This window comes from Sphingobacterium anhuiense (assembly GCF_042686355.1).
Classification (GTDB): Bacteria; Bacteroidota; Bacteroidia; order Sphingobacteriales; family Sphingobacteriaceae; genus Sphingobacterium; species Sphingobacterium anhuiense.
Genome location: NZ_JBHUPE010000007.1, coordinates 173,015 through 230,685, shown reverse-complemented (window position 1 = coordinate 230,685; position 57,671 = coordinate 173,015). Strand labels below are relative to the sequence as shown.

The 57,671-nt window shown below is 37.3% G+C and carries 41 protein-coding genes (2 of these 41 running past the window's edge); 23 read left to right on the top strand and 18 right to left on the bottom strand.

Annotation, left to right across the window (positions count from 1 at the left end):
* The 5 genes from ACFS6I_RS17665 to ACFS6I_RS17645 all read left to right on the top strand — a co-directional run.
* Window positions 1-2,857: the 3' portion of a SusC/RagA family TonB-linked outer membrane protein gene (locus tag ACFS6I_RS17665; protein ID WP_380922574.1), read on the top strand. It extends 341 nt beyond the left edge of the window; the window shows 2,857 of its 3,198 coding nt (coding positions 342-3,198); the start codon falls outside the window, past its left edge; it ends in the stop codon at window positions 2,855-2,857.
* An 18-nt stretch (window positions 2,858-2,875) separates the two neighbouring features.
* Window positions 2,876-4,852, top strand: a complete 1,977-nt coding sequence (locus tag ACFS6I_RS17660) for a RagB/SusD family nutrient uptake outer membrane protein (RefSeq protein ID WP_132840747.1) — start codon at window positions 2,876-2,878, stop codon at window positions 4,850-4,852.
* Between the two features lie 10 nt (window positions 4,853-4,862).
* Window positions 4,863-5,594, top strand: coding sequence for a DUF3823 domain-containing protein (locus ACFS6I_RS17655; RefSeq protein ID WP_380922571.1), 732 nt, complete (start codon window positions 4,863-4,865; stop codon window positions 5,592-5,594).
* A 182-nt stretch (window positions 5,595-5,776) separates the two neighbouring features.
* Window positions 5,777-6,760: a family 43 glycosylhydrolase gene (locus ACFS6I_RS17650; protein ID WP_380922569.1), complete on the top strand. Its 984-nt coding sequence runs from the start codon at window positions 5,777-5,779 to the stop codon at window positions 6,758-6,760.
* Between the two features lie 96 nt (window positions 6,761-6,856).
* Window positions 6,857-9,112, top strand: a complete 2,256-nt coding sequence (locus ACFS6I_RS17645) for a GH92 family glycosyl hydrolase (RefSeq protein ID WP_380922567.1) — start codon at window positions 6,857-6,859, stop codon at window positions 9,110-9,112.
* A 96-nt stretch (window positions 9,113-9,208) separates the two neighbouring features.
* On the opposite strand, the gene ACFS6I_RS17640 is transcribed toward ACFS6I_RS17645, so the two are convergent.
* Both ACFS6I_RS17640 and ACFS6I_RS17635 read right to left on the bottom strand, forming a co-directional pair.
* Window positions 9,209-11,707 (bottom strand): glycoside hydrolase family 95 protein, encoded by a 2,499-nt coding sequence (locus ACFS6I_RS17640; RefSeq protein WP_380922565.1) that lies wholly within the window; start codon window positions 11,705-11,707, stop codon window positions 9,209-9,211.
* Window position 11,708: 1 nt separating this feature from the next.
* Entirely contained in the window at window positions 11,709-12,953 is a 1,245-nt protein-coding gene (locus tag ACFS6I_RS17635; protein ID WP_380922563.1) for a glycoside hydrolase family 71/99-like protein, read from the bottom strand.
* Between the two features lie 394 nt (window positions 12,954-13,347).
* Between ACFS6I_RS17635 and ACFS6I_RS17630 the strand changes: the two genes are divergently transcribed.
* Window positions 13,348-13,521 (top strand): hypothetical protein, encoded by a 174-nt coding sequence (locus ACFS6I_RS17630; protein WP_380922561.1) that lies wholly within the window; start codon window positions 13,348-13,350, stop codon window positions 13,519-13,521.
* Between the two features lie 12 nt (window positions 13,522-13,533).
* Here ACFS6I_RS17630 and ACFS6I_RS17625 read toward each other — a convergent pair whose 3' ends face one another.
* Window positions 13,534-14,247, bottom strand: a complete 714-nt coding sequence (locus ACFS6I_RS17625; RefSeq protein ID WP_380922559.1) for a LytR/AlgR family response regulator transcription factor — start codon at window positions 14,245-14,247, stop codon at window positions 13,534-13,536.
* Window positions 14,244-15,194, bottom strand: coding sequence for a sensor histidine kinase (locus ACFS6I_RS17620; protein ID WP_380922557.1), 951 nt, complete (start codon window positions 15,192-15,194; stop codon window positions 14,244-14,246). Before ACFS6I_RS17620 ends, ACFS6I_RS17625 begins: the two co-directional genes overlap by 4 nt.
* A gap of 361 nt (window positions 15,195-15,555) precedes the next feature.
* Here ACFS6I_RS17620 and ACFS6I_RS17615 point away from each other — a divergent pair, with 361 nt between their 5' ends.
* Window positions 15,556-16,539 carry a DUF6268 family outer membrane beta-barrel protein gene (locus ACFS6I_RS17615; protein WP_380922555.1) on the top strand — a complete coding sequence of 328 codons (984 nt, stop codon included), beginning with the start codon at window positions 15,556-15,558 and terminating at the stop codon, window positions 16,537-16,539.
* 70 nt (window positions 16,540-16,609) lie between these two features.
* Here the strand turns inward: ACFS6I_RS17615 and ACFS6I_RS17610 are convergent, their stop codons facing one another.
* The 5 genes from ACFS6I_RS17610 to ACFS6I_RS17590 all read right to left on the bottom strand — a co-directional run bounded on the left by ACFS6I_RS17610 (window position 16,610) and on the right by ACFS6I_RS17590 (window position 22,049).
* On the bottom strand, window positions 16,610-17,353 hold the full coding sequence (locus tag ACFS6I_RS17610; protein WP_380922553.1) for a DUF2490 domain-containing protein: 744 nt from the start codon (window positions 17,351-17,353) through the stop codon (window positions 16,610-16,612).
* A gap of 162 nt (window positions 17,354-17,515) precedes the next feature.
* Window positions 17,516-18,097, bottom strand: a complete 582-nt coding sequence (locus ACFS6I_RS17605; protein WP_380922551.1) for an outer membrane beta-barrel protein — start codon at window positions 18,095-18,097, stop codon at window positions 17,516-17,518.
* 97 nt (window positions 18,098-18,194) lie between these two features.
* Entirely contained in the window at window positions 18,195-19,718 is a 1,524-nt protein-coding gene (locus ACFS6I_RS17600) for a LamG-like jellyroll fold domain-containing protein (RefSeq protein ID WP_380922549.1), read from the bottom strand.
* 37 nt (window positions 19,719-19,755) lie between these two features.
* Window positions 19,756-20,766 (bottom strand): metallophosphoesterase family protein, encoded by a 1,011-nt coding sequence (locus tag ACFS6I_RS17595; protein ID WP_380922547.1) that lies wholly within the window; start codon window positions 20,764-20,766, stop codon window positions 19,756-19,758.
* A gap of 230 nt (window positions 20,767-20,996) precedes the next feature.
* Window positions 20,997-22,049, bottom strand: coding sequence for a hypothetical protein (locus ACFS6I_RS17590; protein WP_380922545.1), 1,053 nt, complete (start codon window positions 22,047-22,049; stop codon window positions 20,997-20,999).
* A gap of 211 nt (window positions 22,050-22,260) precedes the next feature.
* Between ACFS6I_RS17590 and ACFS6I_RS17585 the strand changes: the two genes are divergently transcribed.
* Window positions 22,261-22,641, top strand: coding sequence for a DoxX family protein (locus ACFS6I_RS17585; RefSeq protein WP_339424070.1), 381 nt, complete (start codon window positions 22,261-22,263; stop codon window positions 22,639-22,641).
* 245 nt (window positions 22,642-22,886) lie between these two features.
* Entirely contained in the window at window positions 22,887-23,984 is a 1,098-nt protein-coding gene (locus tag ACFS6I_RS17580) for a mechanosensitive ion channel family protein (RefSeq protein WP_380922543.1), read from the top strand.
* A 158-nt stretch (window positions 23,985-24,142) separates the two neighbouring features.
* Here the strand turns inward: ACFS6I_RS17580 and ACFS6I_RS17575 are convergent, their stop codons facing one another.
* The 6 genes from ACFS6I_RS17575 to ACFS6I_RS17550 all read right to left on the bottom strand — a co-directional run bounded on the left by ACFS6I_RS17575 (window position 24,143) and on the right by ACFS6I_RS17550 (window position 32,830).
* Window positions 24,143-25,330, bottom strand: coding sequence for a thioredoxin-like domain-containing protein (locus tag ACFS6I_RS17575; protein WP_380922541.1), 1,188 nt, complete (start codon window positions 25,328-25,330; stop codon window positions 24,143-24,145).
* Window positions 25,331-25,385: 55 nt separating this feature from the next.
* A complete protein-coding gene (locus ACFS6I_RS17570; RefSeq protein ID WP_380922539.1) occupies window positions 25,386-26,804 on the bottom strand; it encodes a RagB/SusD family nutrient uptake outer membrane protein in 1,419 nt (472 codons plus the stop codon).
* 12 nt (window positions 26,805-26,816) lie between these two features.
* Window positions 26,817-30,293 carry a SusC/RagA family TonB-linked outer membrane protein gene (locus ACFS6I_RS17565; protein ID WP_380922537.1) on the bottom strand — a complete coding sequence of 1,159 codons (3,477 nt, stop codon included), beginning with the start codon at window positions 30,291-30,293 and terminating at the stop codon, window positions 26,817-26,819.
* A gap of 14 nt (window positions 30,294-30,307) precedes the next feature.
* Window positions 30,308-31,405 (bottom strand): FecR family protein, encoded by a 1,098-nt coding sequence (locus tag ACFS6I_RS17560; RefSeq protein ID WP_380922535.1) that lies wholly within the window; start codon window positions 31,403-31,405, stop codon window positions 30,308-30,310.
* 62 nt (window positions 31,406-31,467) lie between these two features.
* Window positions 31,468-32,031 (bottom strand): RNA polymerase sigma factor, encoded by a 564-nt coding sequence (locus ACFS6I_RS17555; protein ID WP_165902356.1) that lies wholly within the window; start codon window positions 32,029-32,031, stop codon window positions 31,468-31,470.
* A gap of 397 nt (window positions 32,032-32,428) precedes the next feature.
* A complete protein-coding gene (locus tag ACFS6I_RS17550; protein WP_132840774.1) occupies window positions 32,429-32,830 on the bottom strand; it encodes a hypothetical protein in 402 nt (133 codons plus the stop codon).
* Window positions 32,831-33,353: 523 nt separating this feature from the next.
* Between ACFS6I_RS17550 and ACFS6I_RS17545 the strand changes: the two genes are divergently transcribed.
* The 4 genes from ACFS6I_RS17545 to ACFS6I_RS17530 all read left to right on the top strand — a co-directional run bounded on the left by ACFS6I_RS17545 (window position 33,354) and on the right by ACFS6I_RS17530 (window position 40,405).
* Window positions 33,354-34,976, top strand: coding sequence for a tetratricopeptide repeat protein (locus ACFS6I_RS17545; protein WP_380922532.1), 1,623 nt, complete (start codon window positions 33,354-33,356; stop codon window positions 34,974-34,976).
* Window positions 34,977-35,182: 206 nt separating this feature from the next.
* The gene (locus ACFS6I_RS17540) at window positions 35,183-37,969 is read left to right on the top strand and encodes a TonB-dependent receptor (protein WP_380922530.1); all 2,787 of its coding nucleotides are present in this window, start codon (window positions 35,183-35,185) and stop codon (window positions 37,967-37,969) included.
* A gap of 63 nt (window positions 37,970-38,032) precedes the next feature.
* Entirely contained in the window at window positions 38,033-39,319 is a 1,287-nt protein-coding gene (locus ACFS6I_RS17535; protein ID WP_380922528.1) for a right-handed parallel beta-helix repeat-containing protein, read from the top strand.
* 9 nt (window positions 39,320-39,328) lie between these two features.
* Window positions 39,329-40,405, top strand: a complete 1,077-nt coding sequence (locus ACFS6I_RS17530) for a phytase (protein WP_380922526.1) — start codon at window positions 39,329-39,331, stop codon at window positions 40,403-40,405.
* A gap of 267 nt (window positions 40,406-40,672) precedes the next feature.
* On the opposite strand, the gene ACFS6I_RS17525 is transcribed toward ACFS6I_RS17530, so the two are convergent.
* Both ACFS6I_RS17525 and ACFS6I_RS17520 read right to left on the bottom strand, forming a co-directional pair.
* Window positions 40,673-41,272 carry a hypothetical protein gene (locus tag ACFS6I_RS17525; RefSeq protein WP_380922524.1) on the bottom strand — a complete coding sequence of 200 codons (600 nt, stop codon included), beginning with the start codon at window positions 41,270-41,272 and terminating at the stop codon, window positions 40,673-40,675.
* Between the two features lie 1,269 nt (window positions 41,273-42,541).
* Window positions 42,542-42,910, bottom strand: a complete 369-nt coding sequence (locus ACFS6I_RS17520) for a VOC family protein (protein ID WP_380922522.1) — start codon at window positions 42,908-42,910, stop codon at window positions 42,542-42,544.
* 363 nt (window positions 42,911-43,273) lie between these two features.
* On the opposite strand from ACFS6I_RS17520, the gene ACFS6I_RS17515 reads away from it, so the two are divergent.
* From ACFS6I_RS17515 to ACFS6I_RS17470, 10 genes are all read left to right on the top strand, one after another.
* Window positions 43,274-44,380 carry a helix-turn-helix transcriptional regulator gene (locus ACFS6I_RS17515; RefSeq protein ID WP_380922520.1) on the top strand — a complete coding sequence of 369 codons (1,107 nt, stop codon included), beginning with the start codon at window positions 43,274-43,276 and terminating at the stop codon, window positions 44,378-44,380.
* Between the two features lie 564 nt (window positions 44,381-44,944).
* Window positions 44,945-46,111 carry a HEAT repeat domain-containing protein gene (locus ACFS6I_RS17510; protein ID WP_380922518.1) on the top strand — a complete coding sequence of 389 codons (1,167 nt, stop codon included), beginning with the start codon at window positions 44,945-44,947 and terminating at the stop codon, window positions 46,109-46,111.
* A gap of 11 nt (window positions 46,112-46,122) precedes the next feature.
* Entirely contained in the window at window positions 46,123-47,559 is a 1,437-nt protein-coding gene (locus ACFS6I_RS17505; RefSeq protein WP_380922516.1) for a glycosyltransferase family 2 protein, read from the top strand.
* Entirely contained in the window at window positions 47,552-50,368 is a 2,817-nt protein-coding gene (locus tag ACFS6I_RS17500) for a tetratricopeptide repeat protein (protein ID WP_380922514.1), read from the top strand. The genes ACFS6I_RS17505 and ACFS6I_RS17500 overlap by 8 nt, the downstream gene beginning before the upstream one ends.
* A 34-nt stretch (window positions 50,369-50,402) precedes the next feature.
* Window positions 50,403-52,460: a DUF4838 domain-containing protein gene (locus ACFS6I_RS17495; protein ID WP_380922512.1), complete on the top strand. Its 2,058-nt coding sequence runs from the start codon at window positions 50,403-50,405 to the stop codon at window positions 52,458-52,460.
* Window positions 52,461-52,503: 43 nt separating this feature from the next.
* The gene (locus tag ACFS6I_RS17490) at window positions 52,504-52,989 is read left to right on the top strand and encodes a DUF1573 domain-containing protein (RefSeq protein WP_380922510.1); all 486 of its coding nucleotides are present in this window, start codon (window positions 52,504-52,506) and stop codon (window positions 52,987-52,989) included.
* 142 nt (window positions 52,990-53,131) lie between these two features.
* Window positions 53,132-53,554, top strand: a complete 423-nt coding sequence (locus ACFS6I_RS17485) for a hypothetical protein (RefSeq protein ID WP_380922508.1) — start codon at window positions 53,132-53,134, stop codon at window positions 53,552-53,554.
* Window positions 53,555-53,638: 84 nt separating this feature from the next.
* On the top strand, window positions 53,639-55,225 hold the full coding sequence (locus tag ACFS6I_RS17480) for a helix-turn-helix domain-containing protein (RefSeq protein WP_380922506.1): 1,587 nt from the start codon (window positions 53,639-53,641) through the stop codon (window positions 55,223-55,225).
* A gap of 244 nt (window positions 55,226-55,469) precedes the next feature.
* On the top strand, window positions 55,470-55,703 hold the full coding sequence (locus tag ACFS6I_RS17475; protein WP_380922504.1) for a hypothetical protein: 234 nt from the start codon (window positions 55,470-55,472) through the stop codon (window positions 55,701-55,703).
* 79 nt (window positions 55,704-55,782) lie between these two features.
* A complete protein-coding gene (locus ACFS6I_RS17470; protein WP_380922502.1) occupies window positions 55,783-57,063 on the top strand; it encodes a CotH kinase family protein in 1,281 nt (426 codons plus the stop codon).
* Window positions 57,064-57,324: 261 nt separating this feature from the next.
* On the opposite strand, the gene ACFS6I_RS17465 is transcribed toward ACFS6I_RS17470, so the two are convergent.
* On the bottom strand, window positions 57,325-57,671 hold the 3' portion of the coding sequence (locus ACFS6I_RS17465) for a hypothetical protein (protein ID WP_380922500.1). It continues 1,438 nt past the right edge of the window; 347 of the gene's 1,785 nt are visible here — the last part of the coding sequence; the start codon falls outside the window, past its right edge; it ends in the stop codon at window positions 57,325-57,327.

Sequence of the window (57,671 nt, the reverse complement as noted above, 5' to 3'; positions counted from 1 at the left end):
AGACAATACGAGGCTTGATGATGTTGTCGTTGTCGGTTACGGAACGCAAAAGAAAGCATCCTTGACAGGGGCGATCTCCTCAGTAAGTAACAAGGAAATTGCTGTTACTAAAAATGAGAATGTGGTCAATATGCTTGCAGGTAAATTGCCGGGAGTGCGCATTAGCCAACAGTCCAGCCAGCCGGGATCATTTGAATCTAATATTGATATCCGTGGTATGGGTGAACCGTTGATCGTCGTGGACGGAATCCCGCGCGATAAAGATTATCTGTCTCGTATGGATGCTAATGAAATCGAAAGTGTCTCTGTGTTAAAGGATGCTTCAGCAGCGGTATATGGCGTACGTTCAGCTAATGGTGTACTACTGGTGACCACGCGCAGAGGAAGTAATGCTGATGGCAATTTTGAAATCAATTATTCTTATAATCATGGTTGGCAGAAGTTCCTTTATGTACCCAATACGGTAGATGCTCTTGCCTATATGCAACTTAAAAATGAACAGATAGGCCGTGACTTCAATAGTAACTACCCGGTAAAAATGCCTAATATCTTTGGCGAATCGGATTTTGAGGCATATCGGAATGGTACCAAAAAAACATCGAATTATGTCGATGCGGCATTTGATCATGTATCGCCTCAGTACCAACATAATTTATCTGTTAATGGAGGAGGAAAGAAGGTCAATTACTTTTTTAATCTCGGTCATATGGATCAGATGGGGGCTTATAAAAGTAAAAGTCTCAACTATAACCGCTGGAACTTCCGATCTAATATAGATGCCCAAATTACGGAAAGATTAAAGGTTTCTTTGGATCTTGGAGGCTATGCCGACGAGACAAACCAACCCAGAACGGATATCTGGGCTGTATACAAACAGGCATGGCGACAAAGACCTATTGTACCGATCTATGCCAACGATAATCCGTTGTATCCCAACTTTGAGATGATTGATAACGAAAATCCAGTTGTTGTAACCGATTCCAAGCAAACAGGATACCGCAAGTTTTTGAGAAAACAATTTAATGGTATCCTTTCCTTAGATTATAAGATCCCTTTTGTTGATGGTTTAAATGCAAAAGCTACTTATAATTATGATTTTAAATACAGCGATAATACTGATTTTAAAAAATCATATTTCTTATACAGCTATACACCGCCTGTATATGACGGAAATGGGCAGATTGTTACTCCTGAAAAATATAATACACATGAAAAGAATGCTCCTACGACGATAAGAAGAAGTTCTTATCCCGATACCCATTCACTGATGCAATTCTCGCTGAATTATAACCGAAAGTTTGCCGATAAACATCAGGTATCGGGCTTGTTGCTATTTGTGGAGGAATATAATAAATGGGATAGCTTTTATGCCCAGCGTGAGATCATGGTCAATTCGGAATACTTATTTGCCGGAGAAGACAAAAATCAATTGGCCAATATGGAGGGAATCGGAGAGCGGACTGCACGTGGTTTAGTTGGTAAGTTTAATTATGATTACTTGGGCAAGTATTTGGCAGAATTTAGTTTTCGATATGATGGTTCTTCCAAATTTCCAAAAGAATCCAGATGGGGATTTTTTCCGGCCGCATCAGTTGGCTGGCGGATGAGCGAGGAGTCTTTTATTAAAAACAATTATGATTTTATCAATAATCTGAAAATAAGGGCTTCCTATGGTAAGTTGGGAGATGACCGTTCGGCAGGTAATTATCCTTCTACTATCGTCGGTTATGCGCTTGAACCTAATGAAACGGGATGGATTTTTGGTGGCAATCTTGTTAACGGAGCCTTACCTACAGCTATTCCAAATCCCAACTTGACCTGGTATACGTCTAAGACTGCAGATGTGGGGTTGGATCTGGACCTGTGGAATGGTAAACTGGGAGTAACGTTTGATTATTTTAACAGAAACCGTTCAGGATTATTAGCGACAAGTCTTGATCTTATTCCAGGAACGGTTGGAGCCAACTTACCTCAGGAAAACTTAGAAAGCGACCGTACTTTCGGGTACGAAATTGCATTGACACATCGCAATAAAATTAATGAATTCAATTATTTTATTAATGCTCAGGTGTCCTCGACCAAAAGTCAATTTGTAGATCGCGTAGAGTCGAAAGCAGGCAATTCTTACGACAATTGGCGAAACAGGAATTCAAATCGATACAAAGATATCTGGTGGGGCAAAGATTATGCAGGGCAGTTCGGTTCCTATGATCAGATTTATAATCACCCAACTTTGGTTACTAGCGGTACACTTCCAGGAGATTATTATTATGAGGACTGGAACGGAGATGGTTTGATCAATGATGCTGATAATCATCCTATTGCAACTTATAATATGCCTTTAATTAATTACGGTTTTAATGTGGGTGGTTCGTGGCGCGGTTTTGATGTGGCTATGAATTTTCAAGGAGCTGCCAAAGTGTATGTACAGTACACAGAAGTACTTGCTGGACCATTGCAATTTGATGGTGGTGCACTGACACAGTTTTTGGATCGTTGGAGACCTTTAGATGGTACTGCAGATCTTTTTAATCCGCGCACCCAATGGACTTCAGGTTATTACCCTTCTACAGGTTCACCCATGGCCGAAGGAACGCGTGCTGTTCAAAATGCTTCTTACCTCCGTCTGAAAACTTTGGAGCTGGGGTATTCCTTTCCAAAAGAATGGTTACAGGCTATTAAAGTCAAAAATTTGAGAATTTATGCAAGTGCCTATAACCTCTTTACCTGGACAGGTCTGAAATATTCAGATCCAGAGCATCCAGGTGCAGCAGGAGGCTCTTCTTCCGGTGAGATTGATGTGTATAAGTATCCCATCAACAAAACTTACAATATCGGGGCATCCATTAAATTTTAATTTCAAAACGAACTAAACATGAAAAAATCAATTGCTATAATAATCATTGGCCTTTTCCTGTGCTCGAATATGCAATCCTGCAGGAAAATGGATCTAGATCCTCTAGGAGTATTGGGTGAGGATGCGCTTTTTGGAAACGAGGCTGGAGCACGAAAATATGTTGCTGGTATGTACAGCTTCCTACCAATAGAAGATTTTGTCTATCATCCAGAACGTGGATTCAGGTGGGACAATTACTGGCAGAATTCTGAAACTTTAGCTGCAATGAGCGGCGAGATGACGGGACAATTTTGGGGAGTGGCAGGTGCGCAGGGCTTCGGCTATTGGCCTTATGATCGTATTCGGAACATTAATACTTTGATCGCCGGATTGCCCAAATATCAAACGAATTTTAGCGAAGAAGGCTATAATCAAATATTAGGAGAAGCACATTTCCTGCGGGCCTTCTATTATTTTGCACTGGTAAAGCGTTATGGTGGTATACCCATTATTACAGAAGTGCAGGATCCTACAGGTGATAAAGCGCAGCTTTTAGTAAAACGGAATAAAGAAAGTGAAGTCTATCATTTTATAAATGAGGATCTTCAACAGGCAATTACGAAGATGGCCGCCACTAGTGAACGTGGTAGAGCCAATAAATATGTTGCGGCTTCGTTACTTTCCCGTGCTATGTTGTACGCAGGGAGTATCGCAAAATATAGCGGTTACGGTAATCTAGCCGGAGATGCTACTGATCAGGAGTTGGTGGGGATTAAAAAAGAGGAAGCCGAATGGTTTTTTAAACAGTCTTATGATGCCTCTACCATTGTACTGGGAGGTCCGTATAGTCTTTATAATAAAAATCCGCAGGATAAGGAACTTAATTATGTGAATCTATTTCTGGATCTGGATAGTCCCGAAGATATTTTTATCAAAGAATATAGCATTACTGCACCGCATAACAACCGTTTGAAGCATAGTTACGATGCAACCCATTTACCGAACCCGACTTTTTCGAGTGACAATGAGTCGGCCGCATATCCGGTGTTGAATGTTGTTGAACTGTTTGACGAACTCCCGATAACGGATGCCATAACAGGAAAACCGATCCGTTATACCGATCGTAAACAATTGTATGCGGAACTGGAACCCAGACAACGTGCTACTTTTTATTTCTCAGGTATGGAATTACGTGAAGGTGCTGAACGTCGTAGTTTTGATATTCAACGCGGACTTTATAAAACTTTTCCTGGAAAGGCTACTGATGCACAGATGGGATCTGGATCTGCAACAGTGAACAGCGAGTCAAACCGTATTTTGGGTGGACCTAAAAATAGTCAGTACGATTATAATGGTACGAAGATTAATATTACGGGTGAACATGGTATGTGGAAGGATGGTCATGCTAATAATACACGTACGGGCTTCTTTATTCGGAAATACATCAATTATAAGATGTCCACTAAGGATGTAAAATTGTACAACAGTACACAGCCTTGGAAGATTTTTAGGCTGGCAGAAATCTTGTTGAATAAAGCAGAAGCAGCCTATGAACTTGGAGTGATCAAAAATGATGGATCTCTGAAGCAGGAAGCTTTTCAATATATTGCTCAGGTTCGCTTAAGGGCAGGAGCAAAACCTTATGTATATAACGGCGCTCCGGCTAATCTTTCGGGAAAATATGGTTATCCTTTGGATGGCAATATGCAGTTTATCCGTGAAGAACGTGAACGTGAACTTTGCTTTGAAAACCACCATTGGTGGGATATACGCAGATGGCGTATTGCAGATGTTGAATTAAACAACTTTGTGCCTAATGCGTTGATGCCTTATTTGGTATTGGATGAGCTGAAGTATAGTCCTACTGGCCAGCGAATCAACTCTTTTATTTTCATCAAGGAAAAAGAACCTTGGAATAAAACCTTCAATTTTGAGAAAAAATGGTACTATGAACCTATTCCAGGAGGCGAGTTGAACAAGAATCCAAATTTATATCCACAAAATCCTATTTATTAATTCAACAGCAATGAAAACGATAAATTTATTAATGGCTTTAGCAGGTATGTTTTTTTTGAGTGCCTGTTCAAAAACTGATAATTACGAAGGGCCAAATGCCAGTATGAGTGGCCAGGTAACTGATCAAATTACCAAAGAACCTTTTCTGACAGGCCAGGGTGAATTTAGTATCCGGTTATTGGAAACAAGCTGGAGCGATAATCCAGCTCCGCAGGATCTGCAAGTCAAGCAGGATGGTTCGTACAGTCATACCAAACTGTTTCAAGCCACTTACACACTACAACCTTATGGTGGTGCTTTTTGGCCTGCAGATAAGATAGAAGGATTTAAATTGGGGGCTAATGCTGAGCAGAATTTTGAAGTAATCCCATACCTGCATGTAAAAAATGTAAAATGGAATCTGAAGGCTGAAAACAAATTGGATATTTCATGTTCATTGGCAGCTCCGGTTACCAATGGACTGCCACAGGTAATTGAGGTAAGGCCATTCTTTAGTCTAACACCTTATTGTGGTGCAGGAAGCCGGATTGATGCGTACTATAAAGATGAATATCGGGTATTGATTAATCAAAATTGGGAGAATATCGGAAGTATGCAGACCGGTGAAGGAAAAGAGACCTACACCATTAAAGATATTCCTTTAAAATCTGGATATACCTATTACGTTCGTATGGGCGCAAAAGTGCGCGATACTTACGAGAAATTTAATTATTCAAACGTTGAAGTGATAACAGTCCCATAATGGTAAACGAAGGCTGTCGTGAGTTTAGTTCTTTTAGAAAATAAAGGAAAACAAACTCACGATAGTTTTCTACTTATGGGGAATACTATTCATGTATCAAACGAAGGTTTTATGCTTTTAATCATCAAGATGAATGGAAGAATATCTCTAATAAACAAATATAAATACATAATTATATTCTGATGAAAAAACTATTTAAAACGGGTTACAGAGCCCTATTCTTAGGTTTGACTTTGTTTTATAATGCGTCTTTGATGGCGCAGGAAAATCCATTTATTAAACATATGTATACCGCCGATCCGTCAGCACGTGTCTGGGCAGATGGACGACTTTATGTGTATGCATCTCATGATATCGCTCCGCCTCAAGGTTGTGATCTGATGGATCAATACCACGTGTTCTCTACGGCTGATATGAAAAACTGGACAGATCATGGAGAAATATTACGTGCTTCTCAGGTTCCATGGGGCAGAAAAGAAGGAGGATTTATGTGGGCTCCAGATTGTGTATATAAGAATGGTGTCTATTATTTTTATTTTCCACATCCAAGCGGAACAGAATGGAATAAAACTTGGAAAATCGGAGTGGCGACAAGTAAATCGCCGATCAAAGATTTTGTCGTACAGGGTTATGTAAAAGGTGCAGAAGCTCTGATTGATCCACATGTCTTTATCGATGACGATGGACAGGCCTATTTCTACCAAGGCGGAGGCGGTGTGTGCATGGCCGGTAAACTCACGGACAATATGATGGAAGTAGAGGGGCAACTCCAGAAAATGGAAGGACTGGAGGATTTTCATGAAGCATCCTGGGTAAACAAATATAAGGGTAAATATTATCTTTCTTATTCAGACAATCATGATGAAAATTGGAAAGACGGTGTAAAGGGCGACAATCGAATGCGTTATGCCATCAGTGAGAGTCCTCTGGGACCATGGAAATCAATGGGTATTTATATGGATCCGACCGATAGTTATACTAATCATGGTTCTATTGTTGAATTCAAAGGTAAATGGTATGCTTTCTACCACAACAGTGAGCTCTCTCGAAAAAATGGAGAATTTAATGATTGGTTACGGTCAATAGCGGTGGATAAGCTGGAATATAATAAGGATGGCAGTATTAAAAAAGTAAAACAAACGGGACTAATCACAGTTTCTAAATAATACTGCTATAAATAGACCCTATATTGTCAAAATAAATTATCTTTAAGATCTTAAATGTTATTTTTCCTTAAACCGTTGATTCCTTAATTGTTTACCATGTTAAAAAAGATTATTAAACATAAATCGAATACACTATTACGCACAATATATTGCTGTTCTTTTCTTTCGATTTTTATGCTAAAAGGTTTTTCTCAGACCCAAGGCCCCAAAGAATATGTGGATTATGTCAATCCTTATATGGGAAACATCAGTCATTTATTAGTGCCGACTTATCCGACCGTTCATCTACCAAATAGTATGTTGCGGGTTTATCCTGAGCGAGCGGACTTCACTTCAGATCGCTTATTTGGTCTTCCGCTTATTGTTACAAGTCACCGTGGAAAATCGGCTTTTAACTTGAGTCCGATGATAAAATTACCATCCGATCTGAAACCTGTGCAACTATATAGTTATGATCAGGAAGAAATAAATCCTTATTCTTATACGGTACAGTTGGATCAGGAGGATATCAAAGTAGATTATGCGGTATCACATCAGTCGGGTATGTACACCTTTACTTTTCCTACCAAATCAAATAAGTATCTGCAGTTCAATTCACATGAAGGAAAATTGCAGTGGGATGGTCAGGGGCTTTCCGGTTCCCAGGATATCGGGAATGGCACCCGTGTCTATATTTATGCTGTTCCCGAATCAAAACCGATAACAGTGAGTCTTTTGAAAGGTAAGCAATTGGAAAAAAGTACAGAAGCCACAGGTAAAAATGCCTGTCTAGTTTTGCAATTTGATCAATCTGGATCAACCTTACGGATGAAGTATGGTATTTCTTTTATCGATGTTGCGCAGGCAAAGGCCAATCTGAAACGTGAAATTACGGATTTTAACCAAGAAAAATTAGCAGCCAATGGACGAAAGATCTGGAATGAGGCTTTAGGGAAAATTGCTGTAGAGGGTGAAAATGAATCGGATAAAAAAGTGTTTTATACCTCTTTATATAGAACTTATGAGCGTCCTGTTAATATTTCTGAGGATAATCGCTACTACAGTGCATTTGACGGAAAAGTACATGATGATCAAGGGAAAGCATTTTTTACAGATGACTGGATATGGGACTCGTACAGGGCGCATCATCCGCTTCGGGTATTGCTCGATTCGGATAATGAAGCCTTGATTTTGAATTCCTTTGTTCGGATGTCTGAACAGATGAAGGAACCATGGTTACCGACTTTCCCTGAAATAACCGGTGATAGCAGACGCATGAATTCCAACCATGGCGTGGCCACATTGCTAGATGCTTACCGAAAAGGAATACGTAATTTCGATATTAAGAAAGCTTATCTGGCGGCGAAAGGTGCTATAACTGAAAAGACTTTAGCACCATGGTCAGGTAAACCTGCCGGAAAATTGGATGCTTTTTTTAAGGAAAATGGCTATATACCGGCACTGTATCCTAATGAGAAAGAGACAATACCTGAGGTGAACAGTTTTGAAAAAAGACAACCTGTGGCAGTTACTTTGGGTACTTCCTATGATCTTTGGTGTTTGGCTCAATTAGCCAACGAGCTTGGTATGAAAGCGGATTATGAACTGTTTATGAAACAGTCATTCAACTATAGGAATCTATTCAATGAGCAAACTAAATTTTTCCATCCAAAGGACGATAAAGGTAAATTTATTATGCCTTTTGATTATGTGTTTTCAGGAGGACAGGGGGCGCGTGAATACTATGGCGAAAATAATGCCTGGATATACCGCTGGGATGTACAGCATAATATTCCGGATCTTATCAAATTGATGGGTGGTAATGAACTGTTTATTCAATATTTAGACGATATGTTCCAGCAACCTTTGGGCAGATCTAAATTTGATTTTTATGCGCAACTTCCTGACCATACCGGAAATGTAGGACAATTCTCTATGGCCAATGAACCTTCGCTCCATATTCCATATCTATACAACTATGCGGGACAGCCTTGGATGACACAAAAACGGATTCACAAATTGGTGGGAGAATGGTTTAGAAACGACTTGATGGGAGTACCTGGAGATGAGGACGGAGGCGGTATGTCAGCGTTTGTTGTTTTTTCACAGATGGGATTCTATCCGGTAACTCCTGGACTTACTTCTTATAGCATAGGTTCTCCATTCTTCTCAAAAGCGAGTATACAACTTCCTAATGGCAAGTCTTTTGTTATTATCGGAAAAAATGCTTCGGCAAAAAATAAATATATTCAGTCTGCCAAATTGAATGGCCAACCTTTAAATACACCACAATTAGATCATGCGGATATTCTTAAAGGGGGGATACTTGAATTTGTTATGGGTGATAAAGCCAATAAAAACTGGGGTAACTAAATCAGAATATTAGGTCTAATCAAGAAAGATTTGACTCATAATAAGAAAGCGCCGGTATTTATGCCGGCGCTTTTTTTGTTGTTAGTACTATATCTTTTAATTATTGTTTTGAAATAACTGTGGCGTAATGATCACAGCTTTTCCTTGGGTGCCCATGATTTCAATCTGTTTACCGGCATAGCTTATGCAGAGTGGTCCTGTTCTGTTTGGTAGTAGCTGTGCTTTTTGTAAGGATCCATTATTCCAGTGGATATTAACCGTAATGCCACCTCTTGCTTTAAGTCCTTCAATACTTCCACTAGGCATATTTTTACTTAATGCGGGAAGTAATTCGATCAAGTAGTTGTTATTTTTATCACGAACTTGACTTTGAAGGAGCATCTCAGCAATTGCAGCTGTAGCTCCAAAATTTCCATCAATCTGAAATGGAGGGTGATTATCAAATAAGTTAGGTAAAGTTTTATCGCTGATGAGGTTATAGAGTAACTGATAGGAGTGCTCGCCGTCATGCAGTCTATTCCACATATTGATTTTCCAGGCCAAGCTCCAGCCAGTTCCATGATCGCCTCGACTTAGTAACGTTTTTTTTGCAGCTTCGGCTAGATCTGGTGTATTAGCGATAGATATTTGGCTACCCGGGTGCAATCCAAAAAGATGTGAAGTATGGCGGTGGTTTACTTCGGTTTCTTCATAGTCCTCTATCCATTCCATAATGCGTCCCGTTTTGGCACTTATTTGTGTTGGTATAAGCTTTTGTAAAGTCTCTTGGCACTGCTGTCTAAAAGTTTCATCAACTTGGAGCACGGTAGAAGCCTCAATACAGTTTATAAGTAAGTCCCGAATAATTTGGCTATCCATAGTCACTCCATAGGTAAAACTTGAAATCTCTCCATTAGGCAGTTTGAAACTATTTTCTGGAGAATGGGAAGGATTAGTGATCCAGTAATTGGCAAAAGGTTTATTTTTTGGAATTTTTACCATGAAATCCATTATAAAATTGGCCGCTCCTTTCATGATGGGATAGGCTTTTTCTTTTAGAAACTGACGGTCACCTGTAAACGTATAATGTTCCCAAGGGTGCTGCGCTAACCATGCCGAGCCCATGGGCCAAATCCCCTGTACTCCGTCTGCAGGGGCGGTATAGCCCCAAGCATCGGTAAGATGATGCACGACCCAGCCTTTTGCACCGTATAGTGTGTGTGCTGTTCGCTCTCCAAAAGGAATGAGAGCTGTAGTCAGATCAAATAAAGGTTGATGTAACTCAGATAGATTGGCCAATTCGGCAGGCCAATAATTCATCTGCAAGTTTATATTGGTATGAAAATCTGCATTCCATGGCGGATCCATCTGCCAGGCCCACATGCCCTGTAAATTGGCCGGCATATGACCCGGACGCGAACTGCTGATTAATAAATAACGACCAAACTGGAAAAATTTTGTGATCAGTTCACTCGGTATTTTTTGATGCTCTTTTGTAAGTGAAATGAGAGCATCTGTAGAAATGCCCGATCTATTGGGTTGATCCGGATCATCCAAACTTAGATTTACCCTGTTGAAATAATGCTGATAGTCTTGAATATGTTGACGTTTTAATAGCGGATAATCAACATTTTTGAATGGCTTTAGCGTATTCCTACAGGTGGATAAAGGGTCAATATTACTTTGTTGTGCAGGATAACTGATATGTTTTAAACCTGGATAATTTGTTGCCGCAGTGACCAGTATCGTAATCTCGTCGGCATCGGTAATCATTATTTTTCCATTTTTATTTGAAAATTGACCACCTTTTAGATATACTTTTGCAATTGCTGCAAAGCGCAGTCCTTTTTCCTGTTTAGTTTCAGCTTGTCCGATCTGTCCTTGTAAAATTAACTGAGATGGATCCTTTGGGTCGGATATGCAACTGAAATCCTGTGCTCTTTTCCATGTGAAATTAAGGTCTAATGATTTTTTTTTACTGGCAGTGTAATGGATAACCATGGTGTTTGCAGGAGCCGAAATAAAATATTGGCGTGAATAGTTGACACCTTTATGCTGATAGCTGGTCTGCTGAACAGCTGTCTTTAGGTCCAAAGAGCGTTTATAGTTCTCTACATGAAGATGGGGCATATCCAGCCACAATTCACCCAGGGACTGGTAAGGTTTGATATGCATAGGTTTACCCATCAACGTGCTGTCTGCAAGCTCAATGGCTTCTTTATTCTTTCCTTCGAAAATAAGGTTTTGGATAATTGGGAGTGCAGTTTTTCCTTTGGGATTGTTTGGATTTTGTGTATTTCCTGCCCAAAGTGTACTTTCGTTAAACTGAATACGTTCATCGGCTACACCACCAAAGACCATGGCACCGATTTGACCATTACCTAAAGGTAATGCTTCTTCCCATACCGATGCTGGACGTATGTAGGTGAGAGTTAAAGGTGCAAATGGTATCGTCTGGTGCGACTGAACTGCAGCACGGTCTGCCCAATATTGATCGATTTGCTGTTGCCGGTCACTGGCAGGGATTGCGTTAGAGCTGGTCTTATTTTGGGCAGTGCTATGCGCTAGCCCTAAAAATATGACGAAATAGCTGATTATGAATTTATTTTGAATCATTTCATTTTCTTTTAGGTTGATGAAGCGGTATTGCCGTCTTGTTTTTTAGGTATTTGCTTGCCTGTCCGGTTAACCAAAGATAGTGATCGTTCGGAAGATGATCCTCTATGCCGACAAAAGTACCCGTTCCATTTAAGGGTACATCTTTCTGGTGAAGTGTTTTGAAGATTGCTGTACCTTCATCTACTTCATCAAACATGGCAATATAGAGCATTTCTGCACCTGACGTAAGATTATACTGCAATTGTGTCCAGAAGAAATTGCCTGAATCCCGAGGTACAAACGCCTTTGAACTACCGGTCATATTCGTCCAAGAAAATCCAGGAAAGCAAAGCGGAACATAATCTACCTGATGTTGTTTGCACCATTTCATATCCGCCTGGATCAGGGATTTGAACTGGTCAAATCCGACCTGATTATACCTTCCTACAAACCAAGGCATGATCATATCTGATTTTTTAATCAGTGCATGCAGCAAAGGATCTGACTCAGTATCCTGACGTTGTTCGCGCCAATAGGTGGGAACACCCAAAAGTACACTGTAACCATTTTGTTTCAGGTAGTTGACAATACGCTCGGCAGTTTTTAAATTATACTTGCGGCCATCATTAAATCCGATTCCCCAAACCGCAATCAGCGGTTTTCCATTGTGAAATAGATAAGTTTTTGCATGCTCTCTTTTTTTTAGATTCCATTTTTTTTCGAGTGCAGCAACATCATCCATCAGTATCTTATCGTCACCATCTTTTATACCGCTAAGATCGTACATAACGCATATTGCACGATCGAATTCATTAGCAGATTTGATGGCAGAATTTAATACGGTATTGAATTGGTTTAAGCCACTTGGATTAGCAATTTCGCCGACAAATCGTTGCATAAATACACCGTCTACTCCATAGTGTTGCATCCATTTGAAGTGGAGATTAACCGACGAGTAATCATAAGAACTATAGAGTTTAGCGGGCTTTCCTTCCTTTGTTAAAAAGGGACTATCGTAGGTAATGGCATATTCTGTTACGTCTGGCCAGAAATCAACATTTGTAGAGCCGGGGTTAAATCCGTTTTTACCTTTGTAGTGATACCATCCCCGATTAGCTCCGTCATCCGGACTATTAAACCAGCCTTGGTAGCCTGCCAAAACCAAGCCTTTGTAGGAGTCGTACTGCTTTTGTGCAAATAATAGACTTGTTGAAAAGAATAAGAGCATGCTTAGGACATGAATTTTACATGTTTTAATCATCATACAGATTTATATTTAGTTTATAATTTCTAAATATCACAGCGAACCATTAATAGTATATTAACAAAAGTATTAATAGAGGTAATTTTATGTTTTTTTTAATTTCAAGATGCAGATCCTTCGTTATACTGTTTTAATGAAAGCAGTTGATGTTCCTGTATAATGATAATCTTTTTAAATCAGAAGAGGGGCATCCATTCAATTTCGTATAATAATCTAACCTTTTGGTATAAAATTCAAATCTGGTAAGTCCATATCGAGTAGATTTGTTTAACAATGCTCTATTCCGGTTTGATAGAGTCAGAATAATTTGGTTAAAACTAACTCAAAGAACATGGTTAAGCAGGTATTAATTTTTAAGAGTTCAATAAAAACAGTAGAGAGCAAAATTTTTTTGATGCAATTATTGCAATTGAATATGCCGGAAGTGTTTTCTCCTACAGTAGATCTTGACGATGAAGATTCGATTTTTCGAGTAGAAACAGCTGGCTGTTCTATTGACCGGTTAACCAATTTGTTGGACAGCCATAATATTCGAGTTGATTTATTGGAACGCTTTGATGTTACCTAATCGGATGAACTCTTATAAAAGACCGCTTGTATATTTTTGAAAAAAATCGTTGCGATAGATTTCTCCTATCGGTATCTCTGCGTCGTCTATGTAAATGGTATGACTATCAAAAGAATCGATAAATGATAGATTGATCAGGTAAGATTTACTTACCCGGATAAAGAGTTCGGAGTTCAGTTTTTGATGGATTGTTTTTAAGTTCATGGCTGTGATCAGTTTGTTGTTGCGAGTATAGATCACGACATAATCTTTTAGGGCTTCAATGAATTTGATTTCATCAAAGGTGATTTTATAATATTTTCGATCTGATTTTATCAGTATAGAATTGTCATTGCTGGCTTCAAATGTGTTTTTCTGTTCATGAAATGTCAACAGTTTTTGGTAAGCGATTGCTTTCGTTATCGCTTTTGCTAGTCGCTCCTTTTTGATCGGTTTTAAGAGATAGTCAATTGCGTCAAGTTCATACCCCTGCAATGCATACTGACTATATGCTGTCGTTAAAATCACTAATTTATCTGTAGGCAATGACTGTGCAAAATCAAGACCATTGATGGTCGGCATTTCAATATCCAGGAATAGCAGATCAACAGCATTATTTTTTAAAAATTCCATTGCCCCAATAGCGCTGGAAAATTCCCCTACAATCTCAAGGGCTGAAATTTCTTGTACCAGATTGCTCATTTCTTCACGAGCGAGAGGTTCATCATCAACTATAATACACTTCATATTGGGATCGTTAATTTTACGCTATATTCCGTTTCTTGAACAGTAATATTTAACTGATAATCGTCTTGATATAACAATTCTAACCTACGTTTAGTATTGGTGAGGCCCAGCCCACTATATTTTTTGTTAGGATTGAGGGCTAGTTTCGGATCTTTGGAATTGCGGCATTCAAAGTGAAGCTGCCCATCACTTGCCATAAAGGAAATATGAATAAAGGACGTTTCTTCTGTCGCACTTAAACTGTATTTTATAGCATTTTCGATAAAGGCCGTAAAAATATGCGGAGGTAAGAAAATATTTTTTTTAACGAGTTCAGGTTCGCATTGTACGGTCGTTTTCAAATGATCTCTTCTTATTTCTTCCAATTTCAGAAAATTGGTTATAAAGTTTAATTCTCCAGTTAAAAGTGTTTTATCATTATCATTTTCGTAAAGCTGGTATCTTAAAAAATCCGATAGTTTGATAATAACTTCCGTTGCCATTTCAGGATCTTTCCGTATCAGTGCTTTGACATTATTCAACATATTAAACAAAAAGTGTGGCTGTATCTGGTTTCTTAGGGAAGTTAACTCAGTTGTTAGGGCCAGGTTTTTGAGTTCAGATATTCTCTTATTGTCTTTGATCCAACGATTAAAAAGTTTCAGTGTTGTGGTTGTTAAAATAATGGGAATACTGACTAAGATTCCGTTGAAAAAATTCATGTTTTGACGCTTATCAACTTTTAAATTTGCAGCCGTTATAACATGCATATAATTGGAAACATACATGACGATCAGTAAACTTCCAATAACCAATAAGATTAATAATATTATATAGATCTCATACCTTCCCTTGAAAAAAAAACGTGGTATCAGCAGATACATGTTGATGTAGAACATACATACAAAAACGATCCATACTGATAAATGTAGATAGGTTTTATATGGATCAGATAGCTCTGTCTTCATGTCTGAATTGAAAAAAAGCAAAAGGAGCCCCACTACAAATACGCTGTGGCGGAGGACCCTATATTTTTTTTCGGTTAAGTAACGTATGATTATTCCATTTTTAAAATCTTGCATCAGTTCTTAGTAATAATGTTACTGTATAGGAACAAAAGTAATTTTTTTTGAGCCTACTCTAATTTCTTTTATACCAAGAGTGCTTTTTTTTATACCAAAGTAATTGAAGTAGTATGGTGTGCGTCCTATATTATTCTAAGAAAGGATCTTTTGTATAAAATAAAGGGTGTTTCGTCTAAAATGTATTTTTCATATCCACATTTAGAATATTCTTGTACCGTTTTATCAACCATTTATCCATTGTTATATGTTAAAAAAGATTTTGCTCATATTTGGAATAGGCATTTACACTTTTGTTACCAAAGCTCAGACAAAAGACAGTATCCCAGACAAAGTTCGTGCTATTATTGCCGATAAGTTTCCGGCGATCCGCGTACTGAATCTGGAGTACGAAATTGTTGGTGGGTTTAAATATGCTTCAAAGTATTTAAAGAATCCACTTCCTAAGGGAGAGGTTCAAAATATGCATCAAGCGAATGCCAGTATGAATGTCAACTTGATGAAGAGAAAAAATTGGACTTTAGGAACGCTTGTGGGGTATCGGCATCTTTCTGTAGAGCTGCTGCAACCTGATTTGAGTACACGGCAAATATATCAGGAGAAGCAAGATTATCACTATCACCATGAATCATTAAATTTTACTTACTACTCAAGATTATTTGGAAAAATGGCTATTTATAGCGCGAGTTTGATGACTGATGGAAGTGAGAAAGGCTTTGAACGTGTTCGTGGTATGCTGATGGGAAACTTGGTTCTAAAAGCTACCCGTGATGTGCAGATGACCTTAGGTGTGGTCGGTTTGTTGGATCCAAGCGCCATTGTACCTGTGATACCTACTTTTACATATAAGAGACAGTATCAACAGGGCTGGGTGGTCGATATCGTGTTGCCGAAAGCCGTTTATCTTCGTAAAACTATTTTGGGTAATGGACGTGCATCTTTTGGATCGGAGCTGGATAATAATACCTTCTACATCTATGATTTTGCTGGATTATCGAGCATCCAGATCTTCAATCAGATGAATTTGAATTCAGGGCTGCTTTATGAACACAATCTGGGACGTTCTTTTATAGCTATGGTCAAAACCGGGATGAGAAATTCGTTAAGATCTCGAATATCAGAGAAAAACAAATCTCAGAATGATTTTATTTATGAAGCATCTACGGATCCATCTTTTTATTTTAATGCTGGTTTATCGTTTAATCCTTTTGCTAAAAAACGCGTTAATTAACGCAAATAATCCGTTAATGATATAAATGAAGCATAATATGCTGCCTTTTTAAATCAAAGAGCGCTATCGTTTATAATCTGAGGTAAGCTGCGACCTGTATGATATTATTTACAGTCTTATTATTTCTGCCCAGGCTATATTGATTCATGTAACCTGCTTCTATATCAAATTTTGGATTTACCCGCCATCCTAGTGCTAGGTAACCTCTGTTTTGGTCAAATAACTTACCATTGGGGGCATTTTGAATATGTGCAAAAATTTCATTTTGCAGTGCAATGAAAGCACCATCAGTAAAACTAGTGGTTTCGGAAACAGGAACAATGGCACGGGTGAAATAGCGCAGTCTTTGGGCAAAATCGTAACGGTCCGTAACCAGCTCGTTTTGCTCAACAGCAGGTTGGCCCATAAAGCGCTGTTCTAATCTAAAATGGTGCTGCAGTGTTGAAGGACGATTTAGAACGGTAAATTTTTGGTTTATAATAAATTGCTCCCATATGCGGTGTTCTGGTATCCAGCCATGGATAGCGCTAATATTTCTTTGGTTCCCGATGTAGGCATACCCTAAAGTGGCAATCATATTGTTCTTGATATGATAATTCAAACCCGGTCGGATAATAAAGGATTGTATGTCTTTGAGTTGATCTGTACTTCGAGCTTGTCCATCAAAATGTATGCTGAACCTGGGATTTATTTTGTAAGTGAAAAATGCGGCACTCCAACCTGTAAATGTCTGCTGTGTCTGTGCTTTTAAAGGAACACTAAATATGAACAGGAAGATCATGCAACTCTGAAGAAGAAATAATTTAGATAGCATTATTATAAAAGTTTGAATTGGTTTATTAAGTTTAATATTTAAATCTGTTAAGTATCCTTATCCTGAATGGAAAAATAAACAAATTTATTTTACATCCGATTGAAAACCAATCGATTTAGATCAACTTTAACTCAGAATTTAGACAACTCTTTTATAAGGCTTCTAGAAAAGGTTCCATTTAACGCCTATTTGATATTGCGAAATACTCGTATTCCAGTTGTGGTATACACCGGTTTTTCTTTCTACATTTCGATATCGGAAATACAATTTTCCCAATTCTAATCCAAAAGTGTAACCCATTCGGGAGCCTCTATTAAATGCCTCTTCTCCATTATTCAGTAGATATTTATCTTCATTCAATAGTTTATTGAATTCAAGGCCACCTAATAATGCAAAATTTGATGTCAGGTCTAACTTAAATAATACAGGGAAATCAAAGAACTGGAGGGCCTTGTTTCCTTTTGCAATACCGTTAACCTGATCCACAGTTTCAGAATTTGTTCTGACACGTGTCACATTATAGGTGGGCTCTACTTGGATAGCCATGTTTGGTCTAAAATGATAACTTACTATACCTCCGACCTGAAAACCTACTCGATTTGTTGAACGGAATGATAATCCATCAGCATGAGACAAATTTCCACCAAATTTTATTCCTGCTCCAATTTGAGAAAAAACATTCTCAGTAGGTATTAAAAGTAATAGCAAAAGCACTAGTAAAGTTGATCGTGTATTTTTAGACATATACAAAAGTAACTTTTCTAGATAGCCCAGCTTACTGACTTTTGTAAAGATTTGGTCAATAAGCTGCGTTTTTACTAGTTCATTTCCATTTTGACATTTATTTTTGCAGTTTAAAAACTACATTAATTCCAGCATGGTCAGATGGAAAAGCAACTGGGTGACTTTCGATTACTGTTGACGCTTTAGGCATTAATTTGCTTCCTTTATAATAAATATAGTCAATACGGTCTTTTTGATACGTATCACTATTGTCAATGGGAGACCAGGTAATACCTGGATAGCGAATTGGATCCGGATATAATGTACGCCAGGCATCCCGAACTCCTGTTTGTGCCAAAGTTTTGCTAGCCGGCCATGGAATGATATAGTTTTTATGCAGGTGCTTGGTATTCTCCGTCCAGTCCAGATGAGATCCACTATTGAAATCTCCTGCAATGATGACAGGAGTTTGATCCGCATGTTCAAGAAATGGTTTGAGCTCCTTGACTATCGCTTTCATTTCTGCGCCACGGGTTTTATTCTCTTCAATTATAAAATCTGTCGTATCCCATCGTTCTGCTTTGACGAATCCAGACCAATAGTCGGGCAGATAATGCAACCATGTCGCGAATATATTAATCGGTTGACCACCGGGTAGTGCTATCTGGACTCCACCACTGTTGAATGATCTGTAGATCTGGTAGGTATCCGTAAATGGATAGCGACTCATAATCGATAGATTGGAGCTGATCAGGTAAAAGTAATAACCCAGTGCATCGGCAATACGTTCTCCCGAACCGTAGGTCTCGACAAGGGTGAAGACATCTGCTTTACTTTCTTTCATCAGAGCTATGGTACGCTGTAAGCCAATTTCTTTACCGGATTCATTCCCCCCATGCCAAATATTGAAACTTGTCACCGATAGCGAAGCTGGCTTACTTACTGTCTCTGCTATTCGTTTGCCCGTGATCTGGGTATATTGTTGCTGCATTTGTTCAGCACTAAGTGCTGTATCATAACATTTAATGTCATCTATAGTACCATAGAAAGACTCCCATTGCTCCGTTTTAAATGGTTTTTCATGGTCAATACTGTTTCCGATGACTATACTGTCGGCCAGGTTTGTATTTTGAAGTGCAGGTACATGATAGATTGCCCGCTGTTTTCCATCGTAATAGAATATGAGGCGCTGCTTTACAATATCATGGCTGACGGCCAGCTGGTGCCATTTACCATCGCGGATACTTTGTCTGAATGGGGTTGGATCATAACTGTGATTTTGCCCATTTGCCTGTATCTGGAAATTCCAGGCGCCGTTGGCCTGAATTCCAAATTTCCAACCATCGTAACCTTCTGTCTGTTTTTGCAGGCCGGAGGCTATTGTATAAGGCATTTGTCCATTTTCATCGGCTTTGACCCATACGCTGATCGTGAAGTTTTTGGAGTCTTTGATTGGATTAGGGAGAGCTATTGCATAGCGCTTCGTAACATTTCCAAGATCAAAAGCTTTGCCTACTATTCCCGGAGTGGTTGCAATATCGGGAATAGTTTCGAAGTCAATAGTCGTGACTTTTTGTGCTTGAGCGCTTGATATTATGGCGAGCACAAGCAATGTTACTATCCATTTTAGGCATGCATTCATAGGTCTTTAGCTTATTTTTAATAACGTTTAATTGTTTTTAAGGTTTAGATCTAAAATCTAGTTTTCTGTTACTGATTGAAGCGGTAAGTCTTGCTGCATCTGGATGTTTGGTGTCTGTCGGCGTAGGAGATTCAAATTGACTTTCTTTTCCAGCAATAGTAATTCGACCTGAAGGATCAATAGTGACAAACGCAAAAAGAGGATCGCGATACATCGCCCGCCCGCCGTCTGAACCGAATCCATCCCCTACGTAGGAAAAGGAAGCACTGTTCATCTGGAAATAATGTACTTTATTTATATAGCTGTAATCATCCAAATGGTGATGACCATTGAAACAGGCAATTACTTTCTGAAATTGGGTATTGTTATTGGCGTCATCAATAATCTTACGTACTGCTAACCGATTTGGGACGGAACAGCCATCCCAAATTTCATCAAAAGCCTGATGCGAAATAATAATGGTTTGCTTGTTCGTGTTGGCTAGATCTTCTTTAAGCCATTGGATCTGCTCAGGATTGATGAGGTCACGATTGGCCTGATCGATATAATAATTACTGTTGGCATAATCAATATATGCCCCATCTTTAAGGATATAGTTACAATCAAGGATAATAAAGTGAAAGTCTCCTTTGTCAAAGGAGTAGTACTTCTTATCCATCTTCCATAACTTCATGATATCTTCTTTGGTGCCCAAGTCCATGTCATGGTTGCCAAGCACATGATAGCGCTCTCCAGGATAAGTTTCCCAAAGAGCAACAAACTCCTGAGCAGCTTTTGTCGGATGGCAAAAGTCCCCTCCTTGGAGTATGAAATCTAGTTTACGTTTAGAAGCTTCTTTAAGAAAAACTTTCAGTCGTTGTTGCGCATCTTTGCAAAAGCCGTGATGTAAGTCTGTGATCCAACCAATCTGAATAGGTTTTTGATTGGAAAATTGGGGTTCATGAGCGGAAAATCCATAAGATTTTACTGTCGCAGCGCCAGTAGCCACAAGAGCGATACCTGCCTGCCGAAGGAAGCTGCGGCGATCGTAGGGTTTTATTTTAGACATGCTTGTTTATATAATGGTATAGGTCCTCAATAGCGGATAATACGTAAATATATTAATTTACAAATCTATAGCTACTAATCGAGATCTATTTAAAATGTAAATATGCTGTGACTTGCATATTGGTGAATATAATTTAAGAGTGAATTTATTATCAAATTTTTCAATCATGTCATCTTACTTTATTTGATTCAACTTGATACTATTTTTATAGATGCTCCTTAGAAGCCGGCTTATTTCTTTCGTATTAAATACATACTCTGGCTATTGGAAGAATAGAATGCGAACCCATGGGGTGAAATATAAAATGTTGGTCTAAAATGTAGTGTTGGATAATTTGCTTCTAACACCGTATAAAATCGATTTTTGTAATCGTCAAATCTTTCTTTCTCTACAGCGATATGGGGCTCAAAAAAATTAAAATCACGATCTCCGATCTTTGTTTTAAAGAAAGCTTTGCCGCGCCAGTTTTTGACACTATATCCCGGACTTCCACCACCAATATTGTGGCTGTATTTTAATTTTTCCTCAGGGTGAAAATGTAAAAAAGTAACGTTTTCGGGTAAATAAGGATCTTGTTCGCCAGTCCAAAAAACATCGTCGCGGTAACGGCCAGCATCTTCACTGCTATCAAGGCTTCTATATGCTGGTATTTCTTGCCATAGCATCTGCCATTGTTCATCCTGGTAAAAGAAAAATTGCATGTAGTAATGATCATTTCTAGTTACATTTTTTAAAAACCAATATTTGCCATCTTTTTTCGCGCTTGCAATTTTTTGATTTATTTTTTCTCCAGTCCAACTCAAATCTTCATTGAAAACTTTAAAAGCACGTGTGGTGGTATCGCCATCTTGTGGCCAAGTGGTGTAATAGGCTTTTTGGTCATTGGTGAAAATGATGAAATCATCAATAAATTCTGGCCAATATTCATTTTGGGACAAGTGTAACGTATCTTCTGTAATTCCTTTACTATTTATTTTATAATAAAGCATATCACCTTGGGTCTCATCATTTTTTTCTGCATCGCAGGATACGATCAGTTGGTCATTCACAGATGGAAAGATGCGTATGGGATTAGGTGAACTGGAACGAGTGACTTCAGTTTCACAGAACAGTTTCACTTCGAAAATATCGGAATGATACTTTTCGTTAATTTCTTCAAAATTAGCATATGCCGCATCTAAGGGTTCGTTGTTCCGCTCTATAATTCCGTCGCAGGAAGTTAAACTGGATATGAAAAGAATCATCGTGCTTAAAACTGAAGTGAAAAGGGTTGTTTTATTCATGTGATTTAATTTAATCATTATACCTGTCATTTAAAATGAAGCCAATGGTAGAAAAGAATTTTTTGGTTTTGTAATTTCGTTGTTCCCACTGTCGCAATTCACCCCTTATAATGTCGTTTTTGTAATCTGTTAATTTAAGCAAACCCTTGCATCTTTGTCATATCAATATAAACAATTTTGCAATATAAATAATTCATAAATCTTCAAAATCATGAAAAAGAATAAATTAATCTTTTGGATAGCTACAGCGATCCTTATTATCTGGGAAGGTATCATGCCTCTTGGTACGCTTTTATTTGCGCCACAGTATGTTAATGCTGGAACTAAACCGTTAGGATATCCAGACTACTTCGCTTATGCACTTATTATCTGCAAAGTGCTCGGAGTAATAGCCATTTCTTATCCTAAAACTCCAAGTAAATTGAAAGAGTGGGCCTATGCCGGATTAACTTTTAACCTAATTTTTGCTTTTATTAGCCATGCAATGGTCGATAAAAATATTGGATTTATGCTGTTGCCACTTGTTATACTTGCTATACTTATTATTTCTTATGTATATGGCAACAAGGCGTATGGTCTTGTCGTAAAGTGATAAATCTTATTACACGATATATCAATAATAAGTGAGAACTGTATTTTCTTCAATAACAGATAAGCCGATTCAATTAATCGGCTTATTTATTATTGTCGGTTAATGCTTTTCGGTGAATTGAATATATTCGTTGCGATCTCTAAATCAGTTGGTTTTATTCCTTTTTTAAAATAAAACAAACGTTAGGCCAAGCATACCGTTATACTTATAGTACATAATAATGGTAGCATAAAAAAAGAAAAATAATGATGAACGAAGAATTAATTCAACTTTCACAAAAATTTCCGGCTTGGATATGGAATACTGCATTTATACTGTTTTCGTTTGCACTCGGGATCCTCATTAAGATTTTATTTATTCCGATTTTGCGTTATCAGGCGATCGCACAGTCATCTTATTCCCTCTTTCGGTCTTTTATACGGCGATTTAATAAGGTTTTGAGTCTTTTTATTCCCTTGGTCGTTTTTAACAGTTTGTTACCTTTTATGCGTTTCAATGCTGCGACATTGCATATTGTCGGTAAAATAAATGAAATCTTACTGATCAGCTTTTTTGCTGTTGTTCTGATTCAGGCCATAAAAGTTTTTGAAGATTATTTATATCATCGTTTTGATATCAATAAAGAGAATAACCTGCGTGAAAGAAAAATTAGGACACAGATTGTTTTTATTCGAAAGGTCTTTATTACTATTATCATCGTTGTGTCTTTTGCCATTATTTTGCTAAGCTTCGAAAGTATGCAGAAGATAGGTGCTGGACTGCTGACGGGTGTCGGAGTTGGTGGTATAATCATTGGTTTTGCCGCTCAGAAATCTCTTGGAAATTTATTAGCAGGTTTTCAGATTGCTTTTACACAGCCCATTCGGATGGATGATGTGCTGGTCGTTGAGGGCGAGTGGGGTAAGGTCGAAGAAATCAATCTGACTTATGTCGTGGTTAATATCTGGGATAAGCGCCGTCTGGTGCTGCCTATTACCTATTTCATCGAAAAACCGTTTCAGAATTGGACGAGAACTACGGCAGAGATATTAGGAACTGTATTTATTTATGTTGATTTCGCGATTCCTGTCCAACAATTACGAGAAAAATTAGGCTCATTGCTTATGCATCATCCTTTGTGGGATGGTAAGGTCAATGTCCTGCAGGTGACTGATCTGAAAGAGCGAACGATGGAGATTCGTTGCTTAATGAGTTGCCGTAACTCGGGACAGGCTTTTGATCTTCGATGCTATGTAAGAGAAGAGATGATGAGTTATATAAGGACAAATTTCCCAGACTGTCTTTCTAAATCAAGAATTGATTATGGCGCTGAAGTTAATAGAAGTGAACTAAGAGGAATGTAGCAGTTTCATTTTCTAATCTATTCTCTTTCGTGTGAGTTGACTATGGATTACGTGTAAATATTTGTGAACCGTATTAAGAAGAGGTATTTAATGAATGAGCGGTATACCTAGATCGTATACCGCTATCCATTGACATGTAATTAAGGTAGGTAATTTTTTTATTGAATAAGCTCAGCTAAAGCTTGGTCTAAACTAGCACCACGCATAGCATGTTTTACGATACGTCCTTCATTATCAATTAATAATGCATAAGGAATTCCTTGGATATCATAACTTCGGGCGATTTTGCTATCAAAACCTGCAGGGGCATTGTATTGATTCCAATTCATATTTTCTTCAGACATCGCTTTTTTCCAGTCTTTGTCCTTTTCGTCAAGTGAGATACTGACAATGTCAAAACCTTTGTCTTTCCATTCCGAATAAGTATGTCTTAAATGAGGGATTTCGCCACGGCACGGACCACACCAAGAAGCCCAAAATTCTAACAAAATGTATTTCTTATCTTTTGGAAATATAGATAACAGCTGTACTTGTTTGCCTTCCTGATCCATAAGCGGTCCATCGATAATTTTAGAACCTATTGCAGTTGCTCTAGCCTTTGAGATCATTTCTTTTAAATCAGTATACGCCCTTTTACCATTCCAATAGGGAGCGAAAATAGTAATCAGCTCATCCATCTGATTCCGGGATAAATTATCTTCCCCATAGCCCATGATCATATAGCTGGCCTCATCTAATGAAACCCGGGCCTCAGGGTTGTTTTTGATAAAATTCCATTTTCTTTCAAAAATATTCTTTTTAAGAGGGGCGATCTCTTTTAAGATCGCTATACCGCGTTGTGTGTTAAACTTTTCTTCCAAGGATGGTGTATAATACTCACTCATATAGGCTTGATCAAGACGACTGATTTCTTTTCTTTCGTTTTGGTTCAGGTTGCTAAGTTGATCTGCAAGGCTCTGTGCTTGTGAACCTTCGATTACTGGTTTAACCTGTGGAAGATTTGGTCGGTAATAAAAAGATGGTAAACTATCAATATTTCCCGTTAAATTAATACGGCCTTGATCCAGATAAAACATGCTCGCCTTCCAAGTCGATTCTTCAGCTTTGGCGGTAGGGGCAATAGTCATTCGGATCAATTCGGCTTCTGGAATTTCACCTTTGATCTGGAATGTATTATTTTTAATGACCGCAGACCCGATGATGCGCTGGTCACTGCCTCCTAATAATTTAACGAGTTGACCATTGGCTTTTTGGCCTTTAATTTTTCCTGTTAGCGTAAATTGTTTTTGAGCAATTGAGAGCAAAGTCATACTGCTCAAAGCAAGGGTTAATAATGTTTTTTTCATTTTTAGAGTTTATTTTAGAGATCATTATTTCATTGAAATGGCGACGTAACTCTTGTTACAATGGATTTTGTTTTAATAGATTATTTCCTGCCAATGCGGATTGTGGTAGTGGTAAAACTAATTGTGATTCTGTTTTAATACTGGATTTTATGGCATTGATCGCGATATTTTTTGCTTTATAAAAACGGACAAAATCAAACCAATCTTCGCCATTTTCAGCAAACAGTTCTAAAATTTTATGTTTGAAGATATGGTCCAATAAGACATCGCTTTTTAATTTTGATACATAGTCTTCAGGGTATCCTGCTCGCGATGCCACCGTCTGAAAGCTTTTTCTTCCTAAAGCATCATTGCCGTTGCGAATTGACGCTTCGGCATGGATAAAATAGATTTCACCTAATCGTAAGATCATCTGGGTGTTATGTTTTCCAGCTCCATTTGATGAATAAGGGTATTTTCCATTTCCTTGGGCTCCGGCTAGAGTGGGATTAAACATGAGGTAAAAACGTCTGTCATAGCCATTTCCTGTTGTTAGATTACCGTCAGATTCTGATCCTTCAAGAGCGTCTGCCATACGTTTTGTGTAGTCGCTATATGTTGTTCTGGATATTTGATCTGATACTGTTTCTGTTGAACCGAATGTGTAGGTTGCAAAGAGTGCTTCTGACGAGTCAAATCCGTTGGTAAATATGCTGCTAAAGTTGTCTTCTAATGCATATCCTTTATCTTGTGCCTCATCAATGACTTCTTTTGCAAAACGTGCCGCCTCTGCATATTTTCCCATATGCAATAATACTTTTGCTTTAATGGCCTTGGCCGTTGTTCTGGTTACATAATAATGTAGTTCTTGATGTTCTGGTGCCTGGTTTATAGCGTCGTCAAGATCCTGCATAATAAAATTGTAGCTCTCCTGAACATTTGCTCGTGGAGCAGTTTCTGTTCCTTCGAACGGTTTATTTCTCAGTACAATACCATAGGGTGAATTCAGATCAAAGAAGTAGCCGAAATGACGTAAGAGCTGAAAATGGGCAAGCGCACGCTGCACCTTACATTCAGCGATAATTTCATTGGTACGTTGTGCCGGCATCCCCTTGGCATCGCCACGTTCCATTAACATAATTAAGTTATTGGCAGTATTGATAGTCAGATAGGTGCCCTGGTAAATATTGGATAATGCTATATTGTTGGCCTGGATACTGTTGTTGATAAATTCTTGTCCACCTGTCACGCCCCCACCTTTACTGGCTGTGGTTCCTGATAAAATAGACATATAGGGACGAAATGACGCTATATTAAACGTTCTCCAGCTTTTGTAAACACCTCGGAGTACAGCTTCGGCCGATGCAGAATTGTAAATCACATTGTCCGTTTCCATCTTATAATAGGGTTTGATATCGTCAATGTTGCCAACCATTGAGCAAGCATTTAGACTGCTAACAGCAGTAATAAAAAAGGCTAAATATTTGATGTTCATATCGATGTTGCTTTAAAAGGATGCTTTAATACCTAGTGAGAATGTTTTAGACATGGGATAGCTATCATTGCTGGAAGTATTGGAAACAATGGAACTTCCTACAAATTCAGGATCTAGACCGGGCCATTTTGTACCGGTCCATAGATTTGATGCTGATGCGGATATCGTGATCTGGTTCATCTTCCATTTTTGTAAACAGTCTTTGGGAAGTGTATAGCTTAAACTGATATTTTTTAGACGTAGAAAAGAAGTTTCATAAACCAATCGATCTGAAGTACGGGAATTTGCGGCCGGATCATAATAGGTTATTTTAGCAAAATGAGCTTCCATATTTTCGGGAGACCACATGTCGTTATAGATTTCTTGATTAAGATTTTGGCCTAGTATGCCGAATAGACTGTTCTGGAAATCATCCATAATCGCTTTTGCTCCTTTTGAATATTGAAATACAAACGATAAGTTGAAATTTTTATAGTTGAGGCGGTTGTAGATACCTCCAAAATATTTGGGTTGCGCAGTAGCAATGACTGTGCGGTCATCTGTATTGATAACGCCATCATCATTTAGATCCTGGTATTTGTAGTCTCCAATGCCCGTCGCGATATTTTGATAATAACCTGTAGGAGATTGACTGTTAAGAAGATCAATCTCTTCTTGGTTATTGAATATTTTATCGACCAAGTATCCCTTTTTTGTACCCGCGGGATAGCCCTCTAAATAAGAATCGACAGCATATTGATTAATATTGGCACCGTGTAATTTTTGAATTTTATTTTTATTACGTGCAATATTAAAAGAAAGTTTCCAGTTGAAATCTTGTTTTTTAATGATATCATATCCCAATTCCAGCTCAAGACCGGTATTGCTCATGTCGATGATGTTGGCATAATAAGTATTTGAACCTGCCTCAAGTGGTACAGGTGCGGGAGCTAATGCCCCGGTTGTATAGCGGTCATAGATATCAAAGCTACCTGTGAGACGGTTTTTGAATAAAGAAAAATCTAACCCGGTATTGTATTCACGTGTTTTTTCCCATTTTACGTTCCGATTAGGCACATTTGGGTCGAGTACGATGGCGGGTTTTCCACCCCAGAGGTCATTTGAACCACGTACAAAAAACTGACGGTATAAAAAGTTAGCAATATTGGTTGATCCGGTATTTCCCCAGCTGAGACGTAATTTTAAATCATTCACCCAGTCTATATCGTACATAAACTGCTCTTTATTGATTCGCCATCCTAACGAGAGAGAAGGGAAGTATGCGCGTTTATTTCCGGGGCCAAATTTAGAGGATTCGTCTGTTCTAAAATTGGCCTCAGCTAAATAACGATCCTGGAATTTATAGCTTAATCTGCTATAAATGGAGTTGAGGCCCTGGTCTGTGCGGAAATAATTAAAATAAATATCTCTTGCCGCGGAACCGGGATCCGTCAAGATTTCATTGTCAGGGAATTCCTCATAACTGTGCGACTCGCCGCTGTTTTTGTAACGGTCGAAACCCATACCGGCCATTATATATAGCTGGTGTTGCTCCTTTTTCCAATCGTAATCGAGGCGAAAATTGAGACTTGTATTGCTGTTATTTGATGCATTGGTGTTGAGTGTCGCATAGAGGTTGGATCCGTATGCCGAAAAATCATCTTGAGCATATGTCGGAGAGAATATCTGTGCTCCACCGTTGTAGGATCCTACACTGATATCGGTATGGAGTTTTAAATTTTTAACGAACTCATATGTCGCGTAAGCACCTCCTAAGAATTGATTGATATGATTTGCACCTCTATTATTGAGTTGTGCAAGTGGATTGGCTAATAGGACAGGAGCACCATACATCAATGTCCCGTCTATGGATGAAAAGTTTCCAGCATTGTCGTAAGCCGAAACGTCAGGCCTTACAAGCCAAGGTTTTGTTTGTCCTTCCGAGAACAACTGTTGACCATATATTAATGTGCTGTAAGCGTAACTTAATGAGGCGCCTACTTTCAGTCGTTTATTGATATCACTGTCAAAAGCGATACGGCTACTATACCGCTTTAGACCATTATTAATGTATAATCCTTCTTGGTCAAAAGCGTTAAAGTTGAAGGCTAGGTTACTGCTTTCAGACCCGCCATTGAGCGAAACGTTAAATTGAGAGGTACGTGCATTTTTGTTACGAATTAATTTGGTCCAGTCGGTATGGCCATCATAAAATGCACCTTCGTTTAATCCATCAAAACGATAAGTAAGGGGTGTACCAAAACCATCATCCTCCAGAGGGGTTAATTTGCCCATAATCTCCATTGCGGGTATCTGGTTGTAATAGGCCTCATATGGATCTATTTTTCCATTATTAATCCCATCTATGGTATTTTGAATGATTATTTTCTGTGAATCTTTAAAATGTTCAACGGATAATGTGTTGTACATCTTCGTTGGATTGCTAATGGATTGTGTATAATCGGCAGCAATGATAAACGGTTTGTTTTTCTTGCCTCGATTTGTTTTGACAATAACAACACCGTTAGCACCACGGGAACCATAGATAGCAGTGGCTGCGGCATCTTTCAAGATATCAATACTTTCTATTTCTGATACCGGGATATTGACCAGAGGATTGATGGTTGGAAAATCGGCAGATGGCTCAATAAAAAATGGAACTCCATCAATGACGTACAGCGGCTCATTGGTACTCCCTGATAATGGTGATGTAATACCTCTGATATTCAATTTAGCTGTCGATCCTGGTGCTCCTGAATTTTGAGTTACCATCACGCCCTTTACGGCTCCGCCTAAGACTGATTCAAAAGTTGCCGCATTATTACTGAAATCGGCTAACTTTTGCTGATCAATCGATGATACTGCACTGGTGATGTCTTTTTGCTGTTTACTACCATAACCGATAATGACTACCTGATCCAATTTAGCATCTGCAACAGTCATCTTCATCATCTGGTTGACATTTGCTCTATCGAGAAGAATCAATGATGCGGTTGTGAAATAGCCGATATAGCTATAAGACAGTTGGTAGGTACCATAAGGCAATTCTGCAAAGATAAAACCTCCTGTATCGTCAGACATCGTGATGAGATCCAGACCTTTTCCAACAATTTTCACGGTTACTCCACGCATCGGCGCATTGTTTTCGGACTGTCTTATATTTCCTGAAACAGCTCCCAATTGCTGTTCTTTAGATTTAATGATGATGGTTTTATCTTGAATCTGGATCTGCAGCGGCTGTGTCTCAAAGATTTCGTTTAATACGTCTTTAAAATTAATCCTTTGACGAGAAATGGTTACCGGAATTGTGTTTTTTAAAACCTCATCTGCATATAAAAAGCGATATGAACTTTGCCGTTCTAATTGCTGAATAACCGATTTTAAGGAGCTGTTATGAACCTCAATCGTGACTTTCTGAGCATAGCCTGCAAGAGAAAACTGGATAAAAAAGGCTGTCAACAGCAATAACGTAAGATACCATCTTACATGATTGAAGTAATTTTTATTCATAAGGTTAGTATTAATTATTTTGTTTTTACATAGATCGTTTGATACTCAATGGCAAATTTCACTTTATCGGTCATTTCCAATAACTGCAGTACTTGTTCGATATCTTGGTATTTTGAAATACTTCCTGTAAACTGGATCTGAGCGAGTTCTTTATTTTCAAAGGTTACTTCGATATTGTACCATCTCGCTATTTTTTGCATGATGTTACCTAGCGGTGCACTCTGGAAAATGAAGAGGTTGTCTTTCCATGCGGTAGTTGAGGCGATCTTGGCTTTGGAGATTAGGATTTTTTCACCATCAAATATGGATTGCTCTCCAGGTTTGAGTAAAACCTGCTCTTTTTCGGATGCTACGCTGACTTTTCCTTCAACTAGGGTTGTCGTGATATATTTATCATTGCGGTAGGCCTCGATGTTAAATTTCGTTCCTAGAACAGTAACTTCCTGTTCTTTTGACTGAACAATAAAGGGTTTGCTTTTATGCTTGGCAACTTCAAAATAACCTTCACCAACCATCTTGATGCGTCGTTCTGTTTCATTAAATCGGGAAGGAAACTCGATTTCTGACTCTGAATTTACTAAGATAACCGAGCTATCGGATAGGATGATTCGATATTGTCCGCCACGGGGTACGATGAGTTTATTATGTAAACCTGTTGTCGATGCAGTTTGCTTTACTTCGTATGAAATCGTACCATCTGCAAGCTTTTTGATTTTGATACCGTTTGACTCAACAACACTACCGATTTTTAATTGGGTTAGATCCAATGAATCTTTTTGTCCAAGGATTAAAGTTGCCCGGTTGGTTCCCGGTTTGATTCGGGAGAGTTCCACTAAAGTCGGTTTATTCGTTTGGGATACATAATAGATCAACACGGAAAAAGATAGAAATGCTATCAGTATAGCAGCATAGCGGTACAGGTTATTTTTTTTCTTTTGGATCGGATTCACACGATTCCAGCTCTGTTCCTTTATCGATTCATATTCGCCACTTGTTATGGCGTGTTTAAAATCTAAAGTGTTGTACCATGATTCTACGGTACGTTTTTCAGATTCCGTACACGTACGGTTTTTATAGCGTGTTAGTAAATCTATTATTTCCTGATCTTTCATCTTTGTTTATTAGGTCTTCTATAAACAAGACAAGACTAAAGTGCAAAGGGAGTAGATGAAAATCAAATTAAAGTAAGAAGTACATAATTAATTTTTTTCTTCAGGATCTTGAGTGCATTTGCGACTTGTTTTTTTACTGTCAGTTCGGAGATGGCCATTAGCTCTGCAATTTCCTTATGTGATAGTTCCTGATTTCTACTCAACAGATAGATCTGCTTCATCTTAAGCGGAAGTGCATCAACCTCATTTTGTATGATCTGCTCAAGTTCATTTTTATGGATGGTGCGGTCAGTTGTTTCTTCACAATAGCCTTTAAAATATTGAAACAGTTCTTCTCGCTCATCCTGTTTTTTGGTTTTGATATAGAAATTGATCACACTATTGCGTAGTGAGGTAAATAGGAAGTTGATGACTTTACCTTCGATATGAATCGTATCCCGCTTGTTCCATAAGTTCATGAAAAGATCTTGTGTCAGATCTTGAGCATCCTCCTTTAATTTTACTTTACGTAGTGCTTGTCCTAATAGTGGATAGAATAAACGGTCGTATAGGAATTGAAATGCATTGGCATTTCCGAGCTTGATAAGCTCGAAGAGTTGTTCATCGCTGCAGTTCTTGTATTCCATGAGGTTCATCAACAAATATAATGTTTATTTGTATTACATAATGTAATGTTTCCTAAAACTGTAATTGGCAAATTTTTAGAGCCTTATGATAGCTATTGATAATAATATTGGATAAATACGTGAAAAAATCATCGGTAGGAAGTATTATAGATTTTTATTACGATCAATCCATTTGCAATGATTGCATATAATGGATCCATGTAGACAACCAGAGTAAGTACACTCAAAATTTTTCTGGCTTTGTGTCTAACAGTTATGGGTCTTATGAGTCGAGGCAGGTACGGTAAAGTTTTTGCTACCGTTTTAGTAGTGGAACAACGAAAGCGCAACGTACGCGAAAATCAGTACTTGAGCACGAAAGTAGAAGAATGTAATAGTATTTATTTTGAAGAGATCGCTATTTAGATTGAACAATTTTTATGCCATCAAAGTAATTTCCATTTTGTAATCCAATCTGTAAAATCCTTTCACTATTTGAATTATTTCTTGTGAGACTAATAGTGATTTTATTACCCTCTTTTCTTTCTATTTGGAAATCTAGATTATTTACAACAAAATTTTTTGCTCCTACTTCGATATTCGTGATGTCCATACTCTTACCGTTGATGGAGATGTCATTTAGCCACCAATTTGTGGATTTAGTGGTAATGATGATGGAGCTTGCTTCAGAATCAAAATTTACTATTTTTTGAGAGAGCTTAATATTATCATCCCAATCACCATCTATCCTATTTTTTTTACATGATATGGTACAAAATCCTACTAATAGGATCACTAAATAGAAGATAAAGTTTTTCATGTTAATTTTAAAATTCCTTTAATGTATCTAGTTTGCTGATTAATATATTTTTATTGCTTGTGTTCTTATTAGAAATCTTCTTTCTAATCATTCTGTAAAACTGGATCAGGTTTATCACGATCACAATCCCATAAATTAAATGCAATATTATCATGTAGCTAAATTTAATGAAAATTTTCCTCATTTCTATTTGAAAATATTTTCATAGAGAAATATATAGATAGTTTACTTGAAATTATTCTCTTCTAATGTATATTATTTGTTATCCTGGTAATTTATAAGAGTATACTGACTATAAACCAGTTCTTCTATGGGGATGTGGTGTTGTTATTATTTAAAGGCATATATGTTCTGTTTAGAGATAGTTCCCTGGTGTCTTGTAATATGCTTTAACACATTTTACACGATATGATAATCGATCTTTTTTCTATGATGTTAAGTGGCCGTGCATGTAATGTGATTTAATATTCTGTTAACATGCTTCGTGTACATTTGCACATCAACATCAATTAGTTACTTGAATATGAGGATTTCTGATAAAATTATATTTTTAATACTATTTATAGCACAGGCATTTATCGGTGACACCGCACATGCACAGGTAGAATCGTTTAAAGATATTCGGGTGTTAAGTCAAAACTATCCTGATTCTGCGATTACGCTAGTCAAAAAGCGGTATGCTGAGGCGGTTGGTGATAAAGACTTGTTATTACAAGCCAATTGTTTACAGGCAATAGGGTGGTTATGTGTTAATCAAGGGCATTATGGACAGGCGCAAGATTATTATTTCCAAGCGGACCGTATCTACACCCAGTTAAATGCGAAACAATTACTCGCATCTAATTGGAGTGATATAGGCGAACTCTATATTTTTAACAAACAGCATGATCTAGCCAAAAATTACTTTAATAAAGCGCTCCATTCTTTCAGAGCTGAGAAAGATAAAAATGGTGAAGCTGGTATATTGGGCAATATTGGTCATCTATTTGAAAAGGTCGCTGATTATGATTCGGCATTCGTATACCAAATGCGGGCCTTAGCGATTTATAACGAAGAAGGAAATAAAAATGGCGAAGCTAAGATTCATGAGAATCTGGGGAGTATTTATGAAGATTTGGAACAGTATGATCGGGCATTTGATCATTTTGAAAAAGCACGTGACTTATATGATGAAACGCAAGACAACTACGGAAAGATTGTAGTGGTGAATAATATGGGTGATATTTTCAGGAAGACCGGCAAGTTTTCGGAAAGTATACAATTAACACAGTGGGCTTTTGATATGGCAGAGAAATTGGGAGATGTGTATCAGATGTCGGCAACAACTAAAGATCTAAGCAAAACATATGCATTAAGCGGTCAAATGGATAGTGCTTATGTTTATGCAGAGCGAAGTCGGAAGCTTGTGCTGGAGTTATATAGTGTAGATGGGGCTAGGCATACTGCTTTTTTTCAGGCACTTTATGATATGAATCAAAAAACAGAAGAAATTGAACAATTGCAGGTCACTAAAAAGATCAACTCCATTTTATTGCTGGGAACTATTGTTTTTTTGATCTTGTTAATTATTTTATCGTATGTGCTGTATAGTCGTCAAAAAATAAAAATCAATAATCAGATGACCGAGTCGCGAAAGCAAGAAGCGGAAAGGGAATTAGCAGAAATTGCACTTAAAAATCAGTTGCTCGAAGATAAACAGCTTAAGCAGGAGCTGACGCTCAAAGAGAAGGAGTTGACGTCGCATACTTTGAATTTAATCCGTAATAACCAATTTTTGGAACAGCTCCGAGATGAGTTAAAAGTAATGGTTAAGGATGAACGACGGGATCAAAAAAAGCAAATGCACGATCTGGTTTTGCAGATCAATGAAAATATTACACAGGGTATTCATTGGAAAGAATTTATGGTGACTTTTGAAAGAGTACATCACAGTTTTTTTGAAAAACTAATACAACGGTTTTCAGATTTAACTGCTGCTGATATGCGCTTGATCGCATTGCTTAAAATAAATTTGAACAACACAGATATTGCTGTGCTTTTGGGGATATCACAAGATAGCCTTCGTGTGGCTAGACATCGCCTGAGAAAAAAGTTAAAATTGGAACAAGGTGAAGATCTTACAGGTTACCTACTCAGTATTTCATAATTTCTTAACATAACGATAACGGAATGGTAATGGCGTTTATTTTTCTATTAATCGATTGATTAGTAGTTTGTTGATTGATTTTGTTTCCTTATTGTATAGTCCGTAAATCTCTTTGTTTCCTTGTTGTAACGCTTGCTATTTTGTGAAACTGAAATTGGATGTCATATTTGCTCAACGATCAAAGATTCATATATAATCTAAGCAAAATGAAAAATTTTTTAACGGTATTACTTGCCTCCAGCATTTCGGTCAGTGCAGCATATGCAACCAAAATCAAAGGTAAAGTATTGGATGGTCAAACCGGTGAAGCCATAACTGGAGCCACGGTTTTTTTTGAACAAAGTGGACTATCTACCAAAACACAATTGGATGGTTCATTTGAATTAAAGGGATTGTCCGTAGGAAAGGTCAAAATACATATTAGACATATGGCCTATGCCGAATTTACCCAGGAAATCGAAATTAAAAAAGAAGATACTCCCCATTTTATTTTTCAACTTACTTCTACAGATCAAAAATTGATGGAGGTAACGATCAAAGGACAGCGAAACGGCGGTGATGATGATCCCAGTGCGAGACGGCTGGAAAAGAACGCATCGCAGATCATAAATGTTGTTTCGGCTAGAGCTATTGAGATTTCTCCAGATATCACGGTCGCAAACGTTGTGCAACGCGTATCGGGGGTTTCTATAGAACGGAATTCTAATGGAGAAGGGCAGTATGCAATTTTAAGAGGTATGGATAAGCGTTATAACACAACCTTGGTCAATGGTGTAAAAGTACCAAGTCCAGATAATAAGTATCGCTACGTACCATTAGATTTGTTTCCTTCAAATATGTTAGAACGTCTGGAAGTATACAAATCGCTTACACCAAATATGGAGGCAGATGCTGTTGGCGGTGTTGTGAATATGGTTATGAAAGCTGCGCCAAGCAAATTATTACTACAGGCTAATTTGGCGACGGGATATAGTCAACGTTATTTTAATCAGGACTTTGGAAGTTTCGCAGCTGGTGGAACTTCATCCAAATCACCATATGAACTTCATGGTAAAAATTACAATGCGACTTCAGCAGATTTTAATAAAGGGGTATTAGACTATACCTATAAAAAGCCTTCGCCAGATGTCGTTGGTAATTTAACTTTCGGGAACCGCTATCTGGATGATAAGCTGGGTGTAATCGTGGGGGCAAGTTATCAAAATCTGCACCGTGGAAGCCGCTCTGTTTTTTATAAATCTGCTGTGGTCGGCGTAAATCCGAATGCAGTTATTACTGAGCAACAAGATCGTCAGTATGATGAACAGCAGCAGCGCTTAGGTCTACATAATAAAATCGACTATCGTTTTAATCCAAATCATCGTTTGAGCTTTTATCAAATGTATGTGAATCTGAATAATACGCAACTTCGTGATGCGGTCAATACCATCTATAATGGGCAATATGATCCTAATATTGGAAAGGCAGAATTGACCTATGTAACGCGAAGTCGAAAGACACAGCAACAAATTTATAACGGAACCTTGCAGGGTGATCATCGTTTTATGGATAATAGACTGAATGTAAGGTGGTCGGGTGCGCTGTCCTCTGCTAGTAATCAACTGCCTCAAAATACCACGATAAGTTTAGACGGTATTCAAGAAAATTTTGAGCGTAAGCGCACTTCTCTTGTTAATAAATCGCCTGTTACCTACCGTTGGGAAAGGAATACCGACAATGATTATGCGGGTTATTGGGATGTGGCTTATAAAGTACCCATGACAGATGGTAAATTGGAGTTGTCTACAGGGGGATTATACCGTGATAAACAACGGAGTAGTTTCTATAATAATTACAACCTTTCTCCTGCATCTGCGGAAGAGGCAAAGTATAAATATGGTGTAGATTTTCAAAATTATACGGAACTGAATTTGACCGTGACCAATCCTAATGGTGCCGTTGCTAATCCTTTGACTTATGATGCTAATGAGAAAACTACAGCAGTATACGGAATGTTTAATTATGAAAGTGACAAACTCCAAATGATTGGAGGGATCCGTATGGAACATACCAATCAAGATTATAAATTACTGTTTCCTGCAGGGGAAAAGAGACCAGAAGGATCTCAAGTCTATACGGAATGGTTGCCAAGTTTGACCGTCAAGTATCATTTGAAAGAGAAACAGCAACTTCATGCCGCTTATTATCGCGCATTGAATCGTCCCGGTTTTTATGAAATCGTTCCTTCCTCTGTCGTGAATGAAGAGTTTTTAGAAAGAGGAAATCCAGATCTAAAACATGCGCTTGCGGATAATTTTGATTTACGTTATGAATTGTTTCCTGAGGCTTCGTCACAATTTTTTGTTGGCATGTTCTACAAAAAGATTAAAAACCCGATCGAGTATACGTTTCAACCAGATGAAGTCCGCAAGCAGGATGTGTATTACACACCGGGTAACTTTGGTAATGCCAATAATTTTGGAATCGAAGTGGATTACATTAAATACATCCAAAAGTTCGGGATGAAAGCGAATTATACCTATACGCACTCACGTATCACTACGGCAAAAATGTCGCGTAGAATAAATGAAACAACACAAGATCCAGAACCTATTATCGTTGACCAAACGCGTCCTTTATACGGGCAGGCAGCACATATAGCCAATCTTTCTTTGCTTTATAAGGATGCTAATAGAGGCTGGGAGGGTCAATTGGCGGGTTCCTATACCGGTTCTCGTATCAATACTGTATCACAATTTTTGAATGACGATCTATGGCAGAAAGGATTTGTTCAATTGGATGCTTCTATCGAAAAGAAATTTAGGACAGGTTGGGCCATTTTTGCGAAAGCCAATAACATTCTCAATACGCCGATGGAATTGTATGTAAAGGGAACGAATCCTGAAAATGAAAAGATTGCGGAGAAGTTAGTGGAAGGTGGCAATACACTTATTAGAAAAGATCTGTACGGTCAAAATTATATCCTTGGTCTAAGGTATTTATTTAACAAATAATCTGATAGCACCAATATTTTATTTTAACAATCTTGACCTAATCGTGGTTAAAACAAATCAATTATGAAAATTAAACAATTTGTTACAATGAAAAATAACATGATTTTATCGTGTCTAGCATGTTTTTTTCTAATGCTAACGGCATGTGAAAAAGCGAATATTGACGTCGATACGAGCGAGGCTGATGGCAGTGCTATCGGTGAGGTCTCCGGAGTATGGAGTAAAGGCAGTGTGCAACATATAAAAGGAGATATTATTATTCCCGAAGGCAAAACATTGACCATAGAAGAGGGAGTGACAATTTTGATGGATGCTGAGAATAAACCAGAAATTGTGGTCTTGGGTAATTTGTATGCACTGGGAACAGATGATAATCCAATCAGATTTACCGTAGAAGAACAGTATAAAACTAAAACAAATGAATTTGGAAAACTTTGGGGTGGAATTTTAGCGGCTCCGAGTTGTCAAGAGCTGGTTTTAGATCATACTGTTCTGGAATATGGCGGTGCGATTACATCAGATGCTTCAACTTCTGTGAAGATGGGCTTGTATAAGAAAGTATCGGGAGAGGCACTACCTGCGCTTTGGTTTTCCAATGCTGACGGGAAATTAGTGGTCCAGAATAGTACGATCAGTCATTTTCATGAAGACTGTACATATATTGAGGGTGGAAAAATAATCTTTGCTAATAATCGCTTTTTCTCAAATGGTGTGACAGGTGGTGAGGCGATGAACTTTAAATCTGGTTCTATTGCCGATGTCGCCTACAATCTGGTTTACAGTGTGAATACGAATGCTTTAAAGCTGTCAAATTCGGGTGACAAGACTCCCCAAGCATACATTATGGTGTATAATAATACAATGCTTAATACGGGATGGCGCAGACCTACTGCCAAAGGTGGTTCAATATGGATAGAGGCATCTGTAAGAGTGGAGATCTACAATAACCTTTTTGCCAATACCCGATTTGGCGTCAAGCGGGATCCTAAAAAACCGGAAGATAATCGTTCAATATTTAGCAATAACTGGTACTTTGGTCAAGATCAATTAACTGTAGATCAGTTTCAGGTTGGAAAGAATGATATTGTAGCAGGATCAAATGATGTTAGAGGTAAACTAGCGGGAGAGAATAATCCCAAATTTGTAACTTATCCTTTGGAGACTTCGGTTAATAACTATGTGTTTGATTCGGCTTGGGACTTTCACCTTCAAGGGAATTCTCCAGCCCTAAAATCGGGAACTTTATCTTTTAAACCACATTTCATTACCGGATTGGTCATGTCAAATGGATTAACCTATAACTCACCTACACCCGCAGTTTATGCAGGTGCTTTTGGAACAAAATTTTAATTACTCAACATGATAACTTTAAAAACAACACTATCTATTTCTTTGATCGTATCAGCGATACTTCAGGTGGCTTGCAATAACCCGCAAACTAATACTGTTGCTACAGATGCCATTAAACCTATTTTTGTGACCGATGCGGTACGTTATGATTCAGATGATCCTGCGATCTGGATCGATAAATCTGATCCAAGTAAGAGTTTAGTGATCGCAACAGATAAAGATGCTGATGGAGCACTTTTTGTCTATGACCTAACGGGTAAAATTGTGAAAGATAAGGTCGTGCCCAATTTGAAACGTCCGAATAATGTGGATATAGCTTATGGGTTGATCTTGAACGGTAAACCTGTTGATATTGCTGTAACAACAGAACGTATGACGCATAAATTGCGGATATTTTCGCTCCCTGATATGAAACCAATTGATCAGGGTGGATTGGATATGTTTGCAGGTGAAACAACGCCTGATTTTAGGGATCTCATGGGCATTGCGCTTTATACTTCACCTAAAGGAGAGATTTATGCTATTGTGGGACGGAAAAATGGTCCTAAAGATGGCTATCTGTGGCAATATTTATTAGAGGATAATGGTTCGGGTGCTATAAAGGCAACTTTTGTGCGGAAATTTGGTTCTTTTAGCGGGAAAAAGGAGATCGAGGCAATTGCGGTAGACAATGAACTTGGATATATCTACTATTCGGATGAACAGGTGGGAGTAAAGCAATATTATGCAGATCCTGCAAAAGGAAATGAGCAACTGGCTTTATTTGCAACTGAAGGTTTTAAAGAAGATCATGAAGGTATTTCTATTTATAAATTGACCGATAGTACGGGATATATATTGGTTTCGGATCAGGGGGCAAATCGTTTTCAGATATTTAGCCGTGAAGGAACTAAGACAAATCCATTTGAACATAAGCACTTGAAAACGGTGCCGGTCATGGCCACACAAAGTGATGGTTCGGAGGTTGTATCGGTTAAATTAAATGATACATTTAAGCATGGTCTTTTTATTGCGATGAGTGATGATAAAACTTTCCATTATTATCGCTGGGAAGATATTGCAGGTACAGATTTGAAAATGAAGTAGTTGGTTGTGAATTCCAAAATGATCAAGACAGCTTAGCATTAAACAATATGGTTTATCTTCATAAAATTTAGAGGATATGAAGTGATGTTCACAAACAAGGTTATTTTGTAAGATGAAATAATCCTTGTTTGTTTAAGTTTTTTAAATTTTACCAATAAAGACTGACTATATTTTGGACTTAATTGAAAATATTGCTGACAGTTTGATCTTCCTGAGGTGAGATGATCAAATTTTTGAGATTTTTTGCTTAAAACAGAACTTTCAATATTAAATTTTACTGTAAAGGAAAACAGTTCTATTAGAGGTCTTCTTATCGTTATTAAGACGCATGGATGGTTCTTTTTTAAGTGTAGGGCCTACATATTTACGTAATAATTCATAAATACGTCCAGATTCAAGTGGAAAATCAAAGTCTTTGGTAAAGTCATGTACCATGTCAGCAATTGATCTTTCTGTATGGAAATAATCTGTATGTAAAGTAATGTATTTGATCATATCACGTTCCCACTTATTGCCAGAGCCCACTGGTTTTTTGTGAAAAATAATATCATCTTCTTTTATTATCTTTTTCTTTTCCAGTATGTATTGAGCAGCGAAAGTATTCGCTTTGTTTTTAATCTTTTCACTGATGATTAAAGGGGTATTGGCTGTAAAGAAATCGCTCAGTAATATATCGAAAGGCTCACATATTCTATGTAAGGTTTCTACTGATATTGGAACTGTTCGACTATGGTAGGTTCTAAAAGTACTATAACCAATTTTTGAATAGGCAGCGAATATTTCTAGATCTAATCCTGTTTCTATCATGATTTCATTAAAACGTTCTGAAATGAATTCTGCTAGCTTTTTATTTACTGTTCTTGCCATTTTATTGTATGTAAAATATTTTTGGTTATTATATTTGTTTATGTCGTACAGATTTTTTATATTTGTTTAACAATCAGTTATCTGATTAAAGTCTCGTAAATGAAACGGTCAAAATTTATGAACATGAGACAATGGGGCAAGGAGCTCTCTTTATTTGCTTTGCAGCAGAAAGAAAAATCGACCCCTATTGGAAGCGATGTTCAATGTGTTTGGCCGGTACTTTATAGGCGGTAGAAATAGTGGTTTTTCCCTTTTTTAAGAGCTTCTATTTTCTTCCAGTGGACTTATTATAACTGACCAATTTTTAACCAAGAAATGATGAAAAGAAAAGGGTTCAAAAATTCATTTTTACATCCGCAGATCATTGATGAGATAGTGCGGTACTTATATGACGGGTTACTAAAAAACAAGATCCGGCAACCTGAATAGTTTGCAAAACATTAAAACCAAAGGGGCTTATCTACCTATGTGGATAAACAAATGCTTTATTTATAAAGAATTGTTTGCCTTGCCCCTTGTTGGTTTTCCCGATTCATTTATGCATAATCCTGTCATTAGCACTAAACTCTTTCTTCTTTTATTCTTCGAACTTTAAAAGTACTGAAATATTTTTTGCTAAGCAAAGACACCGTTGTAATACGTATAGATTTTTGTGTATTTGAATCGGTTTTTATATAAAATTTTAAAATATAAGATCAAAGATCAATTTACCAGCAGCGATATAGATTAAAAATTGCATTTTCATTTCCTGTTTTTTAACTGTTAAGTGAGCGCAGCGTTCATATTATGTTGTTTGGACTAGGCTTGATGTAAATTTTAAAACTTAGTCAAGCGATTTCTTTGGTTTCATTAAGTAGAATTAACTTGCGAAAAAATGATGAAAAAATGTAAATGTAATAACAGTGTGCTATTCTGTAAGAGAAAATTTTTTCCGACATATAAATTGTCAACTGGTCTACGTCCAGTAACTGACCAAGACGCACATCGATTGAAGAATGTTTGTCCACTAAATTATAGGTCAAGGATCCTTTGCCTCAATTTGAAAGGAAAGAAAATTCAAAATAAAGATTGGCTCACTCTTCGTACCATAAGTGGACCTATTTATGTTGTTTATGCGTAAAAGGGATCTCGGATCAAGGCTATGCTTATATGTAAATAATGTTGATATTTAAATTAGAAGCCCAGCTGCTCTACAGGCGCAGCAGGACTTGTTACGACGTTAATAAACAAACCAAAACCATCCGAGAATTTTACGTAATATGTACATTTCTATTCGGATATAATTAAGTAATATCCATCCAGATCTCTTAGTAAAAATTGATTTTTGAGTGAATTTTCATTATAATGAATTTCCTTTTCAATAGTTGCATTCACTGCTTTTGCATGTTCAAATTTGACATACAAATTATCCACTCGAAAGAAAAGTATTAATCCATTTCCATTATCTTTTACCGATTGTAACATGGTGGGGTGATCATGCTCTCCCCATTTATGTAAACAAAGGACAACATGATTTTCACTGGTTAATCTATCAAATGTATGACCACCGTGTTCACTTTTACAGCCTAATAGTTTCTGATAAAATTCAGAACTTTCATGTACACTCTTGACTGCTATAATTGTTTCAGTTTTTACCATACACGTTTTTATTTCTTAAACTAAAATACTTACTTATTATTTCTGCTTCCCTTTTTTAAAATGTAATCGGAAAGAAAAATATATTTATTTCCGAAAGTATTGGGGGAAGAGTTAAAAATAAAAATATGAAGACAGTTTCAGATTTTCCATAATTGTACATAAATTAATTATTGTAATAGTTGTTCATCTTATTCTCATGTATCTCTTTGTAGTTTTTTGACTACAAGTTCAAAATATACTCGTTGTTAAAGGGAATTGTTTCTCTTTTTAGATTAGATTTGGTTATAAATTATACCAATAGATAAGAAATTAAGATATCCCCTTTTTTGTCTATTGACAAATTGATCTTAACCTAATTAGAATATGTTATTGACCGTGCTCACTGTACTGGTGTTATCCTTAGATACCATTTTTATTTTTATTGGAATAGGAAAGGAAAGCAAGAAACTTCATCGTCACCTTGTGATCATACTTTTTGTGGGAATATCCCATTTGTTATTTGGATACATGTCCAGCTTTTTTTATTCGCAATGGTTATACCTGATTTTATCTTTTCCTTTAGGTCTTCTGTATGGTCCTGTGTTTTTATTGTTAGTAAATGATTTAGGAATTACTAAGGGTAATCTTAGTTTTTGGAAGCATCTAATCCCGTTTTTCCTTACCTGTATCTTCTTTATCTTTTTGACACTAAATTCTTCTCTTCGGTATCAGTATCATTTTGAGTATTCGATTTTTCTACATTTTTTAACATTAGTTCAGATGGTCGGGTATGTCATTATACTGTGGCCTCTGATTGTTTCTTATGTGGCTAAATTGCCAAAAGGGATGCTTAGAAAAGAGTTGTGGTTTGGGACATTTTTTGTCATGCTGATTTTATTACTGCAATCAGTATGGAATATCGTTGAAAATAAAAGCAATATCAATCACCACAGAGAAATGATGGTCATGCTCTATATGTTTTTTATATTTTCAATTTCATTTTTATTGTTTGCGTGCGGGAGAGCTACATGGAGGGAACAAAGTCAAGCTGAAGTTCGGGACGTAGTGCAGTGCCATCTGTTTTCATTACCAAGAGAATCTAAAAAAAGAACTTCTGCAAGAAAAACGAATTTAATGACTAAGGAACAGGAAGTGGGTTATAGAAAAAGAATCGAAAATTTTATAGAGACTTTAGCATTTCTGGATGCTGATATGAACAAAGAAAAGTTTTGCAGGCTTGTGGAAATACCCAGTTCACATGTTGCATCTTTTTTAAAACAGGAATTTGATAGAGGTTTTAATGGATTTATAAATCAGCTTCGCTTGAATTATGCCGCCAGGCAATTGAAATCGGACCATCTTATTTATACCATTGAAGATCTTTCACTCATCTGCGGCTTTAGTTCCAGGGCTTCCTTTTATCGGAATTTTCAGACCGAATTTGGCTGTTCACCCCATCAATTTAGATTTGAAAAAAAATCTGTAATATAAATTGTTGTACGGAACATGTATAACCGTGCTATTTTATTAGGGCTGTCCATTCGGGCTTGTTCCTGTTCCATTCTTATTAAAATCTAATTCGCTCCTAGAATAGCGATGCCGCTCTTAACAATTGCGCTATAGCGGAAAATTATACCTGAAATTTATTATAATTTATTGGACAGATTTTGATAGTAAAACGATTTGATTTTTCTTATTGAGATTACTTTGTTTCTTGATGCCTATACGGAAGAAAGTAACCTGAATGTCTTATTTTAGGATACCCCATCTGCTACATTTATTGTGAAACATTTGCTTTTAAATGTAAACTTTATCTCTTTTGTTTTTATTGTGAATGTTTTTATAATGCTTTAAAATATTGTTTTGTAGTTGTTTATGATTGCTGTCGTCCTAAGTTAAGATTGATAAATTCCCGTCGGCAGTATAATTTGAGACATCCGGAACCAAAACAAAATATAAACTTTGCTAAGAAGTGTGATGGAATATTTTTACCGCACATTCCATAATATTTTATGTGACAAGAAAATAAATTTTACCAAAAATAAAGAGCATTTTATGTACTACGATTATTATTTCTACTATTTGAGCTACTTGAGTTCGCTGTACAATGGTTATCCCTTGATTATTAGAATGACCGTATTTATGGTGATGATTCTGGCACTGTTAACAGTTTTTGGAATGTTACGATTGGCTTATATCGGAATCAAGATCCATTTAAGAGAAAAGGGAAAAGTGAAAACCAAAACTCATTTCGAAGAGAAACTAATGTTTGTGATGAAAAGTAAAACGAATTATGATGTGGAGGAAATACAGCAACTTTTAGAATATGATATTGCCAATACCAAACGTTGGAATCCAGAAATGATTACTGATGTTGTATTGACGGTTAAGAATACGGTGTACAAGCAGGGTGAATTAAACGAAATTAACTATAAGAATTGTTTGGCTGTTCTGAGTCTTATGGGCTTTTGGGAGAAAAGAATTCGGACTTCCGGTGTAGATAGAAGAAAGGTTGCGCTACAGATCGTTGGTGATATGGACAATGGTGTGAACAGTGGTGTACTTTCTAAATCAACCTTTCATAAAAACCGTTATATCAGAAAAACCGCACGAGATCTATATACGAGTCAGGATACGTATAATCCTTTTAGATTTATGGAAGAGAATTTTGATGAGGAATTTACACAGCTCGATAAACTGAGATTACACGCGACGTTGGTCAAAAGGTCGATTTCAGGAAAATTACCGAATCTAATGCGATGGGTCAATAGTTCAAAAAATCCCAATTATATCCTGTTTATTTTAAAGGAAATTGGGCATTTCAAACAATATGAAGCTGCGCATTCCTTAATTGGATTTTTGGAAAAAAATGAAAATAGAGATGTCAGAGCTCAGGTTGTGCTGACTTTAGGTGAGCTACAGTACCATGAATGTGCCTCTGATCTGATTGCTCGGTATGCATTGGAATCTACAGTGGTGCGGGGTGCAATAATCAAGACTATGGGTAAGTTTGTCGGAAAGACCACATTGGCCTTTCTGGTCGATGCTTACAGGATAACAGAAGATGCCAATACAAAACTTCTGATCGCTAGATCCATTAGAAATCATGGCCATGAGGGTGATGTTAGGTTAAAGCAATTAAAGGGAGAAATTCAGAATAATGAAAGGGAGCATATCCTTTTGAATCAGGTGTTTGCCGAAAAAACAATGGTTTCACGCTAACTTAATTAAACATGGTTTATTTTTTTACCTATATCATTTACTTCTATGCTACCGCGCTGGCCCTTTTCTATGTGCTGCTAATGGTGCTGAGTTACTACAATACACTCCGCTATCGTTATAGATACTCGATAAGAGAAGAGCATTATCTTAAAAGTTTTCCGGATGAAGCACCTGGAATTTCTATTGTTGCCCCTGCATTTAATGAAGAAGTTATTATTTATGACAGTGTCAACTCGCTCTTAAATCTTGATTACCCCAAGTTTGAAGTGATCATTGTAAACGATGGAAGTAAAGACAAAACATTGGATATTTTAATCGAGGAATTTGAATTGGAGGAAGTGCCTTATTTTTATGTGTATAAAGTGTACTGTAAGCACGTTAAACGAGTTTTACGATCCAGAAATGAGGCATATAGTAAGTTGATTGTTGTCGATAAAGAGAATGGTGGTACCAAGGCCGATGCCATGAATGCAGGTGTAAATATTGCCCAGTATGACTATTTTATCAATACTGATGTGGACTGCATCCTGGCGGAAGATACTTTATGTAAGATTATACTTCCGGTACTGGATTCGGACAAGCACGTGATCGCTGTTGGTGCGACCATGCGTATGGTCAATAGCTGTACGATAGATAAAGGCCGTATCACCCGTGTAAAGCCACCTAGTGGATTAATTCCTCTGTTTCAGGAAACAGAATATCTCCGTTCTTACCTCGTAGCAAAAATGGGCTGGTCCATGATCAATGCCGTTCCTAATGTTTCTGGAGGATTTGGACTTTTTGATACACAGGTTGTGATTGCTGCAGGAGGGTTTGATTCGGCTTCGCATGCTGAGGATATGGATATGACTGTCAGGATGATCGCTTACATGCGAGAAAATAAGCGTCCATATCGGATCGTGCAATGTCCGTATAGTCTTTGCTGGACTGAAGGTCCGCCCAATCTAAAAGTGCTAAATAGACAACGTACCCGCTGGGGACGTGGCATGCTCCAGTTTATCATCGATCATAGAAAATTTTTTCTCAACAGAGATTATGGAAGATTGGGATTTTTGGTGATGCCTTATATTGTCTTCTTTGAGTTTTTAGCCCCAATAATAGAATTTACAGGCTTTCTGTTCATGATATTTTTACTTATCACAAATCAGGTGAATTTTGACACGTTCTGGATGATGTTGCTGTATGCTTATCTCATCGGGCTATCGGTATCGGTTATTACGATATCGTATGATCTGGTACTGGAAAAACTTTACAGAAACTTTTCCGAATATTTTAAACTGGTATTTTTTTCAGCTTTTGAAGCGATTTTATATCACCCATTGGTGGTTATATTCACTTTAAGGGGATACATTCAATATTTAACCCGGAGAAATTTCAAATGGGGTCAAATGACCAGACAGGGATTCTCTCCATCCAATAACGCTAATACCGCAAAAAACAATGTTTAACAGATTTAAATATTTAAGAGTACTGATTGTAGTCTTCGGATCGTTATATTCCTGTCAGCCAATTTATGCACAACGTGCAGGAACGACCAGCGAACGGAACGAGGATGCCTATCAAATCAACGAGCTTTATAAACAGGGAAAATGGGAAGAGGGTAAAAAACTTGCAACGGAATTCTTGAATAAGAACCCAAAGGATGCTGATATGCGGATGCTCGTCGGGAAATATCACCTCAATAAACAGCAATATGAACAGGCAAGATATGAACTGGTGAAGTCTTTAATGTATGCTCCTGCAAATGTAGATGCCAAACACATGCTAGTGGCTGTGGAAACTGAAACACACCGCTATTCCAGTGCAATCTGCTATATCAATGAGCTGCTGGAAGTCAATCCTTATTGGAAGGGTTTGTGGCGAAAAAAAATTGAACTATACAGAATTATGGGAAACCATGTTGAGGCAGATCGGCTGCTTAAGCGTATCTCACAGATCTATCCCGAAGACCGTGAGTTGAAAAATGATCAGGCTTATATGCTGGATAAGCGACTTGTGGAAGTGAAAAAATCGGGTAGGATCGATGAAACGATTGAGATGTCAAGAAAAATGATAGATGAACAGCCCCGTCAGGCTGATACTTATTTTTCATTAGTCAATCATTATATCAAAGCTGGAGATTATAATAATGCGCTGATCTATGCCGAAAGAGCATTGAATCAATTTCCGAGAAATAGCGATTTTGTGCAGAAAAAAATAGCGATACTGCACCACCAGCAGCGGTATCCCGAAATTCTGGCTTTTTTGAATATGGAAATGAAAAATGGTACAGAAAATTTGCTTTCGCAGTATAACTATTTTTTAATGGAAGCTGCCCGAAATGCCAAAAATAATGATCCTCTGACTTTATATGGAAAGATTTTCGAAGGATCACCGGGAAATAAGGAAGCTTTTGATTATGTGTTTAATGAACAGCTTGCAAAAGAACAGTATGGAGAGGCAATCGATGCTTTGAATAAGCACAGACGGAGTTCCGGAGATAGAAAAGATCTTGATATGAAGGAACTTGAGGTTTATAAAAAGATGGATGCTCATGCTAAAGTAGCCACATTGACCCGTGCATATATTGTGAAATACCCTGGTGATGCCGATCTTAAAGAATCTTATGTGGCGATTATGCTCCAACAGGCTAAAGCGAATATGCTGGATGGCAAACCGAGGCTGGCCGTGTCGAACTGGAAGGAAGTGATACAGCATGGAGATGAGGCTGCTGTAATAGTAGCGCAACAAGGTCTTTTTAGTGCTTATTTCATGGAGAACCGATATCAGGATGCTATTGTCGTATTGGATGATATGTTCTTAAACAATCCGGGAGATGCTGATCTGATAATGAAAAAAGCAGATCTATATAATAAGCTGGGACGTCTTGACTATGCACTTGACTTATATGAACAGATCCTGCAGGCAGCGCATGCTCAAGATCGTGAAAGACTCATTATTGGATATGGGGAAATGATCTTTCCATGGATAAAAAAATTAAAAGAAAGCTATCGTCTTACCGAAGCCCGGAATTTATCGCAACGCTGGGTTTCTATGGATGAGAAGAATACTGAGGCTTTACTTAACTTGATCAATCTTAGTTATCAATTAAAAGATTATGAGGCTATGTTACGCTATGCGCAAAGAGGGGTTGAACTGCACGGTGAAGAGGTAACTTTTAAAATCAAATTAGCGGAAGCAATGAATCACAGCGGAAATAATTCCGGAGATTCTTGGACATTATTGCATAGACAGGTGAAACAAAATCCATTTCATGAACCTTTGCTCAATACATTTGTGAGTACGACAGAAGATTATGCGGGAAGGCTACTGAAGGCGAAAGACCATAACAGGGCTTTATTGACAATTGATACTGCGCTTTATTATCGCGGCAATAATAGGAGCCTGAAGTATATGAAGGGATTGGCTTATGAAGGGCTTAAGCAATATGATTCGGCTTATAATTATCAAAAATTTTATGAACCTGCTCTTGTGGAAGTAAAAGATTTTAAAAATCATCTGAATTATCTGGGACAGAAATCACTTCGAAATTATGTTGGAATTTCGCATCTAAGGGCAAGATTCGGAGATGACTATGTGATATCGTCGATTTCTACAGTTGAATATACTCGACTTGTCCATACGGGGCCATCATATACTGGAAGGGTTAATTATGCTGGAAGAGATGAAGGTAAAGGAATACAGGGGCAGTTTGAGTGGTATAATCCTTGGACGTCAAAGCTAGCTACTCGTATTGATATTGCTCTTTCGAATAAATTCTTTGCAAAAATGATGCTAAATGCGGCTGCTTTATATGAATGGAAACCGAGCTGGGAAGCTGAAGCCGGAATAGGATATAGGCGTTTCTTTTCAGGGCAAAATTTACTGAATCTGAATCTGGGAATGACGAAAGAAATAGATGATTTCCGTTTGGGAGTTAAACTAAGCAATTTCTTGCTCGATAGCGAAGGGGAGCGTTTCTATCTCTATAGTCTAGGTGCAAAAGCGCAGTACGTTATGGGTAATCCCCGAAATTACATCATGGCACTAGGCAGTATTGGGAATTCGCCCGATATTGATTTGTTGAACAATCAGCTGTACAATAGTTTTAACGTATTCAATGCAATGGTCGGTGCTGGATTGGGACGGTCTATAACTAAAAATGTTGGAGCAAGCGTAATTGGAACCTGGTACAATTTTCAAACAGATAAATCCTCTATTGCGACGACGTATCGTAATTTGTATAATTTATATTTTCAGCTTCATGTCTCGTTCTAAGGTAATCATATTGTTTTTATTCTTCTTTCCTTTTATGAGCAATTGTCAGGATAAAAGCAGTGGGTTTAATTTTTCTAAGGATCAATTTCTTATCGCTTCAAATGGCGATAAAGAAAGTGCAGAAGCGGCAGATTATTTTTATCGTCATCTTGTGAAGAGAAGGGAAAAGCAAAATACAGTGACGTTTCAACGTTCGGATACACAGAACAACGCATCTACTGGGAATATGATTTATTTTGAAGTAGTTCCTGATCTAAAGTACGATTATGAAATTGTCAATGAGAAAGGTAAATTATCTTTTTTTGCCAAAGAAAGGGCAACTCTGAGGTGGTTGTCTTATCTATTGATTGATAAATTGGGGCATGATCACCATTTGGATGTTATGGACCTTCCGCCAAACTATATGGATTTTAAAAGTCGTAAGGCTAATTTTCATATGAAATATCGTGAGCCTCATCTGTTGCCGAATCTAGATGATGATTATTCCGGAATCTTGCTTAGCCATAGTATTGACAGGGATTGGGGCTTATGGGGGCATAACTTGAAAGATGTGTTTTCTGAGGGTATTCCGGAGAAATCCTTAGCGGAAGTGCGGGGAAAAAGAATGCAAGAACAGTTCTGCTTTTCATCGGAGGAAACTTTTCAGGCTATTTCAGATTTTGTCATAGATGCTTATGGTCATGGAGAAAAGGAATCAAAATGGTTTATGATAAGTCCAAATGATAATGATCTGGTATGTACCTGCTCATTATGCCGTGGTCATGGAAATACGGATAAAAATACAACAGAATCAGTGGTGTTTATGTTGAATAAGCTTGCTCTGAAATTTCCAGGGCACTATTTCTTCACGACAGCATACAGGACTTCCATACAAGCTCCGCGAGGTAAAGTCAAGGATAATGCGGGAATATTTCTGAGCACCATCAATCTGCCCAAAAATCCGAAGTTGGACACAGGTGTGTCTGAGATCCAGGATTTTTCGGATCATGTGAAAAAGTGGGCTTCTAAAACCAACCATATATACTTATGGGATTATATCTCGAATTTCGATGATTACATTACACCGTTTCCCGTGCTCGAAAGAGTAAAGTCACAGATGGAATATTTTTCAAAATTAGGTGTAGAAGGAGTTTTTTTAAATGGAAGCGGATATGATTATTCTCCCTTTGATGATGTGAAGACTTATGTGCTAAGTGCAATAATGATAGACGAAACCCTTTCGGTAACAGCCTTGGTGAAAAATTATTATCAAAAGTTTTATCCCATTACAGGAAAGCTGTTGGCGTCATATCTCTTGGATATGGAAGCTGCTGTTCTTAAGAAAAATATTGCCACTGATGTTTACGGTCCTTTCCGGTCGGCATCTTATTTTGATTCTGATAAATTTATATCCCTATACCAAAACCTACTTAAATGTGTCCCTAAGCTATCTGGTGATGAGCAGTTTAAGATAGATAAACTGCTGACTGCTTTGAGTTATACTCAATTACAGATTGCTTATCATCAAAAAAATAGAAAGAATGGTTTTTTTGAAGATGAAGAGATATACAGAAAAAGATTGTCGAAATATATGGATTTTGAACATCTGATTAAATATAAAGAGGAAGATGGAAATCTAGCTACCTATCTGGTAGCATGGGATGATTTGATGAAAACTGATTTTAAATTAACTGCTTTTGTCAATCCAAGTGTAAAGGGACTGGCTTCGGATAAAATCTATCATGATGCGCCCCTTCTGATAGACAATCTTTCCGGATTTACGAGTGACTTTAATCAAGGCTGGTTTTTAACTGGAGAAGATATAGTAATAGCTGGGTCTGCTAATTTGACAAAGGAAGTTTCAGAAAGAATATCCATACGGTTTCTAATTGATAAGAAGCATCGAATGGCAGTGCCCGATCAGGTAGAAATTTTTGCAGATGCAAAAAAAATTCTGGTATGTCGCGGGCCAGATTTCAATATCGGAGCTCAAGTAGCATTGTTGGATAAGAAATTTGTAATACCAAAAAATACGGATCTACAGTTTCGGATTTATAGGAATAAAGAAATTAAAAAATCAGTGATAGCTTGTGATGAAATACAATTATATTAATTACATTTTTTTAACAGGAATCGTTTTTCTGTTAAGTTCGTGCATGGATATTTCCAAGAGGAAGACAACCATGGAGATTGAAGACAACGATAGACATTACTACCCTGTGTTGGCAGGTCAACAGCAGGATCTATCCTTTAATTTAAAAAATACCGGTAAAAACCCTTTGATGATTACCGATATCATCACTTCTTGTGGATGTCTCAAATTGGAGGATGGAAATGGAACATTTTCGGTACCTCCGGGAAAGGAAAGACTACTGACCTTGAGTTATAATAGTTCGAAAAATGTTGGGTATGTCAAACACTATATAACATTGTATGGAAACTTTAAGGATGCTCCATCTCAGGAAATTGTATTTGATGTTCATGTCGTACCAGATGCGATGTATACCAAAGATTATGAAGAATTATATGCTGATGAAATAAAACGTCAAGGTGGTCTAAAGAGGCTCGTGGACGGAGCTGAAAATAATAAAGGATATTATATCGATGAAGATTCGGATAAAAATATACACAGTAAGCACTAATAATAAGAATTGTTACGTATTTGTTAATTTATTGTGCTGATTATTAATTTGTTAATTTATTTTGTAATTTGTATTATTGGGTGGGTAAATTTAAATATGGATATTTAGCAACTGGTTAAATAAAACGTAGCTACTATTATCTATGATGATGAATTCAGTATCTTATGACCCGCAAGAACTGTTGATAATGTTAATGGAGATTGAAGAAAAACTTAAGTCTACCATTGCAAAGAATTGTCCAGATCAAGCTATGGCCATATGTGATGATCTGGATAGGGCATTGGATGATTTTCTTCAGCTTGAGGATGTGAGAAATAATGAAATAGGATATCTGTCGTCTCAGCTGGCCTATCTTCATTTACTTAGAGAAGTGCAAAAGGCTATGGATATCGTTATCAATACCAATAATCTAAGGGCTTTCCATGACTTTAGGCTAACGATTAAACAGGAGGATCAATTGGCTTCTGGGCCGATACGACAATGGAAATTCAGGGATTTAATTCTTGCAGCCATTTTGGGAGGAATAGTGGCAACTGCTCTGTTTTTATTTTTTGTATTGCCATAAGTTAAGCTGTTCATCGATTCTTTTTTTCCTAGTAAATACCCCCCTCTTAAAAAATAGTTTACGTTTTTTGTTAACCATTTTCTTATGAAATCAGTTAGTTTTTTCATTTTTCTATTTTTTTGGTGTTTTATTGTTATTCGTGCTCAGGTGGAGCTACAAAGTAACTTTAATAAACGTTACCTCGATGTTATTGTTACTTTGGTTGCTTCAGATATTAAAGAGGCCCACCGGGTGGCAGACTCCTTAGCGCAGGTAGCGAATACGGATGAACAAAAAATCAAAGCTTATATGCTGTCTGCTAAACTTGATGAAAATGCTGGCAATATGAAAGGATGCATTTTGAATGCCATGCGGGCAGATACTATTTCAAATGCAACATTAAATTTTTCTTGGCAAGCCACTACTTCGGGCTTTCTGGCAACATCATTCAGGCAATTGGGGTTGTTAAAGGTTTCAGAACGATACCTTTCTAAAGCAGAGATTGCAAATGAAAATCAATTGGATCCACAGCAGAAAATGCTTACTAAGATCAATATTTTGCATGAACGTGCTTTCCATTCTTTTGAACAGAAAGATTTTACGGACGCAAAAAAACATTTGAAAGATGCCTCTTTATTGATCCATATTGATGGCGATGAGGATAGCAAAGCTATTTTGATCAAAGCTACCAATGATCAATTAATGGGAATCTGTGAATTTAACCTAGGAAACCTGGTCGCCGCAGACTCATGCCTCGATGCTTCGTTAAAAAAGATCGGAAATGTAGAAAGTAATCTGAAGCCTTATATCATAAGAGCAAAAGCGGATGTAGCACTGGAAGGAAATAATCTTGGTGAAGCTTTCGCTTACCTGAATAAAGTAGATCCTTACCTAGCTAGTGGGGATGTTAAAGAATTGAAAATGTTAACGTATGAATCATGGGCGAAGTATTACCAGAAAATGGGGGATATGCAGAAGGCTTTAGAATTCACAAGCAGAGCGATTGGTATAAAAGGCCAGCAAGACCAGGTTGCTAAAGTAATTTCGGATGATCTTATCGAGATATTTAATGTAAAAAAGCAATATTATCGAGATAGATATACTCTGGCAATCGGTGTTATTCTTTTGATTGTAGTGATTGGAGTTTTATACTTTTTGAAGTGGCAATCGGTCTCTAAGGGGCAGTATAATGTGATCAGTGGTAAACAGAATGATGTGGAGCCTGTTAATATTCAGTCGTTTAAATCTATTGAGACCATTTCCGTTGTGATCGATAAGCTGGAAAACAGTGATGCCATTAAGACAAAGGAAATTAATATATCAAAAAACACAGAGGAACGGTTGTACAGAGAATTTGTCAAGCAGGAAGAGACCCAATTCTTTTTGGAGAAAAGTATGACATTGCAGGAACTGGCTTCCCGTATGGGAACAAATATCCGGTACGCAAGTTATGTCCTTCAAAAATTTAGGGGTAAGGACTTTTATAATTATCTTCAGTCAAGCCGGATTGAATACATTATTTTAAAATTAAGAACATCACCTGATCTTTTTGAGTATAAAATTTCGTTTCTAGCAGAGATGTGCGGTTTTACTTCACTGAGTAGATTTTCAAGCGCATTTAAAGAAGTGACAGGAATACCCCCTTCGGCATTTATTCATTTAGTAAAAAAAGAAATGGATCAAAAGAAATAGTCTCAATTATGTACTCCCTAAAAAAAAGTTTCTTTTAATCGAAAATTATAACGGTCACATTTTTTCAGACGGATGGTTTTGCCTTGTCAATTGTATTTTTTGCACTATTGGAATGAAGTATTTGTATGTCGAGTCCTTAAGAATATTAATATGAGACAGTTTAGCGATATATAATGTTCTCAATTAGTGTTTGTTTTGTATTGATGAACAGGGAAATTGTCGTAATAACAAGCAACATTTAACGATGAGAAAGATACCTAAAGAAACTAAATTGGAAGCGGTTCGTGCAATAGTACGTGGAGAGCTTTTGGTCAAAGAAGCGATGCATCTGTATCATATTAAACATGAAAAAACAATTATTGGATGGATTAAATTGCTGCTTCCAGAAGTGAAGGAAAACTGTAAGCGGGTGCTGCTAGCTAAAGCTGTTGAATCTGCACCGACTTTGATTAAAAAGGATAATAGCGTAAATAAATAAGCAACGAGATATTTGGGAGGTAATGTCCCATTAAAGGCTATCTATTAATACATTAAGACAGACATATAAATTTGGTGAAATGAATAAATCGTATCTACAATTAGAACAGTTAACTTCGGTAGTGAAGAAATTCTTAATTGGAATGCTTGTCATGCTGGCCACGATTGCCTGCACAAAAAGACCTGTGGACGACATTGATCTTTCTAATGTGGAGGAATTACCGGTTTTAAATGAGAATGTTAAAGCGGTAGTGCCCCATATCTTTATCAATATCGATGATAATAGGGAAGTGGTAGATAAAGAGGTTTATCTAACTGGCTCAATATATATTGATGGGAACAATAAATTTAAGGATTTTGAAGTGGTAAGAACTAAGATTAAGGGGAGAGGTAATTCCACCTGGAGTAAACCCAAGAAACCATTTAGACTGAAATTAGATAAAAAGGCTTCATTGTTCAATCTGGCGGAAGCAAAAGACTGGGTATTACTTGCCAATTATAACGACTATACGTTGATGACAAATGCGGTTGCTATGAAAATAGGCAAGCAACTCGGCCTTCCTTTTACGCATGATATTATCCCTGTAGATTTGACGATAAATGGAATTTATCAGGGTAATTATAATTTAACACAGCAGGTAGAAATCCATGAAAATAGGGTCAATGTAGGTGATGATGGTATTTTATGGGAACTTGATAATTATTTTGATGAGGAATGGAAATTTAAAACAGCGCATTTAAATTTACCAGTTATGTTAAAAGATCCTGATCCCGAATCAGCATTGCATTTCGAAACTTGGAAAAATGAATTTCAAAATTTTGAAAACTTATTGTTCTCTAAAGAATTCCCTAAGAATTCCTTTAGTAGTGTATTTGACAAACAGCAGTTTGTCAATTTTATAATTGTTAATATGCTGGTCGGTAACCATGAGATAGGTCATCCTAAGAGTGTTTATATGCATAAAAAATTAGGCGGAAAATTTACAATGGGGCCTATCTGGGACTTTGATTTTGCATTTGGATTTAGTGAAGAGCATGGAAGAACCTATTTTAACTATGTTGATCTTGAGCTGATTAGGGAAAGTGATAGTAGAATAGGATCGGAATTTTATAAAAAAATTCTTAAAGATCCAGAAATTAGAATATTACTAAGTAAAACATGGAACGAATATAAGCAGTATCAGTTTGAGGAACTGATGCAATTTATAGAAACCTTTGCCGCAGAAATACGAGAGTCGCAAAAAAGAGATTTTGAAAAGTGGAAAGTTGGAAATAACAGTATGGCTGTAAATAAGGCCGGAATAAAGACATTTCTTCGAAAGCGCACCCTGGTTATCGACCGTTATATCGCAAAACTATAAGCTAGAATAACATTTATTAAAATGTATATCATGAACACAAACTTCATATTATCGATTGCTATTTTAATATTTAGCTGTTTACTAAAAATAATAACAATTCTTCTTCACTACAGTGTTAAAAATGGTTGATTTCATTTGTGAAAAATCACAAATTGTACTCTAATACATTTCAGTGAAAAGAGCCGTTCCTGTTTGAACGACTCTTTTTTTATTTGGCAATGTTTACTTAAATGACAGCTTGCTTTTTTGCTGTTATAAAGATTATAATGCAGGCTCAGGATTATAGCCTGGAAGTAAACTTGCAATATTCCAGCTTTCATCACGTACGCAACGTACATTCATCAACTCGGAGCTGATGACATCTAATCCCAAAAGATTGATGTTTAATAAACCTGCTCCAGTAGAAGCTATAGTTGCAGATCCTAATAAACCAGATGCTTTGTAACCAATGAAACTTTGAGCGCCAACACCTGTTCCTAGAAGGGATAAATCGATCAATTCACTACTTGACCAGAAAGCGGCATGTTTACCTTGAGTGTTGCCTAGATTTAAGGAAACTAAATCTGATAGCACTGAAACCTTCGTTTGGGAACCGTTGTAGTTAAAAC

Bases quoted from the DNA above. Each gene is read 5' to 3' on its own strand.
- ACFS6I_RS17660 (WP_132840747.1), top strand. From the start codon at position 2,876: ATGAAAAAATCAATTGCTATAATAATCATTGGCCTTTTCCTGTGCTCG.
- ACFS6I_RS17655 (WP_380922571.1), top strand. From the start codon at position 4,863: ATGAAAACGATAAATTTATTAATGGCTTTAGCAGGTATGTTTTTTTTG.
- ACFS6I_RS17650 (WP_380922569.1), top strand. From the start codon at position 5,777: ATGAAAAAACTATTTAAAACGGGTTACAGAGCCCTATTCTTAGGTTTG.
- ACFS6I_RS17645 (WP_380922567.1), top strand. From the start codon at position 6,857: ATGTTAAAAAAGATTATTAAACATAAATCGAATACACTATTACGCACA.
- ACFS6I_RS17640 (WP_380922565.1), bottom strand. From the start codon at position 11,707: ATGATTCAAAATAAATTCATAATCAGCTATTTCGTCATATTTTTAGGG.
- ACFS6I_RS17635 (WP_380922563.1), bottom strand. From the start codon at position 12,953: ATGATGATTAAAACATGTAAAATTCATGTCCTAAGCATGCTCTTATTC.
- ACFS6I_RS17630 (WP_380922561.1), top strand. From the start codon at position 13,348: ATGCAATTATTGCAATTGAATATGCCGGAAGTGTTTTCTCCTACAGTA.
- ACFS6I_RS17625 (WP_380922559.1), bottom strand. From the start codon at position 14,247: ATGAAGTGTATTATAGTTGATGATGAACCTCTCGCTCGTGAAGAAATG.
- ACFS6I_RS17620 (WP_380922557.1), bottom strand. From the start codon at position 15,194: ATGAAGACAGAGCTATCTGATCCATATAAAACCTATCTACATTTATCA.
- ACFS6I_RS17615 (WP_380922555.1), top strand. From the start codon at position 15,556: ATGTTAAAAAAGATTTTGCTCATATTTGGAATAGGCATTTACACTTTT.
- ACFS6I_RS17610 (WP_380922553.1), bottom strand. From the start codon at position 17,353: ATGCTATCTAAATTATTTCTTCTTCAGAGTTGCATGATCTTCCTGTTC.
- ACFS6I_RS17605 (WP_380922551.1), bottom strand. From the start codon at position 18,097: ATGTCTAAAAATACACGATCAACTTTACTAGTGCTTTTGCTATTACTT.
- ACFS6I_RS17600 (WP_380922549.1), bottom strand. From the start codon at position 19,718: ATGAATGCATGCCTAAAATGGATAGTAACATTGCTTGTGCTCGCCATA.
- ACFS6I_RS17595 (WP_380922547.1), bottom strand. From the start codon at position 20,766: ATGTCTAAAATAAAACCCTACGATCGCCGCAGCTTCCTTCGGCAGGCA.
- ACFS6I_RS17590 (WP_380922545.1), bottom strand. From the start codon at position 22,049: ATGAATAAAACAACCCTTTTCACTTCAGTTTTAAGCACGATGATTCTT.
- ACFS6I_RS17585 (WP_339424070.1), top strand. From the start codon at position 22,261: ATGAAAAAGAATAAATTAATCTTTTGGATAGCTACAGCGATCCTTATT.
- ACFS6I_RS17580 (WP_380922543.1), top strand. From the start codon at position 22,887: ATGATGAACGAAGAATTAATTCAACTTTCACAAAAATTTCCGGCTTGG.
- ACFS6I_RS17575 (WP_380922541.1), bottom strand. From the start codon at position 25,330: ATGAAAAAAACATTATTAACCCTTGCTTTGAGCAGTATGACTTTGCTC.
- ACFS6I_RS17570 (WP_380922539.1), bottom strand. From the start codon at position 26,804: ATGAACATCAAATATTTAGCCTTTTTTATTACTGCTGTTAGCAGTCTA.
- ACFS6I_RS17565 (WP_380922537.1), bottom strand. From the start codon at position 30,293: ATGAATAAAAATTACTTCAATCATGTAAGATGGTATCTTACGTTATTG.
- ACFS6I_RS17560 (WP_380922535.1), bottom strand. From the start codon at position 31,405: ATGAAAGATCAGGAAATAATAGATTTACTAACACGCTATAAAAACCGT.
- ACFS6I_RS17555 (WP_165902356.1), bottom strand. From the start codon at position 32,031: ATGGAATACAAGAACTGCAGCGATGAACAACTCTTCGAGCTTATCAAG.
- ACFS6I_RS17550 (WP_132840774.1), bottom strand. From the start codon at position 32,830: ATGAAAAACTTTATCTTCTATTTAGTGATCCTATTAGTAGGATTTTGT.
- ACFS6I_RS17545 (WP_380922532.1), top strand. From the start codon at position 33,354: ATGAGGATTTCTGATAAAATTATATTTTTAATACTATTTATAGCACAG.
- ACFS6I_RS17540 (WP_380922530.1), top strand. From the start codon at position 35,183: ATGAAAAATTTTTTAACGGTATTACTTGCCTCCAGCATTTCGGTCAGT.
- ACFS6I_RS17535 (WP_380922528.1), top strand. From the start codon at position 38,033: ATGAAAATTAAACAATTTGTTACAATGAAAAATAACATGATTTTATCG.
- ACFS6I_RS17530 (WP_380922526.1), top strand. From the start codon at position 39,329: ATGATAACTTTAAAAACAACACTATCTATTTCTTTGATCGTATCAGCG.
- ACFS6I_RS17525 (WP_380922524.1), bottom strand. From the start codon at position 41,272: ATGGCAAGAACAGTAAATAAAAAGCTAGCAGAATTCATTTCAGAACGT.
- ACFS6I_RS17520 (WP_380922522.1), bottom strand. From the start codon at position 42,910: ATGGTAAAAACTGAAACAATTATAGCAGTCAAGAGTGTACATGAAAGT.
- ACFS6I_RS17515 (WP_380922520.1), top strand. From the start codon at position 43,274: ATGTTATTGACCGTGCTCACTGTACTGGTGTTATCCTTAGATACCATT.
- ACFS6I_RS17510 (WP_380922518.1), top strand. From the start codon at position 44,945: ATGTACTACGATTATTATTTCTACTATTTGAGCTACTTGAGTTCGCTG.
- ACFS6I_RS17505 (WP_380922516.1), top strand. From the start codon at position 46,123: ATGGTTTATTTTTTTACCTATATCATTTACTTCTATGCTACCGCGCTG.
- ACFS6I_RS17500 (WP_380922514.1), top strand. From the start codon at position 47,552: ATGTTTAACAGATTTAAATATTTAAGAGTACTGATTGTAGTCTTCGGA.
- ACFS6I_RS17495 (WP_380922512.1), top strand. From the start codon at position 50,403: ATGAGCAATTGTCAGGATAAAAGCAGTGGGTTTAATTTTTCTAAGGAT.
- ACFS6I_RS17490 (WP_380922510.1), top strand. From the start codon at position 52,504: ATGGATATTTCCAAGAGGAAGACAACCATGGAGATTGAAGACAACGAT.
- ACFS6I_RS17485 (WP_380922508.1), top strand. From the start codon at position 53,132: ATGATGATGAATTCAGTATCTTATGACCCGCAAGAACTGTTGATAATG.
- ACFS6I_RS17480 (WP_380922506.1), top strand. From the start codon at position 53,639: ATGAAATCAGTTAGTTTTTTCATTTTTCTATTTTTTTGGTGTTTTATT.
- ACFS6I_RS17475 (WP_380922504.1), top strand. From the start codon at position 55,470: ATGAGAAAGATACCTAAAGAAACTAAATTGGAAGCGGTTCGTGCAATA.
- ACFS6I_RS17470 (WP_380922502.1), top strand. From the start codon at position 55,783: ATGAATAAATCGTATCTACAATTAGAACAGTTAACTTCGGTAGTGAAG.